The 41,754-nt window shown below is 59.0% G+C and carries 26 protein-coding genes and 1 tRNA gene; 21 read left to right on the top strand and 6 right to left on the bottom strand.

The annotated features are described in order from the left end of the window. The coding region (locus tag RSF91_RS16345; protein ID WP_332569420.1) for a molybdopterin cofactor-binding domain-containing protein at nt 1–1,780 on the bottom strand (1,780 nt) is incomplete at its 3' end. Nucleotides 1,781–1,782: 2 nt separating this feature from the next. Then, nucleotides 1,783–2,391, bottom strand: coding sequence for a (2Fe-2S)-binding protein (locus tag RSF91_RS16340; protein WP_332569419.1), 609 nt, complete (start codon nt 2,389–2,391; stop codon nt 1,783–1,785). Nucleotides 2,392–2,849: 458 nt separating this feature from the next. On the opposite strand from RSF91_RS16340, the gene RSF91_RS16335 reads away from it, so the two are divergent. The 3 genes from RSF91_RS16335 (at nt 2,850) to RSF91_RS16325 (ending at nt 5,267) form a co-directional block, all read left to right on the top strand. Next, complete coding sequence (locus RSF91_RS16335) at nt 2,850–3,329, top strand: VOC family protein (protein WP_332569418.1); 480 nt, start codon at nt 2,850–2,852, stop codon at nt 3,327–3,329. Nucleotides 3,330–3,592: 263 nt separating this feature from the next. Beyond that, the gene (locus RSF91_RS16330) at nt 3,593–4,651 is read left to right on the top strand and encodes a 3-keto-5-aminohexanoate cleavage protein (protein ID WP_332569417.1); all 1,059 of its coding nucleotides are present in this window, start codon (nt 3,593–3,595) and stop codon (nt 4,649–4,651) included. Between the two features lie 391 nt (nt 4,652–5,042). Beyond that, complete coding sequence (locus tag RSF91_RS16325; RefSeq protein ID WP_332569416.1) at nt 5,043–5,267, top strand: hypothetical protein; 225 nt, start codon at nt 5,043–5,045, stop codon at nt 5,265–5,267. 151 nt (nt 5,268–5,418) lie between these two features. On the opposite strand, the gene RSF91_RS16320 is transcribed toward RSF91_RS16325, so the two are convergent. Then, complete coding sequence (locus tag RSF91_RS16320) at nt 5,419–6,261, bottom strand: TauD/TfdA dioxygenase family protein (RefSeq protein ID WP_332569415.1); 843 nt, start codon at nt 6,259–6,261, stop codon at nt 5,419–5,421. 522 nt (nt 6,262–6,783) lie between these two features. Here RSF91_RS16320 and RSF91_RS16315 point away from each other — a divergent pair. Beyond that, a complete protein-coding gene (locus RSF91_RS16315) occupies nt 6,784–7,800 on the top strand; it encodes an AraC family transcriptional regulator (RefSeq protein ID WP_332569414.1) in 1,017 nt (338 codons plus the stop codon). A gap of 57 nt (nt 7,801–7,857) precedes the next feature. Here the strand turns inward: RSF91_RS16315 and RSF91_RS16310 are convergent, their stop codons facing one another. Continuing rightward, entirely contained in the window at nt 7,858–8,778 is a 921-nt protein-coding gene (locus RSF91_RS16310; RefSeq protein WP_332569413.1) for a LysR family transcriptional regulator, read from the bottom strand. 111 nt (nt 8,779–8,889) lie between these two features. Between RSF91_RS16310 and RSF91_RS16305 the strand changes: the two genes are divergently transcribed. The 8 genes from RSF91_RS16305 to RSF91_RS16270 all read left to right on the top strand — a co-directional run bounded on the left by RSF91_RS16305 (nt 8,890) and on the right by RSF91_RS16270 (nt 19,294). Beyond that, a complete protein-coding gene (locus RSF91_RS16305) occupies nt 8,890–11,007 on the top strand; it encodes a 3-hydroxyacyl-CoA dehydrogenase NAD-binding domain-containing protein (protein ID WP_332569412.1) in 2,118 nt (705 codons plus the stop codon). 171 nt (nt 11,008–11,178) lie between these two features. Next, nucleotides 11,179–12,375: an acetyl-CoA C-acyltransferase gene (locus tag RSF91_RS16300; protein WP_332569411.1), complete on the top strand. Its 1,197-nt coding sequence runs from the start codon at nt 11,179–11,181 to the stop codon at nt 12,373–12,375. Nucleotides 12,376–12,535: 160 nt separating this feature from the next. Next, nucleotides 12,536–13,747 (top strand): acyl-CoA dehydrogenase family protein, encoded by a 1,212-nt coding sequence (locus RSF91_RS16295; protein ID WP_332569410.1) that lies wholly within the window; start codon nt 12,536–12,538, stop codon nt 13,745–13,747. Between the two features lie 25 nt (nt 13,748–13,772). Further along, nucleotides 13,773–14,903: an acyl-CoA dehydrogenase family protein gene (locus RSF91_RS16290; protein ID WP_332569409.1), complete on the top strand. Its 1,131-nt coding sequence runs from the start codon at nt 13,773–13,775 to the stop codon at nt 14,901–14,903. Between the two features lie 71 nt (nt 14,904–14,974). Continuing rightward, nucleotides 14,975–16,228 (top strand): CaiB/BaiF CoA transferase family protein, encoded by a 1,254-nt coding sequence (locus RSF91_RS16285; protein WP_332569408.1) that lies wholly within the window; start codon nt 14,975–14,977, stop codon nt 16,226–16,228. Between the two features lie 84 nt (nt 16,229–16,312). Next, nucleotides 16,313–17,062 carry an electron transfer flavoprotein subunit beta/FixA family protein gene (locus RSF91_RS16280; RefSeq protein WP_332569407.1) on the top strand — a complete coding sequence of 250 codons (750 nt, stop codon included), beginning with the start codon at nt 16,313–16,315 and terminating at the stop codon, nt 17,060–17,062. A gap of 152 nt (nt 17,063–17,214) precedes the next feature. Beyond that, on the top strand, nt 17,215–18,147 hold the full coding sequence (locus RSF91_RS16275; protein ID WP_332569406.1) for an electron transfer flavoprotein subunit alpha/FixB family protein: 933 nt from the start codon (nt 17,215–17,217) through the stop codon (nt 18,145–18,147). Between the two features lie 160 nt (nt 18,148–18,307). After that, nucleotides 18,308–19,294: a Bug family tripartite tricarboxylate transporter substrate binding protein gene (locus tag RSF91_RS16270; RefSeq protein WP_332569405.1), complete on the top strand. Its 987-nt coding sequence runs from the start codon at nt 18,308–18,310 to the stop codon at nt 19,292–19,294. A 105-nt stretch (nt 19,295–19,399) separates the two neighbouring features. On the opposite strand, the gene RSF91_RS16265 is transcribed toward RSF91_RS16270, so the two are convergent. Continuing rightward, nucleotides 19,400–19,476: transfer RNA gene (locus RSF91_RS16265), tRNA-Pro, on the bottom strand. 260 nt (nt 19,477–19,736) lie between these two features. On the opposite strand from RSF91_RS16265, the gene RSF91_RS16260 reads away from it, so the two are divergent. From RSF91_RS16260 to RSF91_RS16240, 5 genes are all read left to right on the top strand, one after another. Beyond that, nucleotides 19,737–20,282: a GNAT family N-acetyltransferase gene (locus RSF91_RS16260; RefSeq protein ID WP_332569404.1), complete on the top strand. Its 546-nt coding sequence runs from the start codon at nt 19,737–19,739 to the stop codon at nt 20,280–20,282. A gap of 515 nt (nt 20,283–20,797) precedes the next feature. Beyond that, a complete protein-coding gene (locus RSF91_RS16255) occupies nt 20,798–21,106 on the top strand; it encodes a hypothetical protein (RefSeq protein ID WP_332569403.1) in 309 nt (102 codons plus the stop codon). A gap of 12 nt (nt 21,107–21,118) precedes the next feature. Continuing rightward, nucleotides 21,119–23,836: a Mu transposase C-terminal domain-containing protein gene (locus RSF91_RS16250; protein WP_332569402.1), complete on the top strand. Its 2,718-nt coding sequence runs from the start codon at nt 21,119–21,121 to the stop codon at nt 23,834–23,836. A gap of 9 nt (nt 23,837–23,845) precedes the next feature. Next, a complete protein-coding gene (locus RSF91_RS16245; protein ID WP_332569401.1) occupies nt 23,846–24,853 on the top strand; it encodes an AAA family ATPase in 1,008 nt (335 codons plus the stop codon). Then, a complete protein-coding gene (locus RSF91_RS16240; protein WP_332569400.1) occupies nt 24,853–26,190 on the top strand; it encodes a TniQ family protein in 1,338 nt (445 codons plus the stop codon). The genes RSF91_RS16245 and RSF91_RS16240 overlap by 1 nt, the downstream gene beginning before the upstream one ends. A 316-nt stretch (nt 26,191–26,506) precedes the next feature. Here the strand turns inward: RSF91_RS16240 and RSF91_RS16235 are convergent, their stop codons facing one another. After that, entirely contained in the window at nt 26,507–27,952 is a 1,446-nt protein-coding gene (locus RSF91_RS16235; protein ID WP_332569399.1) for an IS1182 family transposase, read from the bottom strand. A gap of 388 nt (nt 27,953–28,340) precedes the next feature. Here RSF91_RS16235 and RSF91_RS16230 point away from each other — a divergent pair, with 388 nt between their 5' ends. From RSF91_RS16230 to RSF91_RS16215, 4 genes are all read left to right on the top strand, one after another. Continuing rightward, nucleotides 28,341–29,132, top strand: a complete 792-nt coding sequence (locus RSF91_RS16230; RefSeq protein WP_332569398.1) for a D-Ala-D-Ala carboxypeptidase family metallohydrolase — start codon at nt 28,341–28,343, stop codon at nt 29,130–29,132. A 75-nt stretch (nt 29,133–29,207) separates the two neighbouring features. Further along, on the top strand, nt 29,208–35,549 hold the full coding sequence (locus RSF91_RS16225) for a hypothetical protein (RefSeq protein ID WP_332569397.1): 6,342 nt from the start codon (nt 29,208–29,210) through the stop codon (nt 35,547–35,549). Between the two features lie 9 nt (nt 35,550–35,558). Continuing rightward, on the top strand, nt 35,559–40,502 hold the full coding sequence (locus RSF91_RS16220) for a hypothetical protein (protein WP_332569396.1): 4,944 nt from the start codon (nt 35,559–35,561) through the stop codon (nt 40,500–40,502). Between the two features lie 343 nt (nt 40,503–40,845). Next, nucleotides 40,846–41,730 (top strand): DUF6602 domain-containing protein, encoded by an 885-nt coding sequence (locus tag RSF91_RS16215; protein WP_332569395.1) that lies wholly within the window; start codon nt 40,846–40,848, stop codon nt 41,728–41,730. The last annotated feature ends 24 nt before the right edge of the window (nt 41,731–41,754 follow it).

The raw sequence follows: 41,754 nt of genomic DNA, 5'->3' as shown, positions 1-41,754 counted from the left end.
GGTCTGCAGGAGCAGGGTTGCGATGGGCAGGGCCGTCCTGCCAGTTGCATTGCTTTTTGGCTTCAGCAATCAGCGCCACAGCGCGTGGGTCCTTGAGGTAGCGCAGGCGGTACTCGATAGGATCAGCCTTGGCCAGATAGGCGCACTCATCAATCCAGGATTCATGGGCAAACACATTGGGCAGGGCGGACACGCCACGCATCCAGGAGGCGCGCACGATAGGCACGGCATCCTGAGAAATCATGCGCATCTTGGGATATTCGTACTGCGGAATCGCCGTGCGGTCACCCATTTGCTGCGCATCGATCTTGGCCGAGACTTTGCCCGTGAGGATCAGAGCCAGTGCGGAGGCATTGTTGGATGGGTAGCAGGTACGCAGCTCGTAGGCCGTCACATTGTGTTGCTCGTCCATGCCGCCGCGCACGCGGATCAGCTGGCCGGTGCCCTTGGGCTCCCAGCCCGATTCCTGCTCACGCATCAACTGCACGCGCACGGGCTTGCCGCCCACAGCAGCAGACATCAGGACGGCATCGGAGCAGACGTCGTCGGCACAATTGCGGCCATAGCAGCCGGAGGCCTCCAGGCGGGTCACGTTGACGTTGTCGGCGTTCACGTCCATGAGCTTGGAGATGTCCTTGCACACGTCGTGAGGGTTTTGCGAGCCAGTCCAGACCTGGATCTGACCTTCGCCGACTTCAGCAATCGCGCAGGATGGGCCGATGGAGCCGTGGGCGTGATAGGGCCAGACATAGTCGCGTGTCAGCTGAATCTTGGCTTGCTCTACCGCTTGCAGGGCGCCTTCATCTTCTTGCAGCACACGATCGGTCTTGGTGTGATCGACCAGGGTTTGGTGCAGGCCGTTCAGGGACAGGTCAGGCAGACCCGCCCATTCCTTCCAAGTGACCTTGAGCTGGCGCATGCCCGCAATGGCTTGTTCTTCACGCTCGGCGACCACGCCGACGAAGTCGCCCTTGATCACGATCTTGATGATGCCAGGCAGGTGGGCGATGGACTTTTCATCGACCGACACCAGGCTAGAGCCCAGAGGCGCCGTAGCGTCAGCGCCGGTATAGGGCGGACGAATCACACGACCATGGAGCATGCCGGGCACGCGCAGGTCGTGGATGTAGGTGAGGGCGCCCAGCACCTTGTTGGGAATGTCTACGCGCTGAACGCTCTTGCCGATGTACTCAAAGCCCGATTTGCGTAGCTCGATCTTTTCGTCCACTTCGATCTGCAGGTCCAGACCTTGGACCAGCTCGCCATAGCCAAAGCGCTTGCCGCCTGCAATGACCACACCCTTTTGCGTGGTGATACGCTCGGCGGGAACGCCGGATTTTTCGCTGGCCAGCTTGATCAGCAACTGACGCACCTGCGCTGCGGCGTGGCGCATGGGCAGGGATGAAACCTGAATGGTGTTACTGGCAATCGTGGGGCCGAGATCGGGTGTGCGGGCGGTATGGCCGAGCACCATGGTCACGGCGGAGAAGTCCACATACAGTTCGTCAGCCACCAACTGACCCAGCGCGGTGCGGATGCCGGTGCCCAGATCCACGTGACCGTTGTAGGCGGTCACGGAGCCATCAGCGCCAATGGCGATAAAGCTGTCCACCATCTTGGCCGAAGGAATCGGAAAGAGGCCCTTGGCGGCGGCTTCGGGGGCGGTCTGGGCCATCAGCAAATGGCTGCCCGCGACGGATCCGACCATGAGCATGCCACCAGCTTTGAGCAGCTGGCGACGGGTAAGCTGGGCTTGATTGTCTTTGGTGAAGAATTTCATGATCAGGCAGCCTTTGCTTGTGTGGATGCGCCGGCGGCGGGAATGGCGGGGCTATGGCCCTGAGCAATCAATTCACGGGCGCGTGCGGCGGCCTGCATGATTTCCACATGGGTGCCGCAGCGGCACAGATGGCCAGACAGGGCGTGCTTGATCTCATCGTCCGTGGCCTTGGGCTGCTGGTTGAACAGGGCCACCAGTGCCATGACCATGCCGTTGGTGCAGTAGCCGCACTGTGCCGCTTGAGCGTCGACGAAAGCCTGCTGCACCACATGCAGGGTGTAGGTGCGCGATGCGGCGGGCGCATCGTTTTTGGCAGCGCTGACATCCAGCACGGCACGGTCTTGCAACGTCTTGGTGCTGGCGGCCTTGCTGGCATCTGGCGACAGGCCTTCAAGCGTTGTGACCTTCTTGCCGGCGACTGCATTCAACGGCACCGAGCAGGAGCGCGCCACCTTGCCGTCGATCAGCACGGCGCAGGCACCGCATTCGCCAAGGCCGCAACCAAATTTAGGGCCGTTGAGCTGCATGTCATTGCGCAGCACATACAGAAGAGGAGTGTCGGCAGTGGCGCTTTGCGCATCCACTTCCTGGCCGTTTAGTGTGAATTTCATGACGTCAGCTGATCGTAGGTTTCAAGAATCTAGGTCTTATATATGTGTAGTCAATTATATGACTATACAAAAATAGGCTGGGTTGGCTTGATCTAAAGCAGACTCGGCTGATCTGGTGTGTTCCAGCCAGATGCGTATTTGTCGGGTAGTGAGCAAGTGCTCCTTTTGAGCGGTGAGCGGCAGTGAAAGCATGACCCCATGCTTTGGGTGGTGCAGTAGGTCAGTTCTGATAGATATGCAAACATTTCGGCGGGTACCGCTCAGCCTGTTGCTGAAACCGTTGCGGTGCGCAAATGCGCTATGGGTGGCAGATGCCCGCGCAGATTGCTCTTAGTATTGAGTTCGCTGGCGAATGCGAGTCCAACTTGATGCCGTTGTGAGCCGAAAACGACCACGGCTTGCTTGCGAAGGTTTCACCACCCGCAGACATGTCTCTGCCTTTGTTCAGGAGCGCTCCTATGGTCAGCAAAAATGTGATTTGCCTCTGGTATGAAAGCGAGGCTCTGGAAGCCGCAATGTTTTACGCCCAGACCTTTGCTGATAGTTCAGTCGGGGCTGTCAGCCATGCACCGGGTGACTATCCTGCAGGCAAGCAAGGCAATGTATTGACCGTCGAATTCAGCGTAATGGGCATCCCGTGCCTGGGCCTGAACGGAGGGCCTGCCTTCAAGCACAGCGAGGCATTCTCATTTCAGGTGGCGACGGACAGCCAACAAGAAACGGATCGGCTATGGAACGCAATTGTTGGCAACGGCGGGCAGGAAAGCCAATGCGGCTGGTGCAAAGACCGGTGGGGGTTGTCATGGCAAATCACGCCACGCGTGCTGACGATAGCCATCAGCGATCCTGATCGCGCAGCGGCCAAGCGTGCTTTTGACGCCATGATGGGCATGACCAAAATCGATATCGCCGCAATCGAAGCCTCATGGCGTGGGTGATTTCGCCTGCTGGCGGTCCGACAAGAAAGTGGGTCGCCGCAGGGCGTACAACCTTCGTGGCGCACTTTGCCAAGCGCTGAACGCGATAGGGCAAATGGTCTCAGCACAGCTGATCTACATTGAATTTGCTTTCAATTTCGACGATCCGGTGCCTGCTGGCTGGCGCAGCTCATGTCTGTATGAATGTCTGGTGGCATTGCAGATGAGAGGCATGCTCAGGTTTTGCTGTCCGTCGAAGTCCGCATTCAAATTGGAGACTAGCAATGAACTTTCTCGACGGCCATCTGTTCCCCGAAAACCAGCAGCCCCTGATCATTACCGCAGCGCCTTACGCGCCGGGCTGGTTGCCTTCGGACTTTCCTGAAGACATTCCCGTCACCATGGAAGCGCAAATCCAGAAGGCGGTGGATTGTTACAACGCCGGTGCCACCGTGCTGCACCTGCATGTGCGTGAGCTGGATGGCAAGGGCAGCAAGCGCCTGTCCAAGTTCAACGAACTGGTGGCTGGTGTGCGCAAGGCCGTGCCCGAGATGATTATTCAAGTGGGCGGCTCCATCAGCTTCGCCCCCGAAGACGAAGGCCAGGCCGCCAAGTGGCTGAGCGACGACACCCGCCACATGCTGGCTGATCTGGATCCCGTGCCAGATCAGGTGACCGTGACGGTCAATACCTCGCAGATGAACGTGACCGACCAGGCGGAAGACGCTGACTTTGCAGGCACTTCGCGCCAGAACCGCGCGCTGTTCAATGCCTATAAGGAAATGACCGTGCCCGCCCAGCCCGGCTGGGTGGAAGAGCATGTACGTCGCCTGACCAAGGCAGGCATTCAGAGCGCCTTCCAGTGCTACAACCTGAACAGCTTTGAATCGGTGGAGCGCCTGATGCGCCGAGGCTTTTACATGGGCCCGCTGGTCATGAACTGGGTGGCCATTGCCGGTGGCATGGACACGCCAAGCCTGTATAGCCTGGCCAACTTTGTGCGCTCCGTACCCGATGGCGCGGTGCTGACGGTGGAAAGCAATGTGCGCAACGTGCTGCCCGTCAACATGTGGGGCATTGCTGCTGGTCTGCACGTGCGCTGCGGCACCGAAGACTGCCTGTGGAACCAGACTCGCACCGAAAAGGCCAGCACCGTCTCGCAAATCGAGCAGCTGGTGCGCATCTCGCGCGAGTTTGGTCGCCCCATTGCCACGGCCAAGGAAGCTCGCGAGATCAGCAAGATCGGCGTGTTCTACGACACCGTGGAAGAAAGCTTGGCTGCCAACGGCTTTGCACCTAACCGCAACGGCGGCAATCAAGGCTTCTTGCGCAAAACGGCCTGATGACAAGCCGGGCGCAATACAGCGATATGTTGTGTGCGCACGGCGTCTGCTGAACTGACATGAGCCATAAAAAGGTCTCCCTAGGAGACCTTTTTTTATGGGGAGTTACACAAGCATGTAATCGGCTGAGTGCACTCATGGGCGCTCTTTCTAGCGAGTCTTCCGGTGACTCATGCAACGGCTTCTGCTAAACATTGCATGGATATTCGTCAACGGGCTTTGCAGAGATGCAGTCTCAGTGGTTGTGTTGGCACGCTTCCAAGGTCACGATACGACTTCATGACCAACCGCACTGCAATGACCGCTCCACTCTGGATCATGCTTAGCATGGCAGCCATCGTTGCAATGCTTTTGACGTTGGTTGCTGTTTCCATCTCCTGGGGAGGCTCCAGTGGCAGGCAAGCCGCTGACCATCGGTGCGTTGCTTGTGCTCCTGCTGATCATTGCTGCAAAGTGCGAATGGACTATCGCAGCTTCAGTCGTATTCGCGTACTTCACCTATTTCGTTTTGAGCTTTGCTGTGATGCATCGTCCTGATGCGAAAAAAATGAAGAGCGAGATCCAGCCTTTGATCTACAACTTACCAAACAGATTTCATCAGTGCAAAAAACAATAGCTGCCAGCGCTTTTTTACAAAGCACTTGCAGCTATTTTTATGGTGATTTTTAGATTAGGTATACGCTAGCAGCTATGGTTTTAGCGATCAATCAAACGGTGCGGAAACCGCTGCACGGGAGTCCATCACGGAGCCCTGCAGCATTTCGTTTTTAGAACGGCTTGTCGCCAATGATGGCTGCGCGCTCCATCTTGCGGGGGGCGGGCCAGTAGTCCTGCACTGCGTAGTGCTGGGTGCAGCGGTTGTCCCACATGGCAACGCTGCCGGGTTTCCAGCGGAAGCGCACCTGATACTCAGGAATGGCGGCCTGGCTGATCAGGTAGTTCAGCAGCATGCTGGCACCGGGTGTCTTGTCCTGACCGTAACGCACGTTCTCGGGCGTGTGGTAGTTGGCAAAGTGGGTGGTGAAGCTGCAGACATACAGAATCTTCTCACCGGTTTCGGGGTGAGTGCGAACCACAGGATGCTCGACCGGAGGATGCAGGCGACCGAGCTCCAGACGCTTTTCTTCGGGCATGACCGCCCCAAAGCCGTGTTCGATGCTGGACTTGGCCTTCAGGCCGTCAATCTTCTGTTTGATGTCATCGGGCAGGTTGTTGTAGGCCGCAGCCATATTCACCCAGATGGTGTCGCCACCCACGGCCGGGCCTTCAACGCAGCGCAGCACGCAGCCCATGGTGGGCGTCTCGCGCCACTGGCCATCGGTGTGATAGGTGTTTTCGTAGTTCTCGCGCTTGTCGCTGCGGTAGATCTGGACCAGACCGGGGTGGTCTGGGTCGCTGCCTGCCACGGGGTGGTCTTCCAGATCGCCAAAGTGGCGGGCAAAGGCTGCGTGCTCACCGCGTGTGATGTCCTGATCGCGGAAGAACAGTACCTTGTGCTGGAGCAGCAGGGCGCGGATTTCTTCGGCCAGACCGGTATCGCGTGAGGCATCACCCAGGCTGATGCCGGAAACTTCAGCACCAATGCTGCAGGTCAGTTGTTCGACTTTCATCGTCTTATCCTCAATTCTATAAACGGCTGCGGCTCTGGTTGGGTAAGGTTTTTGAGCCTTGTGCCGAGCGCATCACAAGCGATGCCAAGAGTCTGTGGAGCGAGGCCTTCAGAAAGGCTTGGCGCTGTATCCACTCACACCAGCAGATGGGAAAAATTTTCAGCGCAGCAGGCTTGGGAGTGCTTGACCAATCGCGTCAGCTTGTTGCCCTCTGTGTCAGCAAATGGAAAACCCTAGGCGGTGGGCGTGGGCTGGTTGGATGCGCGTTGTGCCGGTCTAAAGGTTTGCAATGGACTGCCAGTGAGTAAGCAAAAGCTTCAGGGTGAGTGCGAGTTTTCAGAGGAGAGCCTGCTTTCTTTGGGCCAAGGCTGGCAAGGCTCTAGTGGTATCTATTGATTGACTTGTTATCTGCGTATTGATAAATATCAAAGCCTAAAAACGCAGGACTACCCCAAAGGCCTGCATCCCATAGATGAACTTGAGCCGCGCGCAGGACTCAGGTCAAGAGATTTGTTGGTCACGATGAAGCCCCGTATCCGAAGTGTGAGCCTGAGCAAATACGCCAGAGTGGCGAATGAGCTGGGAATCGACCCCCTGAGCATGTTCCGCAAAGTGGGTTTGGATCACAGCTGCCTGAACTCCCCCGATTTGCTGGTTCCTGAATCCGCTTTTGCCACGCTGCTAGAGGCCTCGTCTGCTCAGACGGGTCACGCATCGCTGGGCCTGCTCATGGGCTCTTATTGGCGCTTGTCAGACTTCGGACCGATTAGCCTGCTGCTGCAGCATCAGGAAAGCCTGTCGGCGATGCTCAAGACGCTCAAGGATTACAACCACCTCATCAGCAGCACGGTGGGTACCGAAGTGGTGACGCAGGGGCGTTACTCCATCATTCAGCTGCACCTGGATACTGAGCGCGAAAACCCCGGTCGTCATCCCACAGAACTGGGCATAACCGCGCTGCTGAGCCTGTGTCGCCACCAGTTGGGCAAGAGCTGGAACCCGAGCAGCATTCACTTCTCGCACAGCTCGCCAAGCAGCACCATGAGCCACCGCCGGGTGCTGGGCAGCGAGATTGTTTTTGCCTCGGATTTCGACGGCATTGTGGTGAGCAATGACGAGATGATGCAGCTCAATATCGATCACGACAGCCTGATGGAAAGCCATGCCCGCAGCCTGATGGAAAGCCATGCGCCGCGCCCCGCATCCAGGTCGCTGGAGCAGCAGGTGCGCAGCACTCTGCAATCTCTTCTGCCGCACGGCCGCCACAGCATTGCCCATGTGGCTGGGGCGCTGGGCTTTACGGCGCGCTCGTTGCAGCGTCATCTTGAGACGAATAACACCAGCTTTCAGGAAACCTTGGACGCCGTGCGCAGCCAGGCCGCGCTGCGGGCGCTGCAAAACTCGCAGCTGTCCATCAGCGAGGCAGCTACGCTGACTGGGTTTGCCGAAAACAGCTCGTTCACGCGCTGGTTCAGCAAGCACTTTCAACAAAGCCCCAGCAGCTGGCGTCAGCAGAACTTGAACCGCAAGTTGTCCTGAAACCCTCCTCTTCCCAATAAAAAACGCCAGCGTAAAAGCTGGCTTTTTTATTGGGGCTCAGAGCTTGGGCAGCGCGGCCAGTCGGGCTTCTTCCTCGGGTTGGGCCTTGGCCAGCAAAAAGTCGATGCAGGTGCGCACGGACTTGGTCTGGTGGCGGTTGGGCAGGTAGAGCAGGTACATGTGGGTGCCAAAAATACTGAGCCGGTATTCGTCCAGCGTGGTCAGCACTTCGCCCGTGGCCAGCTTGTCTTGCACCACATAGTCGGGCACCAGCCCCACGCCCAGACCGGCCAGAATGCCGTCGCGCAAAAAGGGGAAGTGCTCGGAGATCATGGTGGGCTCCAGCATCACCTCGTGGCGCTCTGCGCCCAGGTAGGCGGCCAGGCGCAGTTGCCGTCCAGTCACCCCGGCCGTAATCAGCGGGCTGGCGCGCAAGGCGTGCAAGGTCTTGGGCAGGCCGTGGGTCTGCGCATATTCGCGCGAGGCGCAGGCCAGATAGCGCACCGTGCCCAAACTGCGCGCCACCAGCGACAGCGGCGGCTCCTGAATCACGCGGATCATTATGTCCATATCGTCGCGCAGATTGTCAGCGCGGTTCTCAAACAGCACATCGAGCACGATGCCCGGGTACAGGCGCTTGAACTCGATCAGCCACTCGCTCATCACGATCTGGCCGTAGCCGCTGGGCACGCTGATGCCTACCCGGCCCTGCAGACTCTGGCCCAGCGCCGTAATCGCTTCACGTGCGGCCAGCATTTCGTTGTGAATGTTGCGGCCATGCTCGTACAGGCGCATGCCAATCTCCGTGGGCTCCACACGGCGCGTGGTGCGCTTGACCAATTGCACGCCAGCAGCCTTCTCCAGTTGCGTGAGGTGATAGCTCACATTCGCGCGAGTCATCTTGAGCTTTCGCGCGGCCTGGCTGAGGTTGCCGCTATCAATAATTTCGACCAGCAGGGTCAGTGATTGCGAGTCCATAGTTCATTGTTCGAATTTCTTTGACAGTCTGTCAATGATTCATGGGATTGTTAGAAAACATTGTCGCCGTAAGAATGATGCCTATTCCATAAAACCATACCGGAGACACGCATGACTTCTGAGACTGCCGCTTCTGTCGTTGAACTCACGCAAGACGGCGACGTATTGCTGGTCACCATCAACAACCCGCCAGTCAACGCCCTGGGCGCAGCCGTGCGTCAGGGACTGGTGGCCACTATGGAGCAGGCAGACGCCAGTGCCACCGTCAAGGCCGTGCTGATCGTGGGGCAGGGCAAGGCCTTTATTGCTGGCGCTGATATCCGCGAATTTGGCAAGCCGCCGGTCGCGCCCTTCCTGCCCGATGTCTGCAACCGGATTGAAGCCTGCACCAAGCCTGTTGTGGCTGTGATTCATGGCGCAGCGCTGGGTGGTGGTTTGGAAATTGCCATGGCCGCCCATTACCGTCTGGCGTTACCTGCGGCCAAGCTGGGCTTGCCAGAAGTCTCGCTGGGTTTGATTCCAGGTGCTGGCGGCACGCAGCGCGCACCGCGCCTGATGGGCGTGAAGGCTGCGACCGAGCTGATGCTCAGCGGCAGTCCCCTGAGCGCCAAGGCTGCACAGGCTGCAGGTCTGGTGGACAAGCTGGAAGAGGGCAACGACCCCGTGGCTGCAGGTCTGGCTTATGCCCGCGAACTGCTGGCACAGGGCGCACCCCTGCGCCGCACCAGCACCGATCAAATCTGTCTTGCCGACAAGGCCGCTGCTCAAGCCGAGCTTGATGTCTTGCGCGCTGATACGGCCAAGAAGTCACGCGGTCTGTTTTCGCCGCTGAAGATCATCGACTGCGTGCAAGCCGCCGTGGACCTGCCTTTTGAACAAGGCCTGAAGTTCGAGCGCTCCCAGTTTCTGGCTTGCATCGACAGCCCGCAGCGCCAAGGTTTGATTCACGCCTTCTTTGCGGAAAAAGAAACCGCCAAGATCCCCGAAGCCAAGGCTGCGGCACCACGCCACTTTGCCAAGATCGCCATCATCGGCGGCGGCACCATGGGCGCTGGCATCACCGTGTCGGCACTCGATGCAGGCCTGGCCGTGACCATGATCGAGCGCGATGCCGAATCCATTGCCCGTGGTCAGGCCAATGTGGAAAAGGTCTACAACGGCCTGATCGCCAAGGGCCGCATGACGGAGGAAGCCAAGGCCGCCGTGATGGCACGTTATACGCCATCGACGAGCTACGACGACATTGCCGATGTGGATCTGGTGATCGAAGCCGTGTTCGAAGACCTGGAAGTCAAAAAGGCCGTGTTCAAAGAGCTGGATCGCGCCTGCAAGAGCGGTGCCGTGCTTGCCACTAACACCTCTTACCTGGACATTGACGCCATCGCCGCCGTCACGAGCCGCCCGCAGGATGTGATTGGTCTGCATTTCTTCAGCCCCGCCAACATCATGAAGCTGCTGGAAATCGTTGTGCCCTCCAAGGTGGCGGCCGATGTGGTGACCACAGCTTTCGATCTGGCCAAGAAGATGAAGAAGGTGCCCGTGCGCGCCGGTGTTTGCGATGGCTTTATCGGCAACCGCATTCTGGCCACTTACAAGCAGGCCGCCGACTACCTCATGGAAGACGGTGCGTCGCCCTACGAAATCGACGAGGCCGTGCGCGGCTTTGGCTTTGCCATGGGCCCATTTCAGGTCACCGATCTGGCCGGTGGCGACATTGGCTGGGCCACGCGCAAGCGCCGTGCTGCCACGCGTGACCCCAAGGCCCGCTACGTGGAAATTGCTGACCGCATCTGCGAAAACGGCTGGTTTGGTCAGAAGACCCAACGCGGCTTCTATCTGTATCCGCAAGGCGCCCGCGTCGGTCAGCAGGATCCTGAAGTGCTGGCGATTGTGGATGCCGAGCGCGCCAAGAAGGGCGTGACCGCGCGTAAGTTCACCGCCGAGGAAATCATGCGCCGCTACATGGCCGCCATGGTCAACGAAGGCGCCAAGGTGGTGGGCGAGGGTATTGCCCTGCGTCCGCTGGATGTGGACGTGACCTTTATCTCCGGCTACGGCTTTCCGCGTCACCGCGGCGGCCCCATGAAGTGGGCTGATATGCAGGGACTGGACAAAGTATTGGCCGATATCGAAGCCTTTGCCAAGGAAGACGCGCTGTTCTGGAAGCCAGCCCCCCTGCTGCAAAAGCTGGTGGCCGAAGGCAAGAGCTTCGAGAGCTTGAACAAGTAACTCCTCCTGCCTTCGCTGCGGGGCTGCCCTTGCTGCGCCCATTGCTAAGAAAAAAGGAGCTGCTAGCGCTTGATGTGTATTGGTTTCAGTATTGAAAGTATCTGAAATCAATGAATAACAAGCGCAAGCAGCTACTAAAAAAGTTTTCAAACATTCACAGAGACAACAATCATGCGTGAAGCCGTCATCGTTTCCACCGCCCGCACACCACTGACCAAGTCGCACCGCGGCGAGTTCAATGTCACTCCTGCTGCCCAGCTGGCGGCCTTCTCCGTCAAGGCTGCCGTGGACCGCGCCGGAATTGATCCCGCCATGATTGAAGACCTGATTCTGGGTTGCGGCAATCCCGACGGTTTTCAGGGCCGCAACCTGGGTCGTCAGGCCGTGCTGCGTGCGGGGCTCCCCCTGTCCATTGGCGGTGCCACCGTGGCCCGCTACTGCGCATCGGGCCTGCAATCGATCGCCATGGCTGCGGGCCGCGTGGTGGCCGAGGGTGTGGATGTGATGCTGGCTGGTGGTATCGAAACCATCTCCGGCATGCGCCCCGGCAACAATTTGCCCACCGACATGGACCCCTGGCTGGTGGAGCACAAGCCCGAGCTGTTCATGGCCATGATCGACACCGCAGACGTGGTGGCCAAGCGCTACGGCATCAGCCGCGAGGACCAGGATGCTTTCTCGCTGCAAAGCCAGCAGCGCACGGCGGCCGCCCAGGCAGCCGACCTGTTCAAGGATGAAATCATCCCTTGCGCCACGCGCATGATGGAAAAGAACAAGGAAACCGGCGAAGTCACATACCGCGATGTCGTCGCCACCGTGGACAACTGCAACCGTGCATCCACCACGCTCGAAGGTCTGGCCAAGCTCGAACCCGTCAAGGGTGCGGGCAACTTCATCACCGCGGGCAATGCCTCTCAGCTGTCCGACGGCTCCAGCGCCTGTGTGGTGATGGAAGCCAAGCTGGCCGAGCGCCTTGGGCTGAAGCCTCTGGGTGCCTTCCGCGGCTTTGCCGTGGCGGGTTGCGAGCCCGATGAAATGGGTATCGGCCCTGTGTTTGCCGTGCCCAAGCTGCTGGCACGCCACGGCCTGACGGTGGATGACATCGATCTGTGGGAGCTCAACGAAGCCTTTGCCTCGCAAGCCCTGTACTGCCAGCGTCAGCTGGGCATTCCCAATGAGCGGCTGAACGTCAACGGCGGCGCCATCTCCATCGGTCATCCGTTTGGCATGACGGGTGCCCGTCTGACCGGTCACATTCTGCTGGAAGGTCAGCGCCGCAAGGCCCAGGACCCTAAGGTGAAGTGGGGCGTGGTGAGCATGTGCATTGCGGGTGGCATGGGCGCTGCAGGCCTGTTTGAAATTTTCTAAACACCCCCAGAGCGGCTTTGCCGCTTCCCCTCTCTCGCTGCGCGGGAGGGGGACGACGCCCTTGCTGCGGGACGGCCCTTGCTCGGCGTCTCTCGTGGCGAGCGCGCCAGTTTCAAAGGCTGTTAAGGCGCCAAGCGCCGTGGATCACTAGGACATAGCAATGGATTTGCAATTCACCCCCCAGGAAGAGGCGTTCCGCGTCGAAGTACAGAGCTTTCTCGCGGACAAACTGCCCAAACATATTTCGCAAAAGGTCAAGGCGGGTCAACGTCTGAGCAAGGCCGATCAGGACGAGTGGCATGCTGTTCTCAATGAGCGCGGCTGGTATGCCAACCACTGGCCCATGGAAAACGGCGGACCCGGCTGGGGCGCCGTGGAAAAGTTCATTTTCGACACCGAGTGCGCGCTGGCTGGCGGCCCTCGTGTCGTGCCTTTTGGCGTGAACATGCTGGGCCCGGTGCTGATCAAGTATGGCAACGAGCAGCAAAAAAATTACTGGCTGCCGCGCATGTTGAAAGGTGAGGACTGGTGGTGCCAGGGCTATTCGGAACCCGGTGCGGGATCCGATCTGGCCTCGGTCAAGACCACGGCCGTGCGAGTCACTGACGAAACGGGTGACCACTACATCGTCAACGGTCAGAAGACCTGGACCACCCAGGGCCAGCACGCCAACATGATCTTCTGCCTGGTGCGCACCAACCGCGAAGTCAAGGCACAGGCCGGCATCAGCTTCCTGCTGGTTGACATGAACACTCCCGGCGTGGAAGTGCGCCCCATCCGCACGCTGGATGGCGACAAGGATGTCAACGAAGTCTTCTTCACCGATGTGAAGGTGCCGGTGGAAAACCTGGTGGGTGAAGAGAACAAGGGCTGGACTTACGCCAAGTATCTGCTGACCTATGAGCGCACCGGCATTGCTGGCGTGGGCTTTTGCATCTCGGCGTTGGCCAAGCTCAAGGTGGTGGCGGCCAAGGCACACAAGAACGGCAAGCCTCTGAGCCAAGACCCGCTGTTTGCGGCGCGCATGGCCAAGGTCGAGATTGATCTGGAAAACATGAAGACTACCAATCTGCGCGTGATTGCTGCGGTGGCTGGTGGCGGCGTTCCCGGTGCGGAAAGCTCGATGCTGAAGATTCGCGGTACGGAAATTCGTCAGGAAATCCTGTCGCTGATCCGCCGCGCCATGGGTGTCTATGCCGTGCCTTACATCGATGAAGCGCAGTACGAAGGCTATGCAGAGGAGCCCGTCGGCCTGATCGACGAAGCGGCAACTGCTGCTGCCAACTACTTCAACTACCGCAAGCTGTCGATCTTCGGTGGCTCCAACGAAATCCAGAAAAACATCATCTCCAAGATGATCCTGGGCCTCTGATTCGGGCAAGGCAAGGAATAAGCACATGAACTTCACACACACCGAAGACCGCCGCATGCTGGCGGATAGCCTGAACCGCTTTGTCTCTGAGCAGTACGGCATCGAGCACCGCAACCAGCTGGCTTATAGCGCTGAGGGCCACAGCCCCACGCTGTATGCGCAGTTTGCCGACCAGGGGGCCATTGGCGCGCTGTTCCCCGAAGAAGAGGGCGGCTTCGGCGGCTCTGGTTTTGACATCAGCGTGGTGTTTGAGTCGCTGGGCCGTGGCTTGGTGGCTGAGCCTCTGCTGGGCGCGCTGGTCGTGGGCCAGGCGCTGATTGCTGCGGGCACCGAATCGCAAAAGCAGAAGCTGGAAGCCATCGTGGCTGGCACCGTGATGGCTGCTCTGGCCCATGACGAACCCGGCAGCCATTACGAGTTGAACAACGTCAGCGCGACCGCCGCCAAGACGGCTACGGGCTGGGTACTGAACGGTGCCAAGAGCGTAGTGGCCTTTGGCGAAAAGGCCGATCTGCTGCTGGTGTCGGCCCGTACGGCTGGCGAACAGTTTGATGAAACCGGTATTAGCCTGTTTCTGGTGGATGGCAATGCCGCAGGTCTGGCCAAGCGGGGTTACAGCCGCATGGAAGGTGGTCGCGCCGCCGAGCTGACTTTTGACAATGTGCAACTGAGCGCCGACGCCTTGCTAGGCGCTGAAGGCCATGCCGTGCTGGAGCATGTGCAAGGCTTTGCGCTGCTGGCGCTTGCTGCCGAAGCGCTGGGCGCCATGGATGTGGCCAAGCAGCACACGCTGGAATATCTGCAAACCCGCAAGCAGTTTGGCGTAGCCATTGGCACCTTCCAGGCGCTGCAGCACCGCATGGCTGATCTGTTGCTGGAAGTGGAGCAAGTGCGCTCCACCGTGGTTAACGCCGCTGACGCTATCGACAACGCCGAAGGTGTGGAGCGCGCCAAGATGCTGTCTGCCGCCAAGTACACCGTGGGCTATGTGGGTGCGATGGTGGCGGAGGAATGCATTCAGATGCACGGCGGCATCGGCATGACCTGGGAGTTGCCGCTGGCGCATTACGCGAAACGACTGGTCATGATTGACCATCAGTTTGGCGATGAAGATCACCATCTGGCGCGATTCATGGCTCTGAGCCAGAACGCTTGATTGAGCGCAAACCGGCCTTGCCTTGTGCAAGGCCTTGGGTCTTCCAGAGACAGAGATTGGAGAACAGCAAAATGAGCAGCCAGCAAGAATTGTCTGACGATATTGACTTCCCTCTCGAGGGCGTGCGCGTACTGGATCTGTCGCGTGTGTTTGCCGGTCCTTTGTGCGGTCAGGTTCTGGCCGACTTTGGTGCAGAAGTCATCAAGGTGGAGCACCCCAAGCGCGGCGATGACACCCGTGACTGGGGCAACCGCATCGGCAAGACCGAGACGACCTACTACAACAGCATGAACCGCAACAAGCGGTCCATTACGCTGGATCTGCAAAACGCCGAGGCCATTCAGATCATCTATGACATGCTGCCCCAGTTTGATGTGGTGATTCACAACTTCAAACATGGCGGTGCGGACAAGCTGGGTCTGGGCTATGACAAGCTCAAGTCCATCAAGCCTGATCTGATTTACTGCAGCGTGGCGGGCTACAGCAGCGAGACCCCTGAAGCCAAGCGCCCCGGCTATGACCTGGTGATTCAGGCTGAAGCCGGGCTGATGGCTATCAACGGCGTGGAAGGAACGCCACCTTTGAAGTTTGGCATGGCCGTGGTGGACATGATGACCGGCATGTATGCAGCGCAGGCCGTGCTGGCAGCGCTGTACCGCAAAAGCCGCAATGGCCGTGGCCGCAAGATCGAGATGGCGCTGTATGACTGCGGCCTGACCATCAACGGCTATCACGCGCTCGATGCCATGCTGCTGGGCCATGACACCCGTCGTCTGGGTAATGGTCACCCCTCCATCGTGCCTTACGGCCTGTTTGATGCTGCGGATGGTGCGCTGATTATTGCTGTGGGCAATAACAGCCAGTTTGATGCGTTCTGCCGCAGTGTTATTGAGCGCCCCGACATCGTGGAAGACCCGCGTTTCTCTACCAACGTTGAGCGCGCCAAGAATCGTGATCTGATCTTGCCGATGCTGACGGAGATCATTGGCTCCAAGTCCCGTAAACAAATGCTGGAGCGCATGCACGCTGCCGGAATTCCCTGTGGCGAAGCTGCTGGCCTGCATGAAGCCTTGACGAGCGAGCGCACCCGTCAGTCCGGCATGTTGAATCCCATGCCACACCCCGTGGCAGGGCAGACCTGGGTGTTCTCTCCTCCTTATCGCCTTGATGGCCAGCTGCTGCCCGTTCGCAACGCGCCACCTACCTTGGGTGAAGGCACACGTGAAGTGCTGCAGCAACTGCTGACCTTGAGCGACGAGCAACTGCAAGAGCTGCAGCAGCGCGGCGTGTTGAGCATGCCTGAATTGCCCGCCGCAGTCAGCTGATATTGATTCTCTCCAAGGGCGGCCTGCATGTGCGAGTGCAGGTCGCCTGGTTTCTAGCCTCCTGAAAATAAACCGAGCTTTCCTATGAAAATCCTGGTCCCTGTCAAGCGCGTGGTGGACTACAACGTGAAGGTCCGCGTCAAATCGGACGGCACGGGTGTAGACATCGCCAACGTCAAGATGAGCATGAACCCCTTTGACGAAATCGCCGTCGAAGAAGCCGTGCGCCTCAAAGAAAAAGGCGTGGTGACCGAGGTCATCGTCGTCTCCTGCGGTGTGGCTCAGTGCCAGGAAACCCTGCGCACCGCCATGGCCATCGGTGCAGACCGCGGCATTCTGGTGGAGACCGATGTGGACCTGCAGCCTCTGGCCATCGCCAAGTTGCTCAAGGCCCTGGTCGACAAAGAGCAGCCCGGTCTCGTGATTCTGGGCAAGCAAGCCATTGATGGCGACAACAACCAGACCGGCCAGATGCTGGCTGCGCTGACCGATCTGCCCCAGGCTACTTTTGCCTCCAAGGTCGAAGTCGCTGGCGACAAGGTTGCTGTGAGCCGTGAAGTGGACGGTGGTCTGGAGACTCTGTCTCTGTCCATCCCCGCCATCATCACCACCGACCTGCGCCTGAACGAGCCCCGCTACGTCACCTTGCCCAACATCATGAAGGCCAAGAAAAAGCAGCTCGACACCTTCAAGCCTGAAGACCTGGGTGTGGACGTTGCTCCCCGCCTCAAGACCCTGAAGGTTGCAGAGCCCGCCAAGCGCGGCGCTGGCGTCAAGGTGGCCGATGTGGCGGCCCTGGTCGACAAGCTCAAGAACGAAGCGAAAGTCATTTGAGCCCCCTGAGCCGCTTCGCGTCTTCCCCCAAGGAGGACGACACCTTCGGGGCGGGGCGGCCCTTCCTCGGTGTCCCGCACCTGGCCTGCGCTAGACGCATAGGCTGCAGGTGATGCGGGCACCCAGAAACATTCAAGAGAAAGACGACTGAAATGACTGCTCTCGTTATTGCTGAACACGACAACGCTTCGATCAAGCCTGCGACCCTGAACACCGTGACGGCTGCCGCTGCCTGCGGTGGTGATGTGCATGTGCTGGTGGCTGGTGAAGGCGCTGCTGCGGCAGCCGCTGCTGCCGCCCAGATCGCCGGTGTCTCCAAGGTCATCCACGCTGACGGCGCAAGCCTGAAGGACGGCCTGGCCGAAAACGTGGCTGCCCAGGTTCTGGCCATCGCCAGCAACTACAGCCACATCCTGTTCCCCTCGACTGCAGCTGGCAAGAACATGGCTCCCCGCGTGGCTGCCAAGCTGGACGTGGCCCAGATCAGCGACATCACCAAGGTCGATGCGCCCGACACCTTCGAGCGTCCCATCTACGCTGGCAACGCCATCGCCACCGTGCAGTCCGCTGATGCCATCAAGGTCATCACCGTGCGCACCACCGGCTTTGACGCTGCTGCTGCCACTGGCGGTTCTGCCGCAGTCGAAACCGCAGCTGCCGTGGCTGACTCAGGCAAGAGCGCCTTTGTGGGCCGCGAAGTGACCAAGAGCGAGCGCCCTGAACTGACCGCCGCCAAGATCATCGTCTCTGGTGGTCGTGCTCTGGGCTCGGCCGAGAAGTTCACCGAAGTCATGTCGCCTCTGGCCGACAAGCTGGGTGCTGCCATCGGCGCCTCGCGCGCTGCTGTCGATGCGGGCTACGCCCCCAACGACCTGCAAGTGGGCCAGACCGGCAAGATTGTGGCGCCTCAGCTGTATATCGCCTGCGGTATCTCGGGTGCCATTCAGCATCTGGCCGGCATGAAGGACTCCAAGGTGATCGTGGCGATCAACAAGGACCCTGAGGCGCCGATTTTCTCGGTGGCTGATTACGGTCTGGAAGCAGACCTGTTCGCCGCTTTGCCTGAAATGATTCAGATCATTTGATCTGCACAAAAGGCGGACTTCGGGGGGAGTTCGCCTTTTTGACGAGACAACGGGCCGAGGTGTGACGCAGAACATATCCGGCCCACACATGCTGTGTATGAATTTTGTCCGCGCTGCCGCAAGCGGCGTTGGCAATGAGATCCGACCAAGAGAGACAACCATGCTAAATAACGTTTCCCGCCGAACCTTCATCGGTACCGCTGCAGCCGGTGCAGCCCTTCTGTCGCCAGCAGTGCGCGCACAAGGCACATGGCCCAATAAACCCATCCGTATCGTCGTCCCCTATACGGCTGGCGGCTTCACCGACCAGATGGCGCGCCTGCTGCAGGTAGGCCTGCAAAAGGCGTTGGGTCAGCCCATCATCATTGATAACAAGCCGGGTGCGAACAGCCTGATCGGTGTCGATAATCTGGCGAAATCTGCAGCCGATGGCTATACGTTTGGGGTCGTGATTCCAGCCTTCTCGGCCAATACCACGCTGTACACCAAGCTGCCCTACAACCCGAAGAAAGATCTGGTGGGCGTATCGCTGATGGGCGTTTCTCCATTGGTGGCGGCTGTGGCCAACAATGCTCCATTCAAGACGACTCAGGAGCTGATTGCTTACGCCAAGGCGCATCCGGGTAAGGTGGCTTTTGGCTCATCGGGCAGCGGCTCCAGCGCGCACCTGACGACGGAGTTGATGAAGCTGCTGACCAAGACGGACATGATTCATGTGCCCTATAAAGGCGCTGCGCCTGCGCTGACCGATCTCATGGGCGGACAGATTCCGTTGTTTCTTGATCCGCCTCCCAACCTGATTCAGCCCGCCAAGGCAGGCCGAATCCGTCTGATCGGCGTGGCCAGTGAAAAGCGTCTGGCTGTTTTGCCGGATGTGCCCACATTTGCAGAGCAGGGCATCCCTGACTTGCTGGGTAGCACCTGGGCCGCCATGATTGCGCCGGCAGGTGTGCCGCGCGAAATTGTGCAGCGCATGTCTGCAGAAGTGGCTCGCATTATTCGTAGCCCCGAAATCTCGCAGCGCATGGCGCAGACCATGGGCACTTTTGCGGAAGGCTCTACGCCTGAAGAATGCGATCGCTTTATTGCCGCCGAAACCGCAAAGTGGGGCCGTGTGATCCGCGATGCGAAGGTGACTCTCGATTAAACGAGGGCTTGCTGGCTTGGTCCCTCATGCATGTGCTTGCATGGGGGGTGAGATAGTACAGACGGACAAAAGGGGTTAGATCTTTCGATCTAACCCCTTGTCGTTTGGTCGGAGCGGCGGGATTCGAACTCGCGACCCTCTGCTCCCAAAGCAGATGCGCTACCAGGCTGCGCTACGCTCCGTAAGCAATTATTCTATCCCAGTTTCGGGTTCACTTTCTTCGGATAGCCATTTTTGTAGAAAAAGTGGCTGCAATCACTGCTTAAGTCTGGAGCAAAGATGCGGGATTAATCAGCACATGCTCGCACTCAGCCATGGAAATGAAAAGACTCGGCAAGCCCAATGCTTCACTGATACATCAATAAATTGCTCCTGAAATGAGAGCGATATGCGCTTGGTGCTAAAGCGCCAGAGGTGCTAATCTCTTCAAATGCATGCACCTTTGAATCTGCAATTTCGAGATTTTGATGAGGGTGACCTCCCCGTCATCGGCAGTGCCATGGGCGATCCGCAGGTCACGCGCTATTACGGACTGGAAACCACGCACACCGATGCTCTGACCATTGCCCGTGAGCAATTGAGCTGGTACCGCGCACTGGGCGCAGAGGGCGAAGGCTGGTGGCAGGCCATTTGTCTGAATGGGCAGCCCATTGGTGCCATAGGAGCCTATGACCGTGATGAAGACGGCGACAGCGCGGAACTTGGCTACTGGCTGCTGCCAAGCTACTGGGGCCGGGGTGTCATGCGCTCAGCCCTGCCGCAATGCTTGCCCGGCGTCTTTCAGCAACTCAATCTGCACAGTCTGGTGGCTTACGTTGAGCCTGAAAATCAGGCATCGATCAAGCTGCTGACGGTCTGCGGCTTTGCTTATGAAGGGCTGCTGCGAGAATGCACCCGGCGCGGAGATGACTATGTGTCACTTCAGCGTTTCTCGATGCTCGCGAGAGAGCTTGAGTGCTCAACCGGACTCGAATTGCAGCGGAAATAAGAGAGTTGGTGCAGCCTGGAAAATGTGCGTTATCACTCGGGTATCAACGATGGAAACAAATAAAAAAGCGCCTTTTGTGCCGTTAAGCATTTCTTGGCCTCGAAATAAAGCATAACTTGGCGGCGTCTATAGGTAAGACATGTGCTTGTTCGCGACGAGGTAAAGCATAAGGTGGCGGAACGTGCAGAAGAAAAGCATAAAGTGTCTTAACGTGTAGCGAAAAAAAAGGCCTTGTCTGACAAGGCCTTTTTTGTTGAATATTTCAGTTGAACGCCTCATTAGCACCGACTGTGGCTGACGCTCCTGCAGGACATCTATCCCAATTTTTCTGGTTTGATATTTTTTTAAGTCAACGCCTACACATCTATTGGTGCCTGGCCGACTGTTGGATTTGGTATGACTTGGTAGCTTTGGATTTGTCGATCAGACAAAGATACGCAGCAAGTCTTTCGCCGGGCTAGCTCAGGCCGATGCGCCCCTTTTTATGAGAGGGTGCATTTTGGAAAGGCTGAGCTATGTCGATCTTTGAAGTTGGTGCGATGGCCAAGAGCAAAGGACATTTTTGTACTTGTGCTTGCCTGCGAACTGCCTACGGCACGGGCCATTTTTGGATGGCTCTGAGACAGCTAACGATGTTGCTGTTCAGCTCAGATGTGCCTAAAACAGCCTTAGCGGAAAAGTTGACTAAAACTGTTGGCTATAAAACTCCCTGCGTTTTAAGCCTGTTTTTTCAGTTTGCACACCCCCTCAAAAAATCCGAAAAATTTCATCTATTCTTTACCGACGATGTTCGTTTAACACGCACGGTGCGAGGCCATGCGTAGGTAGGAATAGAGATGCTTGAAAAGTTGGATCTGCAGCGATTGCTGGAGAAACTGGGGACTCCTGTCAAAGGACAGAAGCTTGTGCTCAATGCTCGTAGCCAGGCCCCAGTACGCAAAGTGGAGTCACGTGGCGGGAACGTCGTGACTGTTTTCTCTAGCCGAAAAATGGGGCGAGAGATCCGAACCGAAAGCCGCAACTTTGAGTTCGCAGCGGTTGTTAATTTTGAGTTCGACGACTCCGTGCGGGCGTACTACCCGCAGCCTTGCGAGTTACGACTAGAGCTGATCGATCCCGCAACGGGTGAGATCCATAATGTCCATCACTTCCCGGACCTGCTGCGTGTCACAGATACAGGCATCTCACTCATTGAGTGCAAGTCAGAAGCAAAACTGGCTCGCTTGGCTGCGAAGTACCCATGGCGCTATCAACGCGATAGCCAAGGACAGTTCTACGCTCCGTTGATTGAGGCCAAGCTATCTGAGTGGGGTATTGGCTACGAGATTCTGTCTGAGCAGTCGTTACCTCCTCTGCGCGTTGAAAATCTCCTGCACTTATCGGACTACCTGCTTCCAGCTGCTGAGCCATGCCCACAGGATGTTCTCGACGAAGTCCACGGGATACTGAGAGAGCACGGACATGTCTATATTGCTGAGCTAACGAGTTCCGATCACGGCATCGCTGTTGATCACATCAACAAAGCGATTGCAGATCAACTGTTGGTCACAAATTACGATACCGAAAGACTGACGGAGCCAGCGCGCAGCCGCATTTTTCGTGATGCGATCTTGATGGACTTTGTGCTTGCTGACGAAGTCGCGAAGCGTGTGCATGAAAACTTCACTGTAGAGATTGCTCCAGGTGCGGAGTTTCACTTCGGCTCTCAAGTACTAAAAATTCAACTCGTCGACGATCGAAATATTGTTTGCACCGACGATCAAGGCGGTACGCGAACCGTCGAAATCCAATGGCTCTTGAGAGCGATTGAGTCGAAGCAAGTATGGATGGAGCCGCCAAAGATTTTGCCGGAGTGGAGCCGGTATTCGGAGAAGGAACTGCGCGCAGCAAATTCTCGTCTCCAGCAGATGCATTCAGAAAAACCTCAGCTCAGTGAACGGACTCTGAGCAGGTACCGGTCGAAGTGTTCTCTCGCTGAAAAGAATGGAGGAGCGGCAGTTTTGGCATTGGTCCCCCAAACTGCGATGAGGGGCAACCGAACCCAGAGACTTGAACAAGCGCAATTGGACGTTCTGAGGCATGTTTTTGAGCAATCTTGGTCTTCACATGAAGCGAGAAGCTACAAGGCCTGTCACAACATTTTGAGAATTCTTTGTGCGGTGAGCGGCGTAAAGCTAGTCAGCCAAACAACGATGATTCAGTACATTGATAAATGGTGTACGACCCACGATGAGCGTGCTCGGAATGGCAAGCGCCTCGCATATCAAAAGGGGCAGTTTGTAGAGGTACTGAGTGTAGATTCACCGCCCCATGGCTCTCGATGGTTTCAGTATGTCCATATAGACCACACTAAGTTAGATATCGAGCTTATTTCAAGCGTGACGGGGAAGAATTTGGGGCGACCTTGGCTGACGCTGGCTGTAGATGCATTCACGCGCAAAATTGTCGCGATGTACCTGACCTTTGACCCACCGAGCTACGTGTCCGCCATGATGGTCGTTCGAGATATGGTCAGAAGGCACCAGCGGTTGCCAGAGTTCGTTGTAGTGGATAACGGCAAGGATCTGATCTCGAGTGCATTCGCTGTGTTTTTAGAGAGTATGGGTGTCCACCTTCGCATTCGTCCTGCAGGCCAGCCCCGGCATGGGACGGTGATGGAGCGCCTATTTGGTAGTTTGACCAGTGGATACATCCATAACTTGGCTGGCAATACCAAAGCAACCAAAAACGTCCGGATGACGACGGGCAAGCACCTGCCTAAGAACTTTGCGGAATGGACTCTTGAACACATGTATGCGGGGCTTGAATACTGGGCCTTTGTGTACTACGAGGAGAAGGATCATCCAACGATTGGCATGTCGCCAGGTGATGCGGTTGAAAGAAGTCTGAAAACCTCAGGAAGTCGTCCGCACAAATGGGTGCCCTTTACCCAAGATTTTTTGATTGCGACTTGCCCACCAGTTTCGCGGGAGGGCACCCGGGTTGTTGATGGACAGCGTGGCGTCAAAGTCCACGACAGGTACTACTGGGATCCTATTTTTGCTTCGCCCAAGCTTGCTCGCAAGTCACTTGAAGTACGCGAGGATCCATGGGATAGCTCTAGTGTCTACGTGCGAGTCGGAGCGCAGTGGGTGCGAGCGCGGTGCAAAGCGCTTTTGCATATGGGACAGCTCACGGAGTTTGAACGCAAAGCACTTTCGAAGGAGTATGCGTTCAGTACCAACGGCAAAGACATTTCGGATGCCTCACAGCAGCGACTTGCAGAGTTTCTGCGGACTTTTACACCCCAAGGCGCTCTCGCTGAAGCTCTCGAGCGTGAGCAGGAAAACAAGCATCTTTACGGCCGCATTGGCATTGCCAATGTCTCGCCCATTGAGGTTTCGCCTAAAGGACGTCTTTCACAAATTCTGAACGGAGAAGTAATCACGAATTCAAAACCACATCTCGATCATCAATTCCCAACTGGCCCAGGCGACTCGTTGCCACGGGAGTCTGCCAAGCCTATGGGCACAAACAGCTTCGATGGTGAGCTGATCGATTTTGATGAATTTTGAAAGAGTGACATGACAACCTCCAAAAAGCCAGAAGTTTCCGCTTGCGGTACTTCGTGCGTATCGGCTATTAAAAATATGCGAATCAATCATTCGCGTGTTTCCCAAGTTGCTCAAGCGATCCAAACGCTGATCTATCCAGGCAGCCAGGACTCTTTGTTGCTGATTGTCGGTCCCAGTGGAGTCGGTAAAACTCGATTGGCCAAGTTCGTCGTGGAAGATGAGCTGGAGCGCAGCAAGACTGTGCTTTCACAGGATGCTGGCATTGTTCCTGCTATCTATGTTGAAGCCGACTCGTCTGGTGAAGTAGAGTTTTCCTGGCGTCTTTTCTATCAGCGCATTCTCGATGAGCTCAACGGCGACTTTTCAGTCGATAGCGTGGACTATGGGATCAATCCTTTGACGGGGAGAATGGAGTGTCCCAAGGGGCCCAATCGCGGCACGCTGGCAAGTATGCGAACTGCTGTCGAGCGAGCTCTGAAGGCGCGTGGAACCAAATTTTTGGTGATAGATGAGGCCGCGCACATCATCAATCAGTGCAGCAGTACTCAAATGCAGAGGCAGCTGGATACGCTGAAATCCTTGGCGAATCGCTGTGGTAGCCAGATCATTTTGGTTGGAGCGTACGACTTGCACAAACTGATGTCGCTGTCTGCCCAGCTCGCCCGTAGAACCCATGTTATTCACTTCGAGCGATATCGGCGAGACAGCTCACAGGATCTGATCAGTTTCAATTCCTGTCTGAGAATATACGAAAAAAAATTGCCGGAACTCTGGGATGGAAAGCTACTGCCACATGCTGAAGATCTTTATGAGAACACGCTGGGCTGTATTGGGACGTTGAGTGCTGTTCTGACGCGCGCTTTACGTTTTCATGTTCAAGGCGAGCCGTGGAGTGATGTCGCTCTGGGAAAGGCGCTGTACGCCAATTCTCAAGTTGATCAAATGCTGGCAGAAATCCTCGAAGGGGAGGCGCAAATCAATCCTAGCCTGAGCCGCACTCTAAAAAAGGTCGCGTGATGAAAGTGCAGGAAAATCCACGCTCAACCCTTCATAAATTGCAGCCCTTGGGCTGTGGTGCGGAAGTCGAAAGCCTGACCAGCTATTTCTGCCGTTTGGCCGTTTCTCACAGTACATCGACGACACAGTTATCTCGCTGGATCTGCGGTCACTTCGAGCTGATGCTGGAGGAGGACTTCGACTGGCGTACGCGGCATTTTTCTGGCTTGCGTGAGGCTGCTCAGCGTTGGTCTGCGGGCCTATCTGCGCTCACGTCAGTGGATCGACTCGATCGACTGACATTTATGCACTGGAAGCCCGTGATCGCTCAGAACGGGCTAGGCATTCATCGTGCTGGGCAGTTTTGCCCAATGTGTCTGTATGAGGATCGAGAGAAGGGGGCGACCCCCTACCTGAGGCTGCAGTGGGAGCCCAAGATCGTCTCTGTATGCCACAAGCACAGGATCCCACTTCAAACACACTGCCACAGCTGCGCAAAGAGCAATATCAGACATGCGTCGGCACTAGTGATCCCGGGCTGGTGCACTTCCTGTCATGAGTTTTTGGGCCAAGAGATTCTTCCGCAGACACTGAATGACTTCGCAGTGTGGAGCGCTGAACAAGTGGCTGAACTGATTGCTCAACAGCAATACAGCCCGCTGCAGTTGGAGCCGCATCTTCTTCAGGATGCCATCCAGAAAGTCATCGACACAATGTATGGGGGAAGCAGTTCTGCCTTTGCAAGAGGTCAAGGTTTCCCGAAAACTACGGTGCACTCGTGGATGAAATGCGCAGGCCTGCCGACTCTAGAAAATAGCTTGCGGGTGGCCTATAAGTCGGGGTTTTCCGTCGTTGATCTTCTCTCCGGACGGATAGACGGATGGTCTCATCTTGCGATGAACGTTCAACTTCCTTTGCTTACTGAAGGTGAGCCTGCAAGACGGAGGAAGCCTTCGAGAAACATAGATTGGGTGCAGATAGAAAAGGAGCTGCAAAGAATGCTGGAGTTGGCTCAACCCATTCCAGTATTGAGTGTTGCTGAGCAAATCGGGCTGGATGTCAGGCAGCTATATCTGCGCTGCAATGCGACAACTAGACGATTAGCTGCGCGCTGGAAAGCGTTTGTGGAAGAGCGCAAGCAGGTAAACGTAGATGTCGCAATAGCCCACCTGCGAGACTTGGAGGCAGCCTTGGGCGAGCAAGGTCGATCTCTCACGATGCGAGAGGCGCGGGCTCATATACCTGTCGCGATACTCCATAAGGTTGACCGCTGCTGGGATGTGATCAGAAGTATTCGTAAAACGACTGAGCTGGAAGCGGATTGGGGGTCAGCCAACGATGCCCGCTTTAGGACGTAGGGGACTCAAGCCCTCTAGGGGGCGCTGGTTATGGCGAAGAAATTCTGCTTTGCAGCGTGAACGGTCTGTCGCCGGACGGCAGACTTGATGGGGCAGCGCGACAAACCTGAGGCACCCATCAGCGGTCGTTCGCGTCAGCCTGCAATCGACCGAGGCTGTGTGGAAACATAAACACCTCATCCGCATCTCAGCCAATGGATCAACAGATTTTCTGTATTTCGGACTGTTGAAGATTTTCTCCGTTAAGAACGATCTGAGCGCTCCCAATTGAGCACCCAAGGCCCTTTTGTCTCGAATTTCATCGCGTAAAAAGGGCTCACCGCCCCACCAGAAGCATCGCCGCCATGGTTCTCTCGAACCCCAGAATCCCAAGTACTCGCTTGAGGTTGTAGGCCAGCACATTCAAGCTCATCTCAGTGCTGACATTGGGCAGCCGCCTGGTTAAGAAGTGCGTGTATCCCATCCAGTGCTTGAGCGTGCCGAACACATGCTCCACCGTTCGCCTTCTCACCATCATGGCGTCTGGCATTTGATCCAAGCGCTGCTGCGCACGCTCCACTACGTCTTCGTGCTCCCATCGACTGATGCGGCGGTAATCGCTTGGCGTGCACTGGGTTTTGATCGGACATTGTGTGCAGGCGCTGCTCCAATAGCGTCGCATTTGCAGGCCAGCCTCCTCGCGGGTAAAGCGGTAGATGGCACGCTGCCCTGCAGGGCACTGGTACTCGTCATCGTTCTGGATATAGATGAAGTCTGAGCGATCGAAGCGTCCTTGGGCACGTGCACCAGATGTATTGGGCTTGCGGAGAATGGCAGCTACACCCGAGTCTTCACATGCTTTTATCTGCTCACCGCTGTAATAGCCGCGGTCCGCAATGGCTTGTAGTTTGCGTTTGCCCATGGCCTTGCGTGCTGCCAGTGCCATGGAAGCCAAAGCACTTCTGTCATGACCTTGATTGATCACTTCATGGGCGACGATCAGGTGATGTTTGGCATCTACCACCACCTGAACGTTATAGGCCACCATGCCTGAGCCTCGGCCACTGGTGGCCATGGACCTGGCATCTGGGTCTGTGGTTGATAACTGCTTGTCCGGTTGCTCTTTGAGTTGTTCCTTTACTTCATCGAGTGCCTGCATTTGTTTGCGCAGCAAGGTGATCTTGTCTTGGAGCCGGGTGGTCCGCGCCTCAAGCTCCGTAGGCTGCGTGCGATCTGCTGTATCCAGATCTGCCAGATAGCGCTGAATGCTTTCTTCGATCTGCTGTTGGCGCTTGTCGATTTTTCCCAAGGTGAAGTTCTTGTCACGCGTATTGATGGCTTTGAACTTGCTGCCATCAATCGCTACCAACGCCTGGCTGAATAGCTTCAGATCACGACACAGGACTACGAATCGGCGGCATACATTGCGGATGCCTGTACCGTTATCTCGGCGGAAGTCGGCTATCGTTTTGAAGTCGGGTGTCAAGCGCCCTGTGAGCCACATGAGCTCCACATTGCGCTGAGCTTCACGCTCCAGGCGGCGACTCGATTGGATGCGGTTGAGATACCCGTAGATGTAGACCTTGAGCAGCACCGCAGGGTGGTAAGCCGGGCGGCCTGTGACTGCAGGTGTTAACCCACCAAAGCCCAGTGAGCACAAGTCCAGCTCTTCCACGAACGCATCAACAATGCGCACAGGATTGTCGGCTCCCACAAAGTCATCGAGACACTCGGGTAGCAATGTCACTTGCTCACGGGACCTGCCTTCGATGAATCGCTTCATGGGTCACCTCGCTAAAACCGGGTGCTGTGATCTTAATTTTTGAAGCGTGAGCGGCCAAGCGTTTTCACACAGCCTCGACCCATTGCAGTCGTGAGGCGGGTCAGGAAGCCGACAGTCGAGAGAGTCTGAAGTTCGCGAGATCTGCCGTCGGGCAACCCTCCAAGTTTGCTGAGAGGCATTGTCGTGGGGTGCCGAAAATTCTGTGAGGTGGGGCCGATTGGCAAACTGCAACAATTCAAGTAACCTCTGCGCGACACCAAGCAGATCAGCGATCGTTCTGCATCCTGCGAACTTTTGATGATTCAGCGCGGATCTTGCGCCACCTTGCACGCTCGCGGTTCGCGAAGCTGAATTGCGACTGCCCTTGTGCTCAACCGATAGGAACGCGATGGCATCGACACGAAAGCCCAGGCGCCGCAAGGCAGATCTTGTGCCTCCGAACCAAGCCGAGTCCGAAGCAGGCGCGCCCGCCGATGATTCGCGGCACGACGACAGTCGACTGGACCCAAACCCGCTGGATGTCTCCATTGAGACTCGAACACTATTGGAGAACCTGGCCAAGGTGGGCGAGTTGCTAGCACGTCCAGGCGCGGGCGAAGAGATCCTGCACCGGGTTCGAGCAGCCACGCTTGCTCGATTGGCAGCGCTGCATGGCGTCTCCGGGATTCAGCCGCCAGGCGAATCATGTCGCGAGGCAGGACGCCGGTTTGCGGGAACGTGGTTGGCAACTGCGCGCGATCCTGACCTCGCCGTTGGAGACAAGGTGCCGGCAAAGAGCGAGGTGGACGCCAGCGGCGCGATCAAGAAGAAGATCAAGCGCGCCGATCCCGAGTTCGCCAATCTCGTTTCCAACACCAATGGCGACATCGTCTTCAAAGACGAAGAAAAGACCGGTGCCGACCGGATGATGAATACGCGCATGAAGCAGAAGCTCGACGCACTGGCCACGGCAGTCGCTGCAGAGTGGTCGGGCGTGAAGGTGCGCGTGACCGAGGCCTGGGACGAGGACAACGAGCACGCGGGGAATAGCCTTCACTACGAGGGCCGCGCCGCGGACCTGACCACCAGCGACATGGACAGCGCGAAGCTGGGGCGACTGGGTCGTCTCGCGGTAAACGCGGGCTTCGACTGGGTCTGGTACGAGAACAGCGCGCACATCCACGTCTCTGTGACCGCGTAGCCGCAACACCGCTGGAAGCAGCTCGACCTGGCCGCGTGCCTGGGCCGCGAGCACTGAACGAACGGAAGGATCGCCATGCGAATTGACCTGTCGCCCCTGATCGGGACAGCGGAGGACAACCGCGCCTTCGCTTCCCTCCGGCAGAACCTGCCGTCAGGGCGCCTCGAATTCTCCGGACCGTTCCGTGGCACTGCCTCGATCGAGCCGACCGGTTCGCAGCAGTTCAGGGTCGCAGGAAACTGGATCCAGGCCATCGTTCTTGACACCTCGTTTGCGCTCCTGGCCCTCAGGATCCCCGCCCCCTTGAGGTTCAAGGGGGTGGAGAACCTCGATCTTTACCTGTCCTATCACGGACCCACTGATTCCTGGACTGCAGGGCTGGTGCCGATGGCCTGGTTTCGTCGCAAGGACGACAAAATCGAGGCGCTCGTCGGCGACTGGATGATCGACGTCAATCGGAGCGAGGCGCCACGCATCGACATGGATGGCATGACAGGCTTCCCGATTGACGACTGGGGCCTGGCGATAAAGCCGATGCGATGGACTCGACGTGCGGAGCACTACATCAACGCAGGAATCTTCGTCAGCGCGGAGGGTCGTTTGCGCTTTCTGTTGGCACCGGAGGCCGACACCGCGGACTCCGTCGTGAACCCGGCCTCACCCGGCCTGAACCTGCTGGGCCTGAAGAGAGAGGCGCTCAGTTCGAGGACGCCCACCTGGCGCGTCGCACCGCTGGCGATGGCGTTTCCCCTAGACAAGGAAGAGCACTCCGCTACATGGACGGGCATCGTGTCATGGGCGCCCATACAAACCAAGGAGGATCGCGATGACGACAGCCGGCTGAGGTTTCAGCCGATCTTGGACGCCGTGTGGAACAAGGCCGCCGACCGTTCCGTGGCAGGAGCCCGCGTCCAGAACGCGGCGCAACCTATCGTGCCGCTGCCCAGGTTGACGGTCACCGGGGTCTCCAGCGGCAACAGCAGGGAGAACAAGGCGCCGTTGCTCCTCGTCGACGCCCCTGGCGAAGGACGTGGTCGATCGAACAATCCTCGCCTGAAGAGAATTTTTCCTTCGGCCGCGAACGGCGCAGCCATCGAACTCACGGCCGACTTCCCCTTGCACGCTAGGGCCACGGGAGAGACGACTCTCGGTCCCGATATTCCATCGCTCCAGTTCAAAGGCGTCATCGAGACTCCGCTTCCATTGGTTCCGTCGAATCGCGGTGCCGGAGAAACGCGCGAACACCTGCGCAGTTCGCTCGACGAGGCGCTGAAGAGGTTGCAAGTCGGAGAAGGCGATGACCTTCTCCTGTACTGGTCCAGCGTCGGGACGATCATGGCGCCTGGCAGCGAGGGCGGCTGGCTCGTCTGGGGTTCGCTGCAGTTCAGGATGCCCGAGGTGGCGGACAAGAAGCACAGGTTGCAGTGCTACGTGCGCGGCAACTGGACAGAGGACGAATGTGACAGCTATCCGGAAGTGATCCTGGACCTCGCAGGTTGCCAGGTCCGGTCGTCGCCCCAGGCCGATGCCGCCGATCGTGACCTGTTCGCGGCCTTCGGCGTACAGGCCGGTCCCGAGGATGACTTGCAGCGCGAGTCCAACGCACTGCGATTCCCCCGACGCGACGCGCAACCCTCCCGCGAATGCAACATCCGTATCCGGCACCGCACCGACCGCGGCCGCGTTGCCGTCAGCCGCGTCGAGGTGCGCGCGACCACTCGTTCACCTTTCCTGGACGAGTCGGTGGTCGTGCAGCTGAGGCCGTTCTCGGTGGCCGTCGTGCAGCCTGCCGAAATCGATGCAGAAGCCGGCGAACTCATCGCGGTCTGGTCGAGCAACGACCCGGAGGGCGTGCAGTGGCGGGTCCCGGATGCCACGGCCACCGTCACTCTCCCGCCGCAGGGCGTAGGCGAGGCGATGGAGCGAGGCGCGCGGTTCTGGAAGTCCGGTCCCGAGCAGCCGTGGGTCGATCAGGTTCATCCGATCGCGTACCGGTTCGCACCGCCAACGCAGCTGGTCGTGCGGCCCTCGCTCCGCGACCGGCGCTACAACAAGTCGCCGAGCAATGTCTCCGCGCTGTTGGCCGACGCGAAGGTCGACTCCTTCAGCACCGAGACGATGTACCCGATCCAGGCCAACTTCAAGGTCTCTGTGCTCGGCCTGCCGGACATTCGCATTCGCGAGACGGGCTCGATGCTCGGTCGTCCTGCCGAGAACCTGCCTCCACATGTGGACCTGGTCGAGGATGCCAAGGACGAGACGGCGCTGGAACGCTGGCTCCGCGGCATCTACCCGCAACTGGTCGCCGCGTACGTGACGAAGCAGCATGCTCCCGGCAGGATCACCGGGGCGCTGGACGACCTGCGCCATCGACATGTCGCTGCAAGGGCCACTTTCGCGGCGCGACTGGCCGAGTTCCACGTGTATGACCCCTTTGCCGCGGACGGTCGGCTGGAGCTCTTGGAGGGACTCTCGTTCCGGTTGCGCGATACCAACTGGGGTGCGCCGCCGCTGCTCAATCCGCTACCGCGCTGGAAAGTGGAGAACAAGGCGCAGATAGCGATCGACAACGTCGACCTGGCACCAGAGCAGAAGAAGCTGATTCACGCCGATTCATCGTCCTCGGGCCCTCGGTTCCTCCTGAAGGACGATTGGGCAAGGGAGGCCACGCCGGACGGCGCCTTCGTGGGCGGCGTGGTCCACACGATGGAATTCCCGTCGGAACTAATAGCCGTGCTTCGCAATCCCGTCGCGACCGAAGGGCGCATCGATGAACTTGCTTTCACGGCCCTCGGTGCCAACGCGCATATGGCCGTGTCGTTCGACGAAGGCAGGACGATATTCGTCGGCGAGACGTCGTACGGGCAACTGAGCCGGCTCATCAAGATCCGCATCGGGCGGGTGGCGGTATTGTGGAACCGGGCGCGCCACGTCATCGTGTACGAGCGGACTACCGTGCCGAGCCAGCAATTCGAGGACGAGCAGGAGATTGGCGCGGTGAAAATCCGCGGCTGGCCGATCCTACGCAAGACCGAGGAGTTCGTCGAGCCGTTGGAGCCTCTGCGTGCCTTCGCCGACGAAGCCCAGGTCAAGGAAAACCGGATGGGCTTCATCCGCGCCAGCGAGTTTGTCTCGCCCCGCGTTTACGTGAACGGCGCCTGGGGCCGGGATGTCGACCACGGGTACGAGATCCCGCTGTGGAACGTCCAGGACACGAGCGGCTTCTATCCCAAACCCAAGCTTGCCGTGCAGGCTCACGCGGGCGGGGCCGAGCTCTCCCGGTGCCTTCTCGACGAACCGCAGCATCTGTACTTCTACTCGAATACTGAGCAGGGTAGTGGAGCCGACACCGACGCGTGGCCGTCGTTCCGGGGAGTCGACCAGCCATTGTCGACGCCCCGCGTCAAGGTCGTCGGAAACGTCCCTCGCAAGCACAGGGATGACCGCCAGAACGGAATCATCGATACGAAGCAGATGCCCTCCCCTCGCCTGGGCGGACTTAGGCGTCCACGATTCGACTTGAAGCTTGTCTGCGAAGGCAAGGTGAACCTCCTGCACGCCCGCGGCGAAACCGAGATGCTCGGCGTGATGGACACAGTCACTCTGATGCGGACCAGCGCCACTGGCGCCTCGAACGAGTGCTTCGAGGGCGTCCCCGAGAAATTGCAGAAGCAGGAGTGGCAGACAACCCTGGAGGCGATCAAGGATGATTCCAACCTCGCCGCCGAGGTTGCCTCCGCGCAGTCCCTCCGCGCAAAGGCACAGGTATTCCTCGAGCAGGCATTCGAGCGGCTGGCCGGCGGTGCCGACTGCGAGAACACGAAGACTCAACTCAAGACGAAGGTCATCGCGCTCTTTGACGATGCCCGCGAGGCACTGCACGAGAGCATGGCCCAGCTGCCGGCGCTGCCCGAGACGAAGGGCCTCTTGGTTGCCATCGTCCGCGACATGGAGCAGGAATTGCAACGCACCGAGGCGGCCATCCGCTCGCCCTTCGACGACCTGCTTGCCGACCTGGTCTCACTTCGCGACCATGCCCAAGGTGACGCGGAGACGGTTCGCAAGAGAGCACTCGGCCAGCTGGAAAGCAGCGCGGAGATCGCACAGGCAGTGCTATTGCAGGCTACGAAGTCTGTCGCGGGCTGGCAGGCTCGCCTCAATGGAACGATCGGGAATGCGAGCGACAACGCAGGAATGCTGCTTGGCAAAGCCAAGAGCGAGGTGGACAAGGTAGGGAAGGCCGCAGAGGCGGCATATTCCGACCTGGACATCGAGGGCACTGCGAAGGCCTGCGAGGAGGCCATCGCCCGGCTGCGAGCACTCGAGCATCACGCGCTCTACGGCAAGGTGGCCGGCCGCTGCGCGGACGCCCTCGCGGGCGTCCGGAAATTTTTCGACCGGAAGACCTTGGATAAGACCTACTGGGATGCGATCCGGAACACCCTAAAAACGGCGATCGCGGCCCTATCAGGCCCGGTTGACAGACCAGGGCTCCTGGACATGTGCATCAGTACCGCAGGTACCGCTGCCGACAACGCAACCCGCATCGTCAAGGGACTTGCCGATGCCTCCAACGAGGTGATCCGGAAACTCGGCGAAGCGGCGAAGGCATTGCGCGACTCTGCCGCCTCGGAACTCGCATCCACCTTGACGAAGGTGCGGGGCCTGATCAAGGAGATCCATGCCAACGGCGTCGTCGCGGTAACCCAGGAGCGCGACGACCTCATCCTAGCCTGGCGCAAGGTCGTGAGGACGCAGGCGGCCTTGCTCAAGGCCCAAGCCACTCTGGTCGAGGCCAGTTTCGACGCGGCGCTGGGCTCGGCCCTCGGCTTCGCGAAGAAGGCCGCAGAGTTGATGAAGGACTCCGCCAACAACGCAGACAAGTGGCTGGTGGACCTCCGGGACGAAACCATCATCTGGATCGACACGAGCTTCGACTGCGCGCAGATCGGACAGATGCGGGCCAAGCTCAACGAGTTGCTCAACGCAGCCGAGGACGAGATCCGGGATCGCATCTCCGGCCTAGCCACCTCGGTCATCGATGAAGCCACTCAAGCCAGGTTCAAGGATCTAGAGGGCACGGTCCGGGAAGCCGTGGCGAACGTGCAGGGCATCGCGGATGAGGTGTCCAAGGGTGCGAAGCTAGTCAAGGCGCTCGGCGACCTGCCCCAGTTGCCGACGCTGACCTTCAACGCCGAGCGGGCCGAGTACGTCTTTGACGACCTACGTCAGCAGATCGAGACCTCGCCATTCGCGGCGAAGCTGAGGGAGATCGACAGCGGCCTGAAGGAACTGGGCTTGAGCATTCCTACCGAGCGGCTGCAGGACCAGTTCGTGCCGAACAGCCTGAAGGACATCGACTTCCGCAAAGTGTTCAGGAACATCGGTGCGATGGACTTCACCGACTTCTTCAAGCGCTTCAAGCTGCCGGAGATCCACAGCGACCAGATGCAGGTCACGCACGGCCTCGACAGGCAGACGCGCACGGCGTGGGTCAAGGCGAAGATCGATGCGCAATTCAACGAGGAACAGTCGCTGTTCGAGCTTGCAGGCCTTTCCGTCACGCTCGCGAAGCTGGACATCAAGGCCAACAGCAACATGAGCGTCGGCCTCAGCGGCGAACAATCCTCTAAGACTGAAGCCAAACTCAAGGCCGACTGGGGCTTAACGTTCTCCAGCACCCGCCTGGCAACGTTCCGCGACGTGCTGGTCCGCTACGACGGGTCTGCGTTCGGCTTCGACATAGAGCCCAAGAAGGTCGAGTTGCACCCAGCACTCAAGTTCGTGGACGAGTTCGCCAAGCGTTTCACTCCGAAGCTGCCGCCCGCGGTGGAACTGGAGAAGGACTCTCGCGGAGTGCCCGTCGGCGCGAAGGCCCAGCTGAGCACCGAGGTCGTCCTGCCGCCGCTAGGCATCGTGGAAATCGGCCCCATGCTGATCCGCTCGGGGCTGGCAATGCGCGTGAGCCAGGCAGGGGGATTCCGCGTCGAGGCCAGCGTCTCAGTCGGCAGCAAGGACGCGCCTGTGTGGGTGCAGGTGAGCTATCTCGGCGGTGGACTCTGGCTGGAGGCGCGGGCGAACTATGACCAGGGCGTGCACTACGAGGCCAGCGTCGGTCTGGCCCTGGGATGCATCAAGGCCTTCAACCTGGCCAGCGTCGCGCGCGGATCCTTCTCCTTCCTCCTCTTCGCCTACGCCACGATGTCCGACCGCACCGGCGGCACGCTGCGCGCCGGCCTCCAGGTCGCTGGCAACGCCCGAATCGTCGGCATAGCCAATGCCTCCGTGCTGCTGCTCCTGGAGGCCGTCCACGGCGAAGGAAAGACCGAGGGACACGGGACTCTGGACGTCGCGATCGACATCTGCTGGTGCTACACGCTGCACGTCCGAAAGGACGTGAACCACCAGATCAGCTGAGGGAATTCTATGGAAAAGTTCGGATGGATGATCGCGGTCGAGGGCGCTCCACACCTGGATGCGGGCGCCGACAGGTACTTCACCGTGAATCTGGTGCGGCCGTGGTGCGACGAGGAGGATCCGGCCCAGCCCCGTGGCCCCGAGAAGGACGATGCCTCGTCCAAGGTCGGCGACCTCTGGTCGCCATCGCAGTGGAAGCCAGTCGAATGGTCCGTGTACGGACGCTTCGACGACGCCGGCGTGGCCACGTGGAAGCGCATCGTTGCGGCCGACGTGCACCCGGGCGGTGACACGCTACCCCTCGAGGATCCAGGACTCGTTGCCAAGGCGATCGTGGACGAAGTGAAGGTTGCAACCGCAGGCAGCAGGTTCCCGCTCTCGCAGGCGATCGAGGACCTGCAGACGAGGGGCAGACGCAGCCATGTCCATATGCTGGCACCGCTCACCCATTGGCCGGCGCGGCTGACGGGTGGTGTGCTTCAGCTCACCTGGTTCCTGAGGGTGCCGGTTACCGCGCTCGCCGACTGCGACGCTGTGGTCTGCTTCCCGATCTTCACGATGACGGCAGGCGGCCTCGTGACCGGCACGGACCAGGAGCCTGGGGCCGGCATGCCTGCGCATTTTGCGGACTTCAACGGCAAGGCTGGCTTCTTCGTCGACTACGAGGACAACCACGTCCGGTTCGTCTCGCTTGCCGCTGACCCTTCGATAGCGGTCCCCGCGCTGCCCGCCGACGGCCTGCAGTTATCGCAGGGATCCGTCTCGCGCGGCGCGCTGCTCGCAGCCCTTGCCGACCGCCTGCTGCCGCTGCCGGTGCTGCGGACCTGGATCGACCAGTCGCCGCCACCTGAGCCACTCATCTGGCCCGATTTACAGCTGTCGCTAGTGCATGCACTCTGCGCGTCACTAGGCTTGGGCCGTGAATACGACGCAGGTGAGTCCGGCCGACCGAATATCGTCGAGTTTCTGGTGGATCAAGGATCTGTTGCCGACGCCAGGGTGCTCCGAAGAGCTATCGAAGCCGGGGCCAACGCACCCCGTTACGTGGAGGCTCTGGCGGCCTTCGTGGCAAGCGTGGACCAGCTTGCCGCGGCTGAACCCGCGGCGGACTGGGCGTTGCACCAGCAGCACCAGTGGCAAAGGCTCAAGGGCGCTCTCGACTCGATCCTCAAGGCCAAGGGATCGATGCCCGTGGCGGACCTGATCACCTCCTGGACACAGCTCCAATCGGTGCTGTCGAGCGAGGAAGGCATGCGCGAGATTATGGGCGTGTGGTTGGCGAATATCCTCGATGGATTCTTTATCCAGCCTCACGAGAAGGCCGCCTGGGCGCCCGTGAAGCAGAAGCTCGCACGCGTGGGTACGTTTCGCCGGGACCTGCTGTTGCGCGCCCAGCCCTACATGGGATCTCTCAGGCAGTGGGACGCAGCACGAAAGCTGGCACAGCGACCCAGTGACGCTGCTCTGAAGCAAGATCTGGCTACCGCCACGATTGCTGCGGTCCGCGCCGTGTTCGTCACCGGCGCCATTCTTCCGGCTGGAGAAATCGACCCAATCGTGAACAAGAAGCTTGAGGGCTTCGTCGACGAGCTCTCCACTGTGTCTAGGCCGGAAAGACCTCGGCCGCGCGACCGCGGGCTCAAGCTCGACTTCACCGGCTGGGACAACAGCGTAGCACCCGGGTCCGACCAGCAGATCCGCGGCTATGCGATCGGCCTGTGCTCGGGCTCGAAGGCGAAGGGCAGCGGGGAGTGGAAACCCGACAAAGACCGGGCGCGCTGGCTGACCGACACCGCGATGCGGGTCAACCAGACCTGGGCCAGGAATGCCGACCACTCCATCGCCTGGATGCACGAGGCGGTGGGCGCCACCTTAGCCAATGGCGAGAGGCTGGTGTCGGTGGAGTACGAGGGCGCTCCCGTCGCGACCGCGGTGTCGTCACAGGGCGCGATGCAGTACGACGGCGAGGATCCGGATGGATTCAAGGCGATCGACTTCGCATGGCACGACGTGGACAGGCCGCTGCCGCTGCTGGGCTATGGGCTTTACTACGCCGCCAAAGCGACTCCCCTGGACAACGCCGGGGCGGTCATCGATAGGGACCTGCGTGGAGGCCGCGCGACGGAACTCAAGGAGGCCTGGGAGGTGCTGGCCTGGCTCACGCCTTCCTGCCAGTATCTTTCATCGGAGATGCCCGGCGCGCCCGACTGCACTGCCCTGCCACCGGAGTACCAGGAACTGTCGGACGAGACACAGGCTCATGCGTGGCAGGAGCGCGCGGCAGCGAAGGCCCTGGCCAATGCGGCGAACGACGATACCGTCCGGGTCCCGACGGTCAGGAAGGTGACGCTGCTGGCCACGGACGAGACGATCGAGGTCGACAAGAAGAAGTTCGTGCTCTTTCCGAAGGCCAGCCGTGAATGCAACTTCCGGATCAGTGCTCACGGCACCCACTCCGCCTTTATCGAACGCTGGCTCGCGACGGACCGCCTGTTCGTCAGGCAGGGCCTGGCGCCATCCGACCCCGGGCTGGGCAGCGACGACAAGGCGATCGAGGCGTTCGCCCGAACCTTTCTCGAGAAGAAGGAGGCGCGAACGGAGCGCACTGCACCGCCTTACCACCCCGCCGTCTCGGCTATCGGGGTCGAACTGGTCATTCCGGGCAGGACGTCGGAGACCCGGGTCATCAACATCGATCGAGTGCGAATCGAGGCAGGCAAGCTCTTAGCGGCCGAGGACAAGGTCAGCGTGAGGGTCGTGGCAACCCTCCTGTCCGAACCAGAACTCACAATCACCGGCAAGTCGGTGCGTCTGGACCTTCCCCGGGGCATGTTCGCGTGCCTGCGTTTCCATGCACTCGTCGCCGAGTCCCATTTCACGCCCGGCTCATCCGAACAGCGCTATGTCGAGGGCCTGCAGAACACCTCGGACGTGACGTTCAAGGACCACCGCGCCTTCTCTCCCACGGAGCTCTGGTTCGAGACGGCCCCGCAGTGGCCGGACGAGGGATTGCCCGAGAAGGAAGTGGAGATGACGCTCACGCCTCCAGAAGAGTCGAAGGATGGCGCCACCCTGTCACCCAACCTCCTGCTGGCCAATCTCTCCTTCGGTACCGCTCCCAAGTGGGCACAATGGCTCAAGGGTGCCCACGTGCAGCGCCATGAATGGCACTGGACAGGCTATCCGGTGGACTTTCCGAGCATCGGAGGCAATCTCAACGCATGGATACCGACGCTCGCCGGGGTCGAGTCCTTCCGCGAAGTCATCGACATCGAGTTCACGACATCGTTCGCAGGGCAGGAGTGGCGCATCGGAATCGATGCGTCGGGCAAGGCCGTCGTCCATCGCTGGGCGCTGTCGGCCAGCGCGCGGCCGGCGCGGTATGTGGCGTACCTAGCCCGCCCCATGCTCAGGTTCCGGCGCTGGCTCAATCCGCTGCTGGTGAATAAGGGGCCGCTGGCCATCGAAGGTGACATCTATGCGAAGGGCTCCGCGGTGCCGGGGCGCATGCGCGAAGGTCCGCTGGAACGCCTGTCGGCGCCGGCCCTGCGCCATTGCATCCCGCTCACAGCGACCTATGCGCAAGGCCATCCGTTTGCTCGCAGCGCCAATGGAGTGATGCTAGTGTTCAACGAGGCCATCCGCCGGACCGACGATCTGGCGAACGTCGGCGGCCTGGGCGACACGCTCGAGGTGGATCTCGTCGAGACCCGCTTCGGCGGGGAATCGGAGATGGGCAACAACCCGATCTTCCATGCGGCCCAGCCACGCGACGCGAACCTCGGACTCTCGGTCGACCGGCCCCTGGGACTGACGTTCGACATCGGGCCCAACCCCAAGGTGACACAGACAGCGGTCGTCGTGCGGCCGGAGAACGCAGGCGGGCGCTGGGTACTCGCCATGGCGCGGACACGAAGGCTGATCCTGCCCGAGACGGAACTGGCGACGACCCTTCTTCCAGATGCGGTCTCCACACCCGAGCACCTCGCCGTGATCCCCACGCGCCTCGATGGCAAGGACGTGATACCTATCGACATCACGGTAGACGTTGCCACCCCGCTAGCGGGCCCGCTGACGCTCATGTCGCACGGTGCGACTGGCGAGGTAAGCCTGTCCATCGACGTACCTCCCTCGCCTCAGCCCGATCCAAAGCTGACCTATCGCTACCTCCTGTCGTGGCACAAGGCGAGATGGCATACAAAGGGTCAGCCGGACAGCGAGGCGCGCTGGCGCTGCCAGGTGATGCTACAGGCGCGCGGCGAGGAGCGCCTCGCGTGGACCACGCTGGGCAACCCCGTCCGATGCAGCGGGAATGACGGCAGCCAACTTGAGCCTGGCCTGCCGATCGAGCGTTGGCTCCTGGTTGCAGGGGACCCTGCCGCCCGCACGCGCGTCCGGCGTCTGCGCATCAGCGACTACACGGAGCCACGCTGGCTGACATTCATCGGCTCCTTCGGCAACCCGTCTCCTGGCATGGCAAGCGACTACCAGTTCGCGTCGGGGGGCGGCAAGCTCGGCATGCTGGAAGTGGTCCCTGGCAGGAAGGCTGCACTACCACTGCTGCGCAGTCGCAACGCGTCGCTCACCTGCGACCAGCCGACGTTCCATATCGCGCTGGTTTTCCGCCCCGTCCAGGATGTGGTGCGCCTTACGACCGAAGAGGGAGCCGGAGAGTTGGTCGCGTGCTACTTTGTGGACAGCATCAGGCCACCTGCCTTCCTGATGCGCCATTCGAAGGATTCCGAACCCACAAACTTTGCGCAGTGCTACGTCCACATCTTGACACTGCAAAGGACCACCTCGATGTCGGCAGCCGAGGAGGCGCAACTCGGTAACGCGACGACGCTGCCAATGCTCCTGGAATGCGCATTCCCCGAGCAAGGCTCGACAGCGAAGGAGAGCACATTGCGGCTTGTGCCCGAATACCTCGGTCCAATATCCATCCGCGCCTGAGCGCGTGGTGCGGCTCTTCCAATGAGCGCACGAATAAGTTCAGTGACTGCTTTCAGGCGCGCGAGCGACGGACAGCTTGTGGCCGAAGCCGGGCCTAGCTACTTGTGAGCGCAGCACCGTAAAGCTGACCTTCGGGGCTGCGCCTTGGGCGTCCGGTTTAGGACAGGCAGTCAACGGGTGCGGGCAGTCGTCAGTCGGCCAGTTGCAGTCGCTCCCAAGTGACTGCTTTGTTGCGACCTATTTCCGCAGATCTTGTTCGGTATTTATGTAGCTCAGCAATGTATGCGCGTTTCAGTGCAAATGTCCCAAAATGCATCGCACTTAACTTTGCAAGAATAGCTCCATGATCAAGAGCGCATCTGAAATGCTCGCCGCGTTCATAGCGGCGGAAACCAAAGAGGTCGACGCGGTTCCTATGGAGCATATGCCTACCTTAGGAGCAGCTTATGAAGCCATTGTTAGCAGTGGCATTGACCGCCAGTTCGTGCTTCCGTCAGGATTGGACCTTCGGGTTGTTAGCGGATTCATAAAGGGGCTGAAGAATCAGATCGACTGCATGCTAGTTCGTGGCGATGGACAACGCTATGGCAGGACCGATCAGTTCATTTACCCCATCGATCAGGTGCTTTGCGTGCTTGAGGTGAAGAAGACGATGTCCAAAGCTGATCTTATCGATGGGATTGGTCACCTCTCGGACGTTCAGCGGCATTTCGTTAATCACTTCATTGAACGTTATCAAGCCGGAGGCATTCAGGACTTTGAACAAGCTCGGGAGGTCTTTTCTAAGCTAACTGGTCGTGCTTCGCCTTCCTCTGCCCGGGATCTTGATGCTGCACCGGTGGAGGATCGATTGCTGTTCGCGACTCTCGCGAGACAAATGCATGCACCTGCAACGATCCTCTTTGGATTCGGTGGCTATGGGACAGAGCGAGGGCTACGCGAAGCACTCGTGGACATCGTCGAGGCCGACATTGGAAGGGAAAGCAACGCGGCACCTGAGTTGCTGCCAAGTCTTATTTCTGTTGGCAATCTGTGTCTGATCAAGTGCAATGGTCAGCCTTACCTAGCCATCGACGGAGCTGATCGATGGGTGGCAATTGCATCTACTCGCCATAACGCCGCTCTTGTTCTACTCGAATTCCTTTGGACAAAAATTGAACTGTTTTGCCATGTTCGAATGCCCTTTGGTCCTCAGGTTGTTGATTTCCACCCAGAAGTGACCCACTAGACCCCGGTTTTTCCATCTCAATCT

Source organism: Comamonas sp., from assembly GCF_036643215.1.
Lineage (GTDB): Bacteria > Pseudomonadota > Gammaproteobacteria > Burkholderiales > Burkholderiaceae_C > Comamonas.
The sequence above is the reverse complement of the archived record's forward strand: the minus strand, read 5'-3'. Positions and strand labels throughout refer to the sequence as shown.

Excerpts from the sequence above, each read along its gene's own strand:
- RSF91_RS16330 (WP_332569417.1), top strand. The coding sequence starts at position 3,593 with ATGAACTTTCTCGACGGCCATCTGTTCCCCGAAAACCAGCAGCCCCTG.
- RSF91_RS16290 (WP_332569409.1), top strand. The coding sequence starts at position 13,773 with ATGAACTTCACACACACCGAAGACCGCCGCATGCTGGCGGATAGCCTG.
- RSF91_RS16215 (WP_332569395.1), top strand. The coding sequence starts at position 40,846 with ATGATCAAGAGCGCATCTGAAATGCTCGCCGCGTTCATAGCGGCGGAA.
- RSF91_RS16335 (WP_332569418.1), top strand. The coding sequence starts at position 2,850 with ATGGTCAGCAAAAATGTGATTTGCCTCTGGTATGAAAGCGAGGCTCTG.
- RSF91_RS16300 (WP_332569411.1), top strand. The coding sequence starts at position 11,179 with ATGCGTGAAGCCGTCATCGTTTCCACCGCCCGCACACCACTGACCAAG.
- RSF91_RS16280 (WP_332569407.1), top strand. The coding sequence starts at position 16,313 with ATGAAAATCCTGGTCCCTGTCAAGCGCGTGGTGGACTACAACGTGAAG.
- RSF91_RS16245 (WP_332569401.1), top strand. The coding sequence starts at position 23,846 with ATGACAACCTCCAAAAAGCCAGAAGTTTCCGCTTGCGGTACTTCGTGC.
- RSF91_RS16240 (WP_332569400.1), top strand. The coding sequence starts at position 24,853 with ATGAAAGTGCAGGAAAATCCACGCTCAACCCTTCATAAATTGCAGCCC.
- RSF91_RS16340 (WP_332569419.1), bottom strand. The coding sequence starts at position 2,391 with ATGAAATTCACACTAAACGGCCAGGAAGTGGATGCGCAAAGCGCCACT.
- RSF91_RS16255 (WP_332569403.1), top strand. The coding sequence starts at position 20,798 with ATGTCGATCTTTGAAGTTGGTGCGATGGCCAAGAGCAAAGGACATTTT.
- RSF91_RS16310 (WP_332569413.1), bottom strand. The coding sequence starts at position 8,778 with ATGGACTCGCAATCACTGACCCTGCTGGTCGAAATTATTGATAGCGGC.
- RSF91_RS16275 (WP_332569406.1), top strand. The coding sequence starts at position 17,215 with ATGACTGCTCTCGTTATTGCTGAACACGACAACGCTTCGATCAAGCCT.
- RSF91_RS16270 (WP_332569405.1), top strand. The coding sequence starts at position 18,308 with ATGCTAAATAACGTTTCCCGCCGAACCTTCATCGGTACCGCTGCAGCC.
- RSF91_RS16220 (WP_332569396.1), top strand. The coding sequence starts at position 35,559 with ATGGAAAAGTTCGGATGGATGATCGCGGTCGAGGGCGCTCCACACCTG.
- RSF91_RS16230 (WP_332569398.1), top strand. The coding sequence starts at position 28,341 with ATGGCATCGACACGAAAGCCCAGGCGCCGCAAGGCAGATCTTGTGCCT.
- RSF91_RS16320 (WP_332569415.1), bottom strand. The coding sequence starts at position 6,261 with ATGAAAGTCGAACAACTGACCTGCAGCATTGGTGCTGAAGTTTCCGGC.
- RSF91_RS16295 (WP_332569410.1), top strand. The coding sequence starts at position 12,536 with ATGGATTTGCAATTCACCCCCCAGGAAGAGGCGTTCCGCGTCGAAGTA.
- RSF91_RS16250 (WP_332569402.1), top strand. The coding sequence starts at position 21,119 with ATGCTTGAAAAGTTGGATCTGCAGCGATTGCTGGAGAAACTGGGGACT.
- RSF91_RS16225 (WP_332569397.1), top strand. The coding sequence starts at position 29,208 with ATGCGAATTGACCTGTCGCCCCTGATCGGGACAGCGGAGGACAACCGC.
- RSF91_RS16235 (WP_332569399.1), bottom strand. The coding sequence starts at position 27,952 with ATGAAGCGATTCATCGAAGGCAGGTCCCGTGAGCAAGTGACATTGCTA.
- RSF91_RS16285 (WP_332569408.1), top strand. The coding sequence starts at position 14,975 with ATGAGCAGCCAGCAAGAATTGTCTGACGATATTGACTTCCCTCTCGAG.
- RSF91_RS16315 (WP_332569414.1), top strand. The coding sequence starts at position 6,784 with ATGAAGCCCCGTATCCGAAGTGTGAGCCTGAGCAAATACGCCAGAGTG.
- RSF91_RS16305 (WP_332569412.1), top strand. The coding sequence starts at position 8,890 with ATGACTTCTGAGACTGCCGCTTCTGTCGTTGAACTCACGCAAGACGGC.